General features: G+C 70.0%; 47 protein-coding genes, 1 tRNA gene, 1 other RNA gene and 1 pseudogene. 35 read left to right on the forward strand and 15 right to left on the reverse strand.

All coding sequences use genetic code 11. The annotated features are described in order from the left end of the window. The first annotated feature begins 56 nt into the window (after positions 1-56). On the forward strand, positions 57-842 hold the full coding sequence (locus Raf01_RS04795) for a tryptophan 2,3-dioxygenase family protein (RefSeq protein WP_203916495.1): 786 nt from the start codon (positions 57-59) through the stop codon (positions 840-842). A gap of 60 nt (positions 843-902) precedes the next feature. On the opposite strand, the gene Raf01_RS04800 is transcribed toward Raf01_RS04795, so the two are convergent. Then, a complete protein-coding gene (locus Raf01_RS04800; RefSeq protein ID WP_203916496.1) occupies positions 903-1943 on the reverse strand; it encodes an N-acetylglucosamine kinase in 1041 nt (346 codons plus the stop codon). Then, positions 1940-3193, reverse strand: a complete 1254-nt coding sequence (locus Raf01_RS04805; protein WP_203916497.1) for a 6-phospho-beta-glucosidase — start codon at positions 3191-3193, stop codon at positions 1940-1942. Before Raf01_RS04805 ends, Raf01_RS04800 begins: the two co-directional genes overlap by 4 nt. A gap of 388 nt (positions 3194-3581) precedes the next feature. Here Raf01_RS04805 and Raf01_RS04810 point away from each other — a divergent pair, with 388 nt between their 5' ends. The 3 genes from Raf01_RS04810 (at position 3582) to Raf01_RS04820 (ending at position 5818) form a co-directional block, all read left to right on the forward strand. Then, entirely contained in the window at positions 3582-4097 is a 516-nt protein-coding gene (locus Raf01_RS04810; RefSeq protein WP_203916498.1) for a PadR family transcriptional regulator, read from the forward strand. 148 nt (positions 4098-4245) lie between these two features. Further along, complete coding sequence (prfB, locus tag Raf01_RS04815; protein WP_203916499.1) at positions 4246-5361, forward strand: peptide chain release factor 2; 1116 nt, start codon at positions 4246-4248, stop codon at positions 5359-5361. 1 nt (position 5362) lies between these two features. Then, a complete protein-coding gene (locus Raf01_RS04820; protein ID WP_203916500.1) occupies positions 5363-5818 on the forward strand; it encodes an RrF2 family transcriptional regulator in 456 nt (151 codons plus the stop codon). A 63-nt stretch (positions 5819-5881) separates the two neighbouring features. Here the strand turns inward: Raf01_RS04820 and Raf01_RS04825 are convergent, their stop codons facing one another. Further along, positions 5882-6385: an NADPH-dependent FMN reductase gene (locus tag Raf01_RS04825; protein ID WP_203916501.1), complete on the reverse strand. Its 504-nt coding sequence runs from the start codon at positions 6383-6385 to the stop codon at positions 5882-5884. 517 nt (positions 6386-6902) lie between these two features. Here Raf01_RS04825 and ftsE point away from each other — a divergent pair. After that, the gene (gene ftsE / locus Raf01_RS04830) at positions 6903-7583 is read left to right on the forward strand and encodes a cell division ATP-binding protein FtsE (protein ID WP_203916502.1); all 681 of its coding nucleotides are present in this window, start codon (positions 6903-6905) and stop codon (positions 7581-7583) included. A gap of 21 nt (positions 7584-7604) precedes the next feature. Then, positions 7605-8483 carry a permease-like cell division protein FtsX gene (ftsX, locus tag Raf01_RS04835; protein ID WP_203916503.1) on the forward strand — a complete coding sequence of 293 codons (879 nt, stop codon included), beginning with the start codon at positions 7605-7607 and terminating at the stop codon, positions 8481-8483. A gap of 308 nt (positions 8484-8791) precedes the next feature. Here ftsX and Raf01_RS04840 read toward each other — a convergent pair whose 3' ends face one another. Beyond that, positions 8792-9556, reverse strand: a complete 765-nt coding sequence (locus tag Raf01_RS04840; protein WP_203916504.1) for a hypothetical protein — start codon at positions 9554-9556, stop codon at positions 8792-8794. Between the two features lie 261 nt (positions 9557-9817). On the opposite strand from Raf01_RS04840, the gene smpB reads away from it, so the two are divergent. The 3 genes from smpB (at position 9818) to ssrA (ending at position 11742) form a co-directional block, all read left to right on the forward strand. Beyond that, the gene (gene smpB, locus Raf01_RS04845; RefSeq protein ID WP_203916505.1) at positions 9818-10294 is read left to right on the forward strand and encodes an SsrA-binding protein SmpB; all 477 of its coding nucleotides are present in this window, start codon (positions 9818-9820) and stop codon (positions 10292-10294) included. A 50-nt stretch (positions 10295-10344) separates the two neighbouring features. Beyond that, on the forward strand, positions 10345-11217 hold the full coding sequence (locus Raf01_RS04850; RefSeq protein ID WP_203916506.1) for a cellulose binding domain-containing protein: 873 nt from the start codon (positions 10345-10347) through the stop codon (positions 11215-11217). A 151-nt stretch (positions 11218-11368) separates the two neighbouring features. Then, positions 11369-11742, forward strand: a transfer-messenger RNA (tmRNA) gene (gene ssrA / locus Raf01_RS04855). Positions 11743-11973: 231 nt separating this feature from the next. Here ssrA and Raf01_RS04860 read toward each other — a convergent pair. After that, positions 11974-12717: a helix-turn-helix domain-containing protein gene (locus tag Raf01_RS04860; protein WP_203916507.1), complete on the reverse strand. Its 744-nt coding sequence runs from the start codon at positions 12715-12717 to the stop codon at positions 11974-11976. 166 nt (positions 12718-12883) lie between these two features. Here Raf01_RS04860 and Raf01_RS04865 point away from each other — a divergent pair, with 166 nt between their 5' ends. Then, positions 12884-13462, forward strand: coding sequence for a TIGR03086 family metal-binding protein (locus tag Raf01_RS04865; protein WP_203916508.1), 579 nt, complete (start codon positions 12884-12886; stop codon positions 13460-13462). A gap of 42 nt (positions 13463-13504) precedes the next feature. Here Raf01_RS04865 and Raf01_RS04870 read toward each other — a convergent pair whose 3' ends face one another. Next, the gene (locus Raf01_RS04870) at positions 13505-13879 is read right to left on the reverse strand and encodes a type II toxin-antitoxin system VapC family toxin (RefSeq protein ID WP_203916509.1); all 375 of its coding nucleotides are present in this window, start codon (positions 13877-13879) and stop codon (positions 13505-13507) included. Next, positions 13876-14133: a type II toxin-antitoxin system Phd/YefM family antitoxin gene (locus tag Raf01_RS04875; protein WP_203916510.1), complete on the reverse strand. Its 258-nt coding sequence runs from the start codon at positions 14131-14133 to the stop codon at positions 13876-13878. Before Raf01_RS04875 ends, Raf01_RS04870 begins: the two co-directional genes overlap by 4 nt. Positions 14134-14347: 214 nt before the next feature. On the opposite strand from Raf01_RS04875, the gene Raf01_RS04880 reads away from it, so the two are divergent. Then, complete coding sequence (locus Raf01_RS04880) at positions 14348-14992, forward strand: hypothetical protein (RefSeq protein WP_203916511.1); 645 nt, start codon at positions 14348-14350, stop codon at positions 14990-14992. 91 nt (positions 14993-15083) lie between these two features. Here the strand turns inward: Raf01_RS04880 and Raf01_RS04885 are convergent, their stop codons facing one another. The 3 genes from Raf01_RS04885 to Raf01_RS04895 all read right to left on the reverse strand — a co-directional run bounded on the left by Raf01_RS04885 (position 15084) and on the right by Raf01_RS04895 (position 18617). Next, positions 15084-16958, reverse strand: a complete 1875-nt coding sequence (locus Raf01_RS04885; RefSeq protein ID WP_203916512.1) for a hypothetical protein — start codon at positions 16956-16958, stop codon at positions 15084-15086. A gap of 27 nt (positions 16959-16985) precedes the next feature. Then, positions 16986-17444 (reverse strand): hypothetical protein, encoded by a 459-nt coding sequence (locus Raf01_RS04890; protein ID WP_203916513.1) that lies wholly within the window; start codon positions 17442-17444, stop codon positions 16986-16988. A gap of 120 nt (positions 17445-17564) precedes the next feature. After that, a complete protein-coding gene (locus tag Raf01_RS04895) occupies positions 17565-18617 on the reverse strand; it encodes an aldo/keto reductase (RefSeq protein ID WP_203916514.1) in 1053 nt (350 codons plus the stop codon). Positions 18618-18716: 99 nt separating this feature from the next. Here Raf01_RS04895 and Raf01_RS04900 point away from each other — a divergent pair, with 99 nt between their 5' ends. Beyond that, positions 18717-19364 (forward strand): TetR/AcrR family transcriptional regulator, encoded by a 648-nt coding sequence (locus tag Raf01_RS04900; protein WP_203916515.1) that lies wholly within the window; start codon positions 18717-18719, stop codon positions 19362-19364. Positions 19365-19389: 25 nt separating this feature from the next. Here Raf01_RS04900 and Raf01_RS04905 read toward each other — a convergent pair whose 3' ends face one another. Further along, positions 19390-20214, reverse strand: a complete 825-nt coding sequence (locus tag Raf01_RS04905; RefSeq protein ID WP_203916516.1) for a serine/threonine-protein kinase — start codon at positions 20212-20214, stop codon at positions 19390-19392. 95 nt (positions 20215-20309) lie between these two features. Here Raf01_RS04905 and Raf01_RS04910 point away from each other — a divergent pair, with 95 nt between their 5' ends. The 4 genes from Raf01_RS04910 (at position 20310) to Raf01_RS04925 (ending at position 24165) form a co-directional block, all read left to right on the forward strand. After that, the gene (locus tag Raf01_RS04910; protein WP_203916517.1) at positions 20310-21659 is read left to right on the forward strand and encodes a protein kinase domain-containing protein; all 1350 of its coding nucleotides are present in this window, start codon (positions 20310-20312) and stop codon (positions 21657-21659) included. Positions 21660-21793: 134 nt separating this feature from the next. After that, entirely contained in the window at positions 21794-22243 is a 450-nt protein-coding gene (locus tag Raf01_RS04915; protein ID WP_203916518.1) for a hemerythrin domain-containing protein, read from the forward strand. Between the two features lie 56 nt (positions 22244-22299). Further along, entirely contained in the window at positions 22300-23067 is a 768-nt protein-coding gene (locus tag Raf01_RS04920; RefSeq protein ID WP_203916519.1) for a response regulator transcription factor, read from the forward strand. 69 nt (positions 23068-23136) lie between these two features. Beyond that, positions 23137-24165, forward strand: a complete 1029-nt coding sequence (locus Raf01_RS04925) for a sensor histidine kinase (protein WP_203916520.1) — start codon at positions 23137-23139, stop codon at positions 24163-24165. On the opposite strand, the gene Raf01_RS04930 is transcribed toward Raf01_RS04925, so the two are convergent. After that, on the reverse strand, positions 24162-24926 hold the full coding sequence (locus Raf01_RS04930) for an S-methyl-5'-thioadenosine phosphorylase (RefSeq protein WP_203916521.1): 765 nt from the start codon (positions 24924-24926) through the stop codon (positions 24162-24164). The two genes, Raf01_RS04925 and Raf01_RS04930, sit on opposite strands and share 4 nt — an antisense overlap. 244 nt (positions 24927-25170) lie before the next feature. Between Raf01_RS04930 and Raf01_RS04935 the strand changes: the two genes are divergently transcribed. The 11 genes from Raf01_RS04935 to Raf01_RS04985 all read left to right on the forward strand — a co-directional run bounded on the left by Raf01_RS04935 (position 25171) and on the right by Raf01_RS04985 (position 34784). Beyond that, positions 25171-25758: a YqgE/AlgH family protein gene (locus tag Raf01_RS04935; protein ID WP_203916522.1), complete on the forward strand. Its 588-nt coding sequence runs from the start codon at positions 25171-25173 to the stop codon at positions 25756-25758. A 71-nt stretch (positions 25759-25829) separates the two neighbouring features. Further along, positions 25830-25902 (forward strand) — tRNA-Ala (locus Raf01_RS04940). A gap of 128 nt (positions 25903-26030) precedes the next feature. Beyond that, on the forward strand, positions 26031-26369 hold the full coding sequence (locus Raf01_RS04945) for an immunity protein CdiI family protein (protein WP_203916523.1): 339 nt from the start codon (positions 26031-26033) through the stop codon (positions 26367-26369). A gap of 271 nt (positions 26370-26640) precedes the next feature. Next, positions 26641-27381, forward strand: a complete 741-nt coding sequence (locus Raf01_RS04950; RefSeq protein ID WP_203916524.1) for an acetate uptake transporter family protein — start codon at positions 26641-26643, stop codon at positions 27379-27381. A gap of 185 nt (positions 27382-27566) precedes the next feature. Beyond that, a complete protein-coding gene (locus Raf01_RS04955) occupies positions 27567-28529 on the forward strand; it encodes an SDR family NAD(P)-dependent oxidoreductase (RefSeq protein WP_203916525.1) in 963 nt (320 codons plus the stop codon). Further along, positions 28529-29365 carry an oxidoreductase gene (locus Raf01_RS04960; RefSeq protein WP_203916526.1) on the forward strand — a complete coding sequence of 279 codons (837 nt, stop codon included), beginning with the start codon at positions 28529-28531 and terminating at the stop codon, positions 29363-29365. Before Raf01_RS04955 ends, Raf01_RS04960 begins: the two co-directional genes overlap by 1 nt. Positions 29366-29447: 82 nt before the next feature. Then, on the forward strand, positions 29448-30074 hold the full coding sequence (locus tag Raf01_RS04965) for a PadR family transcriptional regulator (RefSeq protein ID WP_203916527.1): 627 nt from the start codon (positions 29448-29450) through the stop codon (positions 30072-30074). Beyond that, on the forward strand, positions 30071-30793 hold the full coding sequence (locus tag Raf01_RS04970; protein WP_203916528.1) for an ABC transporter ATP-binding protein: 723 nt from the start codon (positions 30071-30073) through the stop codon (positions 30791-30793). The genes Raf01_RS04965 and Raf01_RS04970 overlap by 4 nt, the downstream gene beginning before the upstream one ends. Further along, complete coding sequence (locus Raf01_RS04975) at positions 30793-33537, forward strand: FtsX-like permease family protein (protein WP_203916529.1); 2745 nt, start codon at positions 30793-30795, stop codon at positions 33535-33537. The genes Raf01_RS04970 and Raf01_RS04975 overlap by 1 nt, the downstream gene beginning before the upstream one ends. A gap of 151 nt (positions 33538-33688) precedes the next feature. Beyond that, positions 33689-34162, forward strand: a complete 474-nt coding sequence (locus tag Raf01_RS04980) for a nitroreductase/quinone reductase family protein (RefSeq protein WP_203916530.1) — start codon at positions 33689-33691, stop codon at positions 34160-34162. Between the two features lie 112 nt (positions 34163-34274). Next, on the forward strand, positions 34275-34784 hold the full coding sequence (locus Raf01_RS04985) for a mycothiol transferase (protein WP_203916531.1): 510 nt from the start codon (positions 34275-34277) through the stop codon (positions 34782-34784). 6 nt (positions 34785-34790) lie between these two features. Here Raf01_RS04985 and Raf01_RS04990 read toward each other — a convergent pair whose 3' ends face one another. Then, positions 34791-35435: a LysE family translocator gene (locus Raf01_RS04990; RefSeq protein WP_203916532.1), complete on the reverse strand. Its 645-nt coding sequence runs from the start codon at positions 35433-35435 to the stop codon at positions 34791-34793. A 169-nt stretch (positions 35436-35604) separates the two neighbouring features. On the opposite strand from Raf01_RS04990, the gene Raf01_RS04995 reads away from it, so the two are divergent. The 5 genes from Raf01_RS04995 (at position 35605) to Raf01_RS05015 (ending at position 39983) form a co-directional block, all read left to right on the forward strand. Next, positions 35605-36843 carry an MFS transporter gene (locus tag Raf01_RS04995; protein WP_203916533.1) on the forward strand — a complete coding sequence of 413 codons (1239 nt, stop codon included), beginning with the start codon at positions 35605-35607 and terminating at the stop codon, positions 36841-36843. A gap of 153 nt (positions 36844-36996) precedes the next feature. Continuing rightward, on the forward strand, positions 36997-37599 hold the full coding sequence (locus tag Raf01_RS05000; RefSeq protein WP_239133378.1) for a dihydrofolate reductase family protein: 603 nt from the start codon (positions 36997-36999) through the stop codon (positions 37597-37599). A gap of 24 nt (positions 37600-37623) precedes the next feature. Beyond that, positions 37624-37986, forward strand: coding sequence for a YciI family protein (locus Raf01_RS05005; protein WP_203916534.1), 363 nt, complete (start codon positions 37624-37626; stop codon positions 37984-37986). Positions 37987-38121: 135 nt separating this feature from the next. Further along, the gene (locus tag Raf01_RS05010; protein WP_203916535.1) at positions 38122-39351 is read left to right on the forward strand and encodes a sensor histidine kinase; all 1230 of its coding nucleotides are present in this window, start codon (positions 38122-38124) and stop codon (positions 39349-39351) included. After that, entirely contained in the window at positions 39339-39983 is a 645-nt protein-coding gene (locus Raf01_RS05015) for a LuxR C-terminal-related transcriptional regulator (RefSeq protein ID WP_203916536.1), read from the forward strand. The genes Raf01_RS05010 and Raf01_RS05015 overlap by 13 nt, the downstream gene beginning before the upstream one ends. Here the strand turns inward: Raf01_RS05015 and Raf01_RS05020 are convergent. Both Raf01_RS05020 and Raf01_RS05025 read right to left on the reverse strand, forming a co-directional pair. Then, the gene (locus tag Raf01_RS05020; RefSeq protein WP_203916537.1) at positions 39968-40528 is read right to left on the reverse strand and encodes an endonuclease V; all 561 of its coding nucleotides are present in this window, start codon (positions 40526-40528) and stop codon (positions 39968-39970) included. The two genes, Raf01_RS05015 and Raf01_RS05020, sit on opposite strands and share 16 nt — an antisense overlap. After that, on the reverse strand, positions 40525-40686 hold the full coding sequence (locus Raf01_RS05025; protein ID WP_203916538.1) for a hypothetical protein: 162 nt from the start codon (positions 40684-40686) through the stop codon (positions 40525-40527). The genes Raf01_RS05020 and Raf01_RS05025 overlap by 4 nt, the downstream gene beginning before the upstream one ends. Before the next feature lie 18 nt (positions 40687-40704). Here Raf01_RS05025 and Raf01_RS05030 point away from each other — a divergent pair, with 18 nt between their 5' ends. The 3 genes and pseudogenes from Raf01_RS05030 to Raf01_RS05040 form a co-directional block, all read left to right on the forward strand. Then, complete coding sequence (locus Raf01_RS05030) at positions 40705-41370, forward strand: hypothetical protein (RefSeq protein ID WP_203916539.1); 666 nt, start codon at positions 40705-40707, stop codon at positions 41368-41370. Between the two features lie 4 nt (positions 41371-41374). Then, positions 41375-42376, forward strand: a complete 1002-nt coding sequence (locus Raf01_RS05035) for an LLM class flavin-dependent oxidoreductase (protein ID WP_203916540.1) — start codon at positions 41375-41377, stop codon at positions 42374-42376. 217 nt (positions 42377-42593) lie between these two features. Further along, positions 42594-43357: pseudogene (locus Raf01_RS05040) on the forward strand (FtsK/SpoIIIE domain-containing protein); the annotation flags it as partial.

The following is a 43357-nucleotide window of genomic DNA, read 5'->3' on the forward strand; positions in this document are numbered from 1 at the left end:
AGGAGAGGTGACAGCCGCCCGGTCTGCGTGGACGAGACGCCGGCTAGCGTGGCGGCGTGACCGATCCACGATTCGGTGAGCAGGGCGGCCTGCTCACCTACGGCGCCTACCTGCGCCTGCCGGACCTGCTCGATCAGCAGGTCGCCGAGTCCGTCCCGCCAGCGCACGACGAGCTGCTGTTCATCACCATCCACCAGGTCTACGAGCTCTGGTTCAAACTGCTGCTCGCCGAGCTGACCGACGCCCGTGACCGGATGCTTGCCGGCGAGTCGTACCTGCCCCGGGTGCGTCTGGCCCGCGCCCGCTCGGTGGAGGACCTACTGATCAAACAGGTCGACGTGATCGACACTATGACGCCGCAGGACTTCCTGGCATTCCGGAACAAACTGGCCCCGGCGTCGGGTTTCCAGTCCGCCCAGTTCCGCGAGATCGAGTTCCTGTCCGGGCTGCGCGACCCCGGGTACCTGAACCGTTTCCGGGGGCTCACCGACACCGAGCGGGAGCGGCTGCAGCGGCGGCTGGCGGAGCCGTCGCTGTGGGACGGGTACCTGGCCGTACTGCGCCATGCCGGCTTCGCGGTCGACACCGAGGAGCAGCGGTTCGCCGCGTACGTCGAGATCGCCCGGGACCGGACCAGGTTCGGGCCGCTGTGGGACCTGGCCGAGGCGCTGGTCGACCACGATCAGGCGTGGTCGCTGTGGCGGGCCCGGCACGTGCTGATGGCCGAGCGGCAGATCGGCACGAAGGCGGGTACCGGCGGTTCGGCCGGCGGCGCGTACCTGCGTTCGCGGATCGAGCTGCGCTTCTACCCGGAGCTGTGGGAGCTGCGCAGCCGCCTGTGACCCGGCCGGGCGGTCCCGGCTCGTGCCGTCGCCGCCGCGGGCGCGCCGGCCGCTTGGCGGTCAGGCGCTCGTGGCGGCGACGGAGCCGGCCAGGGCGGCGGTACGCACGGCCTCGCGCAGCGCCGCCTCGGCGACCGGGTCGGCCGGAGCGAGCGCGTCCATGGCCAGCAGCGCCGCACCGGCCACCGGTGGGTCGGACAGGACGACGATGTCCGCCCGCGGTGCGAGCGCCGTGATGCCCTCGATCACCGCGTTGTGCAGGAGCGGGTGCCGGGCGGCCAGGACGGATCCGCCGAGTACCACCGTGTGCGGTAGGTCCAGCAACTCCAGCCGGCGGGCCGCGGCGGCCACCATCACGACGACCTCCTCGGCCTGCCGGGCGACCACCGAGCGGGCCACGGCGTCGCCGGCGTCCGCGACGGCGAACAGCACCGGGGACAGCTCGTTGACGCGTTCCCGCGCCAACTCGCCGAGGTGCAGCCCGGTCGACACCTCCTCGACCGTCGAGCGCCCGAAGTGCTCCGCCACCACGGCGGTCAGGGCGGTGGCGGGGCCACGCCCGTCCTCACCGCGTGCGGCGTGCCACAGCGCCAGCATGGCCAGGTGGTGACCGCCGCCCCAGTCGCCACTGATCTCACCCAGCGACAGGAAGCGCGCGACCCGGCTGTCGAGCCGCCGACCCAGGCAGTTGATGCCGGCGCCGCAGGTGACGACGACCGAGTCGGGCGCGACGGTACCCGCGCGCAGCAGCGCGAAGAGGTCGTTGTCCACCCGGTACTCGGCGGCCCAACCGGTCTGTCCGATGGCCTTGGACAGCGTGTCGACCTCGACCGGCAGGTCGACTCCGGCCAGGTACACGTCGGCGCGGGACAGCACCGTGTCCGGTGGCAGTCCGGCCTGGGCGACGGCCTGTCGTACCAGCGAGTCGAGCAGCGCCAAGGTGCCCGGTACGCCGATGTGGTGCGGGGACGACGTGGGGCCGTGCGCGAAACCGAGCAGCCGGCCGCCGGTCGACCCGACGACCACGTGAGTCTTCGAGTTTCCCCCGTCGATCGCGACGTACAGCTGCTCTCCGGCCGCCACGCCGCCGTGCTCGGTCATCGCGCCCACGCCAGGTGTGCCGCGTTCACGGCGAGCAGCCTGTCGGTCAGCACCTCGGCCTTCTCGTGCTGGCCGATCAGCGGGTGCGCCAGCATCGCCTGGTACACCCGGGACCGTCCACCGTGGACGGCCGCCGCCACGGCCAGCTCCTCGTACGCGCTGACGTGGGCGATGAGTCCGGACATCAGTGGCCCGACGGGGGCGGTCGGGATGGGTACCGCGCCGTCGCGACCGACCCGGCTGCTGACCTCGATGACCGCGTCGTCGGACAGGAACGGCAGGTGGCCACGGTTGCGGACGTTGGCCGAGTGAACCGTACCGTCGTCGGAGCGCAACGACGCGATGAGCCCGACGGCGGCCTCGGAGTAGAACGCACCGCCCCGCTGCCCGAGCAGTTCCGGCTTGGTGGACAGGTTCGGGTCGGCGTACATGCGCAACAGCTCGGCCTCGATCTCGGCGACCTTCTGGCCCCGCGTCTGCTGGCCCCGCTCCTGCCGGACGACCTCGTCGTGACAGTAGAAGTAGCGCAGGTAGTAGGACGGCACGCTGCCCAATGTGGACAACACGTCGACCGGCATGTCGAGATGGTCGGCCAGTTCCTTCAGGTGCGCGCCCATCAGCTCGGGCAGTCTGTCCACATCGGACACGTAGGCGGCCCGCTCCCAGGTCAGGTGGTTGAGCCCGACGTGGTCCAGGATGACCGAGGCCGGATCGACGTCGAGCATGGCGGCGAACCGGCGTTGAAAGCCGATCGCCACGTTGCACAGGCCGATCGCGCGGTGGCCGGCGTCGAGCAGGGCACGGGTGACGATGCCGACCGGGTTGGTGAAGTCGATGATCCAGGCGTCCGGTGCGGAAAGCCGCCGGGCCCGCTCGGCGACGTCGAGGACCACGGGTACGGTGCGCAGTGCCTTGGCCAGCCCACCGGCACCGGTCGTCTCCTGGCCGACGCAGCCGCACTCCAGCGGGAAGGTCTCGTCGGAGATGCGGGCCTGCTGGCCGCCGATCCGGAGCTGGATGACGACGACCGAGGCGTCGGCGAGACCGGCGTCCAGATCCTCGGTGTAGGTGACCCGGCCCTGGTGTCCGTACGCGCCGAATATCCGTTGGGCAAACGGTCCGACCACGTCCAGCCGATCGCGGGCCGGATCCACCAGCGCCAATTCGGTGACATCGGGAAACAGGCGCGCGAAACCGTCGACCAGTTCGGGCGTGTACGTCGATCCGCCACCGACAACAGCGATCTTCATTCTCAGGCTCCAGTCCCGGGCGGCCCTATTGGACATGCCTTAGCCCGCGGAACGCAATGCCTCGCGCGGGAATCGGTCGCCGCCATCCGGGGTGGGGCTCTGTTGTCGGTCGGGCTGCCGTGGGTCAACTGTTAGAAAGTATTCCTAACTAATATCTAGGGTAGGGCTCCGCCCCTTACGGCGTCAAGACATACGGTCTGTCACCGCGCGGTCACGCGCGATCGGGCCGGACGTGGGTTCGCGATCGCCTCTTGCCTGGCCACGGCCGGGGTTTTCCGTCCGCCGGCCTCCAGTGTCCACACCGGACTGTCCTCCGGGGACAGTGCACAATGGAGCAATTGTGGGGAAATCCTGGACTACAAGGTGATGGAGTGGCAGCGTAGGGGACATGGCGGAAACTGGAGTGAACGCAACCGCGGCGGCCCTGCTGGGTCTGCTGCACGATGGCCCGATGACTGGCGGACAGCTGATGACCGCGGCGCAGAAACGACTGGGTGCATATTGGTCGATGACCCGCAGTCAGGTTTACCGGGAGCTGCCGGCTCTGGCGGAGGCGGGCTACGTGAAGCTCGGCAAGCCGGGTGCCCGGTCCAGTCAACCGTATTCGATCACTCCGGCTGGGAAGCGGGCATTCACGAAGTGGCTGGCCGAGGAGCCGACCCGGGAGGCGGTACGCAGCCCGGTCGCGTTGCGGGCGGCGTTCGGCAAGTACCAGTCGGCGAGTCAGCTGAAGACGGCGTACGCGCAGGCGACGGAGTACCACACGATGGCGCTGAACGAGGCCCGCGAGGCGGTCAAGGAGCTCAAGCGCGACGGCGACGATCATGGTGCGGCCGCCCTGGAGTTCGCGGTCGGGTACCACCGGGCCGCCCTCAGCTGGCTCAAGAGCGCGCCGGCCAAGTAGCCCATCGGCGATGCGGTCACGGCTGATCAAGTCTTGCCGGCCCGGCTGATCCGGCGACTGGTCTGGGTCGTGGCGGTAGACGCGCCGAGCAGGACCAGTCGGAACCGCATGAGCAGATCGGGCCCCGGTGACAGTACCCTTAACAGCCGTGACCGCTGCCGAATACGCCGACCAGCTCAAAAGCCTCGATAACACCCTGCGCAACATCGAGACCGTGCTCAACCTCGACAAGATGCGCAAGGACAAGGCCGAGCTGGAGGCCGTCGCCGCTACCCCCGACCTATGGGACGACCAGGCCCGGGCGCAGCAGATCACGTCCAAGCTGTCCTATGTCCAGGGTGAGCTGAACCGGATCGAGCGGCTGCGCGGCCGGCTCGACGACGCCGGGGTGCTCCTGGAGCTGGCCGAGTCAGAGAACGATCCGTCCAGCCTCGCCGAGGTCGGGAACGAGATCGGCGCGCTGACCAAGGCCATCGACGAGCTGGAGATCCGTACCCTGTTGTCCGGGGAGTACGACTCGCGGGAGGCGCTGGTCAGCATCAGGTCCGGGGCCGGCGGCGTGGACGCGGCCGACTTCGCCGAGATGCTCCTCCGGATGTACCTGCGGTGGGCCGAGCGGCACGGATACTCGGCCGACGTGTACGACACCAGCTACGCCGAAGAGGCCGGGATCAAGTCGGCCACGTTCGCCGTCAAGCATCCGTACGCGTACGGCACCCTGTCCGTCGAGGGCGGTACCCACCGGCTCGTCCGGATCAGCCCGTTCGACAACCAGGGCCGCCGGCAGACCAGCTTCGCGGCGGTCGAGGTGGTCCCGGTGGTCGAGCAGACCGACGACATCGAGATCCCCGAGGACGACCTGCGCGTCGACGTGTACCGGTCGTCCGGGCCGGGTGGCCAGGGCGTCAACACGACCGACTCGGCCGTCCGGATCACTCACCTGCCGACCGGGATCGTGGTCTCCTGCCAGAACGAGCGCTCCCAGCTGCAGAACAAGGCGACCGCGATGGGCGTGCTGAAGGCCAAGCTGCTGGCGCTGAAGCGGGCCGAGGAGCAGGCCAAGATGGACGCGATCCGGGGTGACGTGGCCGGTTCCTGGGGCGACCAGATGCGCTCGTACGTTCTGCACCCGTACCAAATGGTGAAGGATCTCCGTACCGAGTACGAGACCGGCAACCCGTCGGCCGTGTTCGACGGCGAGATCGACTCGTTCATCGAGGCGGGCATCCGCTGGCGCAAGCAGCGTGAGCTGGAGGCGCACTGACGTGCAGATCTCGGCTCGCGGCGACTACGCGGTACGGGCCGCGGTCGAGCTTGCGGCGGCTCACCCGCGGACTCTCTCGGCTCAGGCGCTGGCCGCCGAGCAGGAGATGCCCCGGAAGTTCCTCGAGACCATCCTCGCCGACCTGCGGCGTGCCGGCCTGGTGCAGAGCACCCGGGGGGTGGACGGCGGCTACACGCTGAGCCGGCCGCCGTCCGAGATCGCGGTCGGTGACGTGCTCCGGGCGGTCGACGGGCCGCTGGCCGGGGTCCGCGGGCTGCGGCCGGAGGAGACCCGATACGCGGGTACGGCGGTGCATCTCCAGGAGCTGTGGGTCGCCGTACGGGCGGCGGTGCGCCGGGTACTCGACGAGGTGAGCCTGGCCGAAGTCGCCCGGGGGCGGCTACCCGCCCACGTCCGGCGGCTGATCGCCGACCACTCGGCCTGGCAGCCCCGCTGAGCCGCTGATCCAGATCGCCGCTGACCCGGGTCGCGTCCCGGCGCCCCGGAGACGGGCGCGGGCTCAGTGGGCCGGCACGCCCAGGGCACCGCGTACCCGGTCCAGGTACCCGGTGATCAGCACGTCCGGCTGTACCAACTGATCCTCGGCCACCGCCAGGCCCGGCCCCGGTGTGGTCGCGCCCATCTCAGCCAGCAGCGCGTGCAGGTGGCCCTCCGCGACCTCGGCGCGCCCCGGGGTCGCTGAGACGACCACGCTCAACGCCGGCCGGCCGGCGAGCCCGTCGGACGGGAAGCAGTCGAGGAACACCTTCAATACGCCGCTGAACGTGCCGTTGTACGTGGGCGTGGCGATCACCAGCAGGTCGGCGTCGCGTACGTTCTCGATCGCGCGGGACACTTCCTCGGCCTCGGGTACCAGCAGCCGGTAACCGTACTCGGCGAGGTCGATCACCTCGGGCGGGCGCGCGCCGATCAGCTGTGCGGTACTCGTACCGATGCCGGTCGCCAGCCGGGCGGTACGCGAATCGGGGTGCGGATCTCCCGACAGGACCACGATTCCACTCATGCCGATACCAGTTCCTTGGCAGGTTCGCTTACCTCGCGTGCGGGACGCCCTCGCCGGATCAGTATGCGGGCCGGTGCGCGGGTAGCTGTGCGGAATGCCCGCGGACAACCCAGGAGGGTGGTCCGAACCCGTTCCCGGTCGGTGGCGAAGCTTGCGGGGTAGCGGTCCGTGACCGGATCCGAACAGCGTGACGTCGTCGTGGTGTGCGTGTCGACCGTACGGTTCCCTTCAATGAACAGGGCAATCGGGCCGGTCGAGGCCACGCATCGATGATGACGAGTGTGCGGGCGGTAGTTGAGGATCTCCCGGATTGCGGGACTGGTGCGGTTGGTCCGTGCACCGGCAGCTGTGAGCTGTTCTCACGAATCCTGAATCCCTGTCTGGAAGATATGACTTCAGGCCGGTGCGTTCTCGTGCCAAACGCCTAGCGGAATCTTCTCCGCGATTCACGGTAAAAGGAGCGTACCGCCCTCTGTCGCACTTGGCGTTTTAGTTACACCGCGTAGACTGCGGAGCCGTGATTCGGCTCGAGCATGTGACCAAGACGTACCCGAAAGCCTCGCGGCCGTCGCTCGACGACGTGTCGGTCTCGATCGAGAAGGGTGACTTCGTCTTCTTCATCGGACCATCCGGCTCCGGCAAGTCCACCATCATCAAGCTGCTGCTGCACGAGATCCAGCCGAACAAGGGTCGGGTCGTCGTCGCGGACAGGGACGTCACCGCCCTGCGTTCCTGGAAAATCTCCGCGTTCCGACGCCAGATCGGCTGCGTGTTCCAGGACTTCCGGCTGTTGCCGAACCGGACCGCGTACGAGAATGTCGCCTTCGCACTCGAAGTGATCGGCAAGTCGCAGGGTGTCGCGCGCCGGGTGGTGCCCGAGGTCCTCGAACTCGTCGGCCTGGGCGGCAAGGAGCACCGGTACCCGCACGAGCTGTCCGGCGGTGAGCAGCAGCGTGTGGCGGTAGCGAGGGCATTCGTGAACCGTCCGCTGATCCTGCTCGCCGATGAGCCCACCGGAAACCTCGACCCGGACACGTCGATCGAAATCATGCGACTGCTCGACCGGATCAACCGGACAGGCACCACCGTCGTGATGGTCACCCATGACTCGAACATCGTGAACCAGATGCGCCGCCGTGTCGTGGAAATCGAGAGTGGCAAGATCGTGCGGGACCAGCCGCGCGGTGTCTACGGCTGACCCGAAGGGACAAGAACTCCGGTGCGTGCGAAATACATCCTGTCGGAGGTCATGGTCGGCCTGTGGCGTAACGTCACGATGACCGTCGCCATGATCATCACGATGGCCGTGTCGCTCACCATGCTTGGCGCCAGCCTGATCCTGTACCAACAGATCGACAGCATGAAGGGCTACTACTTCGACAAGGTCCAGGTCTCCATCTTCCTGCGGGACGACATCTCGACCCAGCAACGGGACGACCTGGCCGGTCAGCTCCAGGCTGACCCGCTCATCAAGCAGCCGGTCATCCACGAGACCAAGGAACAAGCCTGGAACAAGTTCCAGCAGCAGTTCAAGGACGCGCCCGACCTGATCGCCGCGACCAAGAAGGACGCGCTGCCCGAGTCGTACCGCATCCAGCTGAAGAACCCGAAGCAGTACAACCAGGTTGCGGCGGAGTACAAGGGCAAGGCCGGGATCGACGAGATCGTCGACCAGAGCACGCTGCTGTCAAAGGTGTTCGGGGTGCTCGGCGCCGCACAGAACCTGGCGCTGGTCATCGCGCTGGTGCAGGGACTCGCCGCCCTCCTGCTGGTCGGTAACACGATCCAGGTCGCCGCGTACAGCCGCAGGCGAGAAGTCGCGGTGATGAAGCTCGTCGGCGCGTCGAACTGGTTCATCCAGTCGCCATTCGTCCTGGAGGCGATGTTCGCCGGCATCATCGGCGCCATCATCGCCTCGGCCGCGATGGTCGTCGGCAAGATATTCCTGATCGACGGTTCGCTGAAATCGCTCGCGTCACTGCTGACACCGGCGCCGTGGTCGCGGATCTACATAATGATCCCGATCCTGCTCGGCATCGGAGCGGTGATCAGTGGCGTGACCGGTTGGGTAACCCTGCGGTTCTACATCAAGAAGTAAGGACCACGACCGGTCCCACCCGGACCGGGCCGACCCTTCGCGGAATGGCTCCTGGGCTGTCGTGCCCGGGAGCCATTCCCGTATCTCGGGCACGATCGCGCGTCTCGGGTAAGCCGCATCATCTCTGGCAGGCCGCATCGCGGGAAAGACCGCCGGCCGACGCCCGCGGAACGTCGGCTCGCGAGAGGCCATCCGCGAGGGGTGCCCCACGAAGGACCGACGCCTTCTCACGCTCATAAAAAACCACGGGACGCGCCGCGACGCGTCCCGTGGTTCGGCTTGGCTGATTGAATCCGCAGGGCTCCGACTTATGAGTGGTGCGCCGGCGGAGCGGAGTGCGGAGGCTCCGGGGGCGCCGGCGGTGCCGAGTGTGGGTGCGCCGGCGGCGCCGAGTGTGGTGGCGCCGAGGGCACGTGGTACGTCGGCGCCTCGGCCGCCGGGTACGTCTGCTGCGGGTACGTCTGTTGTGGATAGGTCGGCTGCGGCTGGCTCGGCGCTGCGTACGAGGGCGGCGGGTACCCGGGCTGGGTGAATGCCGGCGGCTGTGCGGCCGGCTGCGGAGGCGCGATCGGCGGCTGCTGAGCGGCCTGGTTGGGCCAGGTCGGCGGCGAGTACGGCGACAGCGGCTGGGCCGGCGGCTGGGGCTGGGCCGTCGGCTGGTACGGAGGGGGCGGCGGCGGGTACCCGGTGTAGCCGCCCGGACCCGCGGGAGCGCCGAGCAGCGGTCGCGGTTCTCCACCGGGCCCGCGGCCGGTGAACGCGACGGCCAGCAGCGTCATGGCGGCGGCGAGCAGCACGACGTCGGTCACGTTGTAGAAGTCGAGCCAGGCGGCGACCGTCGACGTCGACTCCGACCGATAGATATGCTCGCTCATCGCGATCCAGATGATGTTGAGGATCGCGTCGAGGGCGAATGCCGCGCCGCCCATCGCGCCGAGTATGGCGGCCCTGCCGCCGAGGCGCGGCCTGCTGATCACGGCGAGCACCAGGCCCGCGATACCCAGGAGGACAAGGGGGACCCGCAGCACGATCTGCGCGCCGGTGGGCAACAGCCCGACAGCCTCGTAGGACATGTGGCCTCCTTGCTAGGGAACTCGCCGCAGGACCCCGGCGTCGCCCGTACGTTACCGGTCCCACCCGGCTCCGGACAGCTACCGACACCGTGGCGCCGGCTCATCGAGGGCATGAACCGGCGGGCTAACTTGTTGGACGACTAGGTGGTCAGATCCGGTAGCATTGCCGGTCGCACCAATCCGCCCAGTCGCACCCACTCGTGAGGTCGCGGTCCATTCGGGCGGTCGGGCTGGGCCAAGAAGTCAGGGAGGTGAGTCGGAATGCCGCGGGAAAAGGGCCGCAAGATCGTCGCGTCCAACCGGAAGGCGCGCCACGACTACGCCATCCTCGATACGTATGAGGCGGGTCTGGCTCTGACGGGTACCGAGGTCAAGTCGCTGCGCCTGGGGCGGGCCTCGTTGGTGGACGCGTTCGCCCAGGAGAAAGACGGCGAGATCTACCTGTACGGGATGCACATCCCCGAGTACATCCAGGGCTCCTGGACCAACCACGAGCCGCGCCGCACCCGCAAGCTCCTGCTCAAACGGCTCGAGATCACTCGACTGCTCGGCAAGCTGCAGGAGACCGGGTTGACCCTGGTGCCGCTCTCCCTCTACTTTGCTGACGGCTGGGCGAAAGTCGAGTTGGGTCTGGCGCGCGGTAAGAAGTCCTACGACAAGCGCCAGGACCTGGCAAAGCGGGACGCCGACCGGGAGATCAGCCGGGCGATGGGCCGGCGCGCCAAGGGTATGGGCTAGACCGGTACCCGTTCCCGCCGGCGGCACCGCGTCAGGGAGGGAAACTACCCGTGGGCAAGCACAACGCTCCCGACGCGGAGCGGCCTACCCAGGCGGACGTCGACCAGACGCAGGTGCTGGCGCCGGTACTCGCCGAGATTCGCTCCGAAGTGGAGCGGACCTGGCCGGCCGAGCTGCCGTCTCAGGACCAGACGGTCCTGCTGTCGCGGGTACCTCTGGATGAGCCCGAGCGCGAGCGCTCCAAGGCGCCGGTGCGGATCGCCGTCCTGGTGGCAGTTGTCGCCACAGTCATGCTCAGCGCGCTGGTCTGGACAGTGAACCGGCGGTCAGACCCGGAGATCACCGCGCTGCGGGTGGATCCGCCGAGCCTGTCGTCCACCGCCGGCGGAATGCTCGACATCGTCGTGACGCCGGCAGGTGGCGCGTCTACCGCGAGTCCGGTGCTCTCCGCGTCCGTACCGTCGACGACCGGGGGGAGCGTCACCGCGAGCCCCGGCCTGAGCCCGACTTCGAATCGTCGCCCGGTGCCTCCGCCCGGAGGCGACCGGCCGGCCACCACGGTGCCGACCCATCCGCCCACGACCTCGGCCGTACCACCCGCGCAGCCGGCCCGGCTGGCGGCGCAGTACCAGAAGGTCAGCAGCGATCACCACTCGTACAAGGGGAAGTACACGATTACGAACCGCGGCGGGACGGCGGCCAAGGGCTGGACGCTCGTGGTGACGTTCTCCGGATCGGGCACTCTGACCATGTCCACGCGGGACGTCCGCGCCAGCTCGGGCTCGAACCACAGCGTGGTCTTCACCTACAGCGGCACGGTGTCGCCGGGCGGCTCGACGAGCTTCACCTTCACGATGGAGGGCAGCAACTGGGGTTCGGCGCCGACCCCGACCAGCTGCTCGATCAACGGCGGGTCCTGCTGATTCCGTCCCCGCTGGGCGTTATGCCCGGTCGGGTCCGGTGCCGATCCCGGTGCCCGGCTCGGAGGTCTCCGCCGGCGGGGGATATCCGGAATGAATCTTCGGGGCCCAGGCGTTAGGCTTAGGTGCGTGTCGAGTGGCACGCATGTGACCAGGGGGTGACAGGTTTCGACTACGTTTGCTGAGGCAGGGGAAGCGAGCCGAGGAAGCCGACGTCGTCTCGAAAATCGTCGTCGGAAACCAATAAGCGCCAAGAACAGTCGCGCTGCGTACGCCCTCGCCGCCTGAGGCGAGTGACGTCGCTGTCGGTCTAGGAGGGCCTTCGGCCTAGTTAACCGGCATCAGTTAGAAGGCTGGCCAAGCAGATCCGGTCGCGGGGTCTGTGCGGTGAGATTAATCGCGACTGGGCCCGTCACACCGACTCGCTCGCGTGATCGGAGGGGCCGAGTAGAGGCACAGCGAGCTGCGCTCGGAGAAGCCCTGGCAACGCGACGGAGGACCCGGGTTCGATTCCCGGCACCTCCACCTGGAGGACCAGAAGCGGCGGCGCCAGCCCAATTGGGCTGGCGCCGCCGCCGTTTGCGCTGAGTTGCTGGCGACTGCATAGGCGCCCGTAATCGGGCGCAAATGAGGGCGGACCCGTAGGACTGACGGGGGCTCCGTGACGGATCCCGTCCCGGTGCGTGGCATCGGCGAGCCGAGTAGGCGTCGCTCAACGCCGTGGCGGTCGGAGCGTGGGAGGCTCCGGCAAGGTGCCGCTCACCCGGAACGCCCTCCGGTTGGCGTACGGCAGGCGTCGGCGTAGCGAGCCGGGGACATGCCGATCACACTCGTGAAGTCCCGAATCAGGTGCGACTGATCGCTGTAGCCCAGTTCATCGGCGAGCAGGTCCCATTGGACCTCCCGCTGCCGGGCCACTCGCTCGGCAGCGTTGACCAGCCGGTAGCGGCGGATCGCCCACTTCGGGGTCACTCCGACGTAGTCCGCGAACAGTCGTTGCAGTTGCCGGATGCTCCAGTGGCACGCCCGTGCCAGATCGGCCACTCTCACGATCGCCTGGTCGTCGATGACGCGCTCGACCGCAGCGGTTGCGGCGACCTGCTCGGCCGACGGTGCCGCCAGCCGATCCGTGAAGAACGCCGCCGCTTGGGCGAAGCGCTCCTCGTCGGTGACGGCTTCCCGCACGGCGGCGGCGAACACCTCACCAGCCGGGCCGAATACCTCCGCGATCGGGACGCCGCGATCGGTGAGCGTGCTCATCGGCGCACCGAGCACGTCCCGAAACGCGCCCGGCCGGAACATGACACCGAGTACCCAGCTTTGGCCACTGAGATCGCGGACCCAGGGCCGCCGTAGTGGACCCATGACCGTGGCGTCCTGCGCTTCGATCACTACGTGGACCGCCGGGAGGGTCAACAGCCGCTGGTGGTGGACGACCCCTCGCGGTAGATCCCACTCGACGTGCCAGAACAAATCGAGGTGGGCCTCGAGTGGGCCGGGCACCGCGGATCTGGTCCGACGGAAGGCGCGCAGGCTCTCCTGCGGACGCAGGATGCCTCGCGAATTCTCCACGGGCGGCCGCGCCTGCCCTGGTTGGCGCGTTTGTTCAACGCCGCCGGTCACCTTCCGCCTAGCATCGCTGCTGGTACCGCTTCCCAGGAGGATGTTCATGCCCGCAGACACCGCCAATCTGGCCGCCGTGACCGACAAGACGACGACGCTCCTGGCCGGGATCCGGCCCGAGAAGCGTGCGCTCCCGACGCCGTGCCCAGATTATGACGTGGCGACTCTCACCGATCACCTGATCGGATGGCTGCGGATGTTTGCCGCTCGGGCTGCCGGGGTGGATTACCACGACGACCCGAACTCATACCGATGCGGTGTCGATCCGGCTGCCGAGTTCGCCGCCGCGGGCGAGCAGGCGGTCGCGGCGTTCCGGGCCGGGGCTGCCGATCGGCCGCTGCGCATGACGTCGTCCGAACTGCCCGGCGCTATGGTGCTCGGGATGGTGCTGGTCGAGTGCGTCGGGCACGGTTGGGACCTCGCGGTCGCGACAGGCCAACCGGTGCCGTACACCGAGCTGGAGGCGCAGGCGGCGCTCGACACGGCCCGCGGCATGCTCATGCCCGCCTACCGAGGCCCGGGCAAAACCTTCGGTTACGAAGTCGAGGTCGGCGCCGACGCGCCCGCTGTAGACCGCCTGATCGCCTTCATCGGCCGGGACCCCGCTCTGCACCGCGCCTCATAATGGTCCGCTGATGTCGCCGACGCATTGCTGATGTTTGTCCGCTCACACGGCCAACGTGGCGACGTCGTATTTGATGATTGCGGCGTCTCGGGTGACCAGGGTCAGATCGGCGCACTGCGCCTGAGCTATGAGCAAGCGGTCGAACGGGTCGCGGTGGATCGGTGGCAGCCGGCCAGCCGTGATGGTGTGCTCGGATGTGATATGTAGTTCGCGGAACCCGCTGTCGCGGATGCGTTCAGGAAGATCTGCTGGCTCCTGGAGCTTGCCGATTGCCTGCTTGATGGCGACTTCCCAGACCGTGGCCGGGCTGAGATACACGTTCGGGTCGTGGTCGAGCTTTTCCTTGATGTCATCCGCCAAGGTGGGATCGTCTGCCAGCCACCAGAGCACAACATGGGTGTCCAGCAGCAGGTTCACGGTGCCAGCCCGAAGTCCGCCGCGATGCTTTCGTTGACGTCGGGCGAGTCCCAGTCGTTGGCGGCCACGAGTCTGCCCGCCAAGGAGCCGCGAGAGGTCCGCGAGACGCGCCGAGTCAGCGGGACGACCTTGGCGACCGGGGTGCCGGCGCGACTGATGATGATCTCTTCGCCGTGCTCCACGCGCTCAATGATGCGCGACAGATTGGTCTTGGCGTCGTGGATGTTGAACTGCGCCGCAGGCTCGCTGGACATCGGCACCTCCCTTAGCTAAGAGATTAGTCCACCTTTGCCGCCGTAGCCAACGCGACGTGCAAGCGGGCGATCGGCTCGGCGAGGTTCAAGCAAGCGGTCAGTACCTCCACCTGGAGGACCAGAAGCGGCGGCGCCACCCGATGGGTGGCGTGGCCGTTGTTTGCGCCGTGGATGGGGACTCGCCTTCGGCGCCGCGCTGTCCGATCATGATGGGATGACCGCCAATGACGTCACGCGGGCCGTCACGCTTGCCCGGGAAACCCTTGAAACGGCTATCGAACTCGACTGGCACGTGCCGGCCGGCGGGTTGGAGTGGAGTTGCTGGGAGACGGTCGAGCACATGAGCGACGACCTGTTCACGTACGCTGCCCAGCTCGGCCCGTCGAATCCGTCGCTGGCCACCCATGTCCCGTTCGGATGGCAACGACGCCGCGAAGGCGGGCCAGCATTGACGATCTTTGTGGATCCGGCTGAGGGCCAGCCAGCACTGGTGAAGGTCTTCGAGGCATGCGGCACGATGCTGGCTGCCATGGTGAGCTTCGTGCCGCCCGGCCGGCAGTCATTCCACTCGTACGGACCCTCTGACGTCAGCGGATTCGCCGCCATGGGCGTAGTCGAGGTCCTGGTCCACATGCATGACGTTGCCGCGGGGTTGGGTCTCGCGTGGTCACCGCCGGACGACCTGTGTGCGGGTGCGCTGCGCCGGCTTTTTCCGGCCGTGTCGTCGACCGGCGAGCCATGGCCGACACTGCTCTGGGCGACGGGTCGCGCGGATCTGCACGGCCAGCCAGCACAGACTTCGTGGACGTGGGACGGCAGCCCACGCGTCATGTACGCCGATCCGGCCTTACCGAGTTGAAGACTCCCACGAGGCGATGGTGAGAAGCGGCGGCGTCACCCGAAGGAGGGTGGCGCCGCCGGTCATGTCGATGGGGGGTCGGCCAGGCCGATCAGGAAGGGTCCGTGACGTAGACGTCGTACGTACCCTGTTCGGAGATCGTGTTGCCGTTCGCATCGACCGCCCACAGATCGATTTCGTGAGGGCCACTGGTGTCCGGAGTCCACTCGATCGTCGCCGTTCCGTCGGGAACGGCCGCCACGGTTTGGGTGTCGCCCCAGTCGATCGAGTACTGGTAGGCCACCGTGCCGGCCACCGGCGAAGCGAAGGTGAAGTGCCCGGTGATCCCGACGCCGCCTCCGGGCTGCCAGGTCGCAAGGTAGTCAGGGTAGATGTCGGAACTGACGACCGGGACGTTGAGGATGTCATGGTAGTAGCGGCCTGGCGGACTCACCCAACCGTTCGCGCTGATGCTGCTGACCTGTACCGAGAGGACTCCGCAGAAGCATGACGGGGTGAAGGTGATCGAGGCGGATCCGTCATCTTTGGCCGCCACCGTTTGCGGGTCATCACTGTTGACCTGGTAGCGATAGCTGACTATCGGGGCGACGGCCGGATTGGGCTTGACGGTCAGCGTGAACGGCTTACCGAGCACCGGTTGGCTATACGCCAGAACGGTCGGCGAGGTGTCCCGCACCTGCACGTCGTACCGGGTGAGGTCCGATATGTTGCACGCGCGGTCGAGGCTGCGGACGTACAACTCGTTCGGGCCGGCCTCGGGCGGTGAGAGGTCCACGACGGCGGAGCCCCCCAGCCCTTCGGCCGCCACTATGCCGGACGTGCTCGACGGATCCGACGCCGTTGGTGAACAGGACAAGGGCACCCCTGGATAGTTGTCCCAGGAATACTGGTACCCGATGACGTCGTCGACACCGTTCGCCGTGAAGGTGAAGTGTCCGGGGGTGCCTCCGTCGATGAAGCCACCCTGGGGGTAGTTCGACGAGGTGACGCCGGGCGGATTCGCCGGAGGTGTGAGGTCGGCGGTGAAGTAGCAGGTCTGCGACCAGTCCGAGGTGTCCGTGTCGTCGTTGAGCCGCGACTGCCAGCCGTACGTGCCGTCTTCTGTGATCACACCGGCCGGCACCGTCACGAAGCTGGCCGCGCCGCTTGGTATGTGGCCGATCGTGTTGATGGTCGTCCGGTCGTCGGGATCCCCGACCGGCCAGATGGCGAACGATCCGGTCAGCTTGTCGTTCGGATCGGCGTCATCGAACCTGGCCGCGAGCGTGGGCTGCGGGGTTGCCAGGTAGGGATAGGGCGCCTGAGTGCCGCACTGCTGTCGGCCGGCGGAGAGCTGCGTGGGCACCTCCGGCGGCGTGTTGTAGTCGATCGTCAGTCGCACTCCGTACTGCACGTTCAGCCATCGGCCGCGTGCGGTGTCGCCCTCGCGGTCGGCGGGTATCCGTAATTCGACGCCCAGCTTCGTTTGGCCCGCGTTCAACGCCTGCTGGACGGCCGCCGTCAGGTCCCTGCTGAGCAGCCCGGGGCATGACCCAGACCCCGTCACAGCGCCGATCAGGGTCTGCTCGGCCGGCGGGTCCGCCCAGGTCGGGTCGCTCACTGGTGAGGTGATCCACACCTCGATGTCCCGCTCCGCGCAGTCGGTCACCTCTTCTTCATGCGCGTACAGGTTCGCGGTGAAGACCTCCTTGCCGGCAAAGCCGGACAGGTCATATGTCGCATACACCCGCGACATGTGATGCTTGCCGTCCGCGTCGCGCCATGACCCCAGCGGAATTTCCGTGCCGGGCGTCAACGAGGCATGTGCATCGAGCGAATCCGTGTAGCGTTGCGAAATCGTGGTCGCGTAGTCAGCGCTGTGCCCGGCGGCGGCGGGCTGAGCCGCGGCGAAACCGCCGACGGCCGTACCCACAAGCGTGGCGAGCACGGTGAAAGCGCGAAGTCTCGACGATGGCGATCTTCTCATCAGTGCTCCGAATCCCTCGGTGGGCGGTCAGGACGACCAGGGCGCCCGTGGAGGGGACGCGGGATAGCCGGGGCCAGTTGGCGGGCCGCTCGTCGGACCGGTCGGCATCGGGCCGGGCTGCGCCTGTCCGGTCGCCATCGGTCCCATCGGCGCGGAACGGCCGGGCTGCATGGCCGGGTACGCCATGGCGGCGGCCGGAACGGCGGGCCTGGCCAGCGGACGGGATCCAGCCGCGAGCGCTGCCGCGGCGGCTTCCAAGCCGATGCCGACCAGCACGTACCCGAGTGCGGCCTCAAGGTCTGTGTTTGCGCTGCCGTCCGACCTGCACTTGCTGGTGGTCGGGCTGTCCGAGTCAGCCTCACAGGTCCATTGCGCGTTCGACTTCTGTTGATCCCCGCTGCTGACGATGCCGAGCAGGCCGAGGCCGATGAACAACAGACCGACCGCGACGAAAATCAGTTGGAAGACCTTCGCGGGAGTGGACACGGTCGCGACGATAGGCGATCGAGACTTCGCCCGCTGCCCCGTCGCGGGCCGGTGCTCGGCAGGGTGGAATCACCGGACGCTTTGGCGCCAGCCCGGTTGGGCCGGCGCCAAAGACCGAGATCAGGGTCGCCGTTGAGCGGGCGCGAACTCCGGTTGGGCCGTGGGGGTCGCTTCGACGAGCGCCGCACCGAACACCCAGGGAGACGTCTGAGCGATGAACTCGCTGGGGAATCCGAGCGTGAAGTCGCTCGCCTCCTCCAGTCGCGCGCATTCCTCGGGGGACAGCCGCACGTTGAGCGCGCCGAGGTTGTCGTGAAGCTGGTCGACCCGGCGAGCCCCGAGGATCGGGTGGATCGACGGGGAGCGCGTCATCGTCCAGGCGATCGCCACCTGGGATGATGTGGCGCCACGAGCGTCGGCGACATCCTGGACCGCCTGAGCGACGGCGTGAGCACGCCCGTCGAGCGAAGAGGGATCGAGCCGGGTGCCTGTGGGGGCGTCGCCCGGCCGGCTGTACTTGCCGGACAGGACACCGCCAGCCAGCGGGCTCCAGGCCGTGACGCCGAGACCGAGCGCTTCTGCCATGGGTAGCAGTTCTCGTTCGATGTCGCGCTGGAGCAGGTTGTAGGGAACCTGCAGTCCGATGAAGGGACTCCAGCCGTGCCAGGCGGCGAGGGTGTTGGCTCGCGCGACGACCCAGGCAGGGGTGTCGGAGATGCCGACGTAGAGGATTTTGCCGGCGCGTACGGCGTCGTCGAGGGCCCGCATGGTTTCCTCGATCGGCGTGGCCCGGTCCCACATGTGCACCCAGTACACGTCGAGGTAATCGGTCTTCAGTCGCCGCAGGCTGGTCTCCAGCGATGCCCGCAGGTTCTTGCGGGCGTTGCCGGCGGCGTTGGGATCGGTGCGGTCCCGGGAAACCGTGTATTTGCTGCCCAGGACGAAGGATTCGCGCCGCCCGACGAGCAACTGGCCGAGAATCTCCTCGCTGGCTCCGTCCCTGTAGTTGATGGCGGTGTCGATGGTGTTGCCACCTGCGTCGGCGTACGCGTCGAGGATTCGCCGGCATTCCTCGATGGGTGCTCCCACGCCTCCGTGTTCCCCGAAAGTCATCGCTCCCAGGATCAGCTCGGAGACGCGCAGCCCACTGGTGCCGAGGGTCCGGTACTTCATGCCCGCACCACATTGCCGAGGTGCACTGCCAATTGCGTCATGCGGCGACCATACATGCTGTCTGGTCGCATCGTCCATACACGGTGTATGGTGTGTGTCATGGCACCGGCCCGGGGACCAGATGCTCGACGTTCCGGCTCCAACCCTCCTCCGACGGAGTTGCGGGAGCGTCTGCTTGACGCCACCCGGGATTTGTTGGCGCACCGCCGGTTCGACTCGATCAGCGTTGCCGACATCATCGCGGCGGCGGGCGTGTCCCGGGCCAGCTTTTACTTCTATTTCCCGGGAAAGCAGGCGGTTCTCGCCGAGCTGGTCCGCCGCGCGGTCGACCAGGGCCAGCAAGCCGCCGAACCGTGGACCTCGGGTCAGCAGGATCCCTCGCGGGCGCTGAGGTCGGGCATCGAGGCCGGAGCCACGCTCTGGAAGGACAATGCCGGCGTGCTCACCGCGATCGTGGAGAGCTGGGGTTCCGACGAGCAACTGCGCGAGTTGTGGCTGCGGCAGATGGAGACGTTCACCGACGCGACCGTTGCTCGCATCCAGGCCGACCCGGAAGTCATGCGGCGCCTTGACGGTTTGGACGTGCGGGCGGTGGCGGCGTCGCTGACCTGGCTCGGCGAGCGGCTCTACTATCTGGCGGCGGCCAACGTGCCGCCGTTCACCGACCGCGACATTCTGGTCGACACCCTGATGCACGCCTGGACACACACGCTCTACGGCGAGTCCCCGGGATCGACAACCGCATAAGCCGGCTGGTCACCGGGCCGGCCGGTCACCAGGTGCCGGAGGACATCGGCGGTACCAGGGTGGCCAGCTGTGGAGGCATCGACGCCGCCCAGCCATCGGCCAGTTCCTTGGCCGTGGGGCGCCGCTCCGGTTTCTTGGCGAGGCACCGCTCGCACAGCTCGACCGCCTGGGCGGGGAGCCCGTCGATCGGCGGGAGGGGCGCCGGCTCCGTCATCAGGTGGGCGCGCAGGACCGCGGTACGGGAGTCCACGTCCCAGGGGAGCCAACCGGTGAGCGCCCGGTACATCAGCAGGCCCAGCGAGTACACGTCGGCTGCCGGGTGGGCCGGGCATCCGGACAGGCGCTCCGGTGCCACGTAGGCGGGAGTACCCACGACACATCCGTCCGGCGCGTCGTCCGCCGGCTCGCCGATCTCCTCGGAGATCCCGAAGTCGACCAGCTTCGCGCCGGTCGGCGCGAGCATCACGTTGCCCGGCTTGACGTCCCGGTGCACCAGCCCGGCGGTGTGCACCGCGGCCAGTCCGTCGGCGACGTCGGCGCACATCTCCACCGCGGCGGGCCAGGGCAGCACGCCGAGCTTGAGCCGCTGGGACAGCGCGGGGCCGTCGATGAGTTCCATGACCAGGAACGCGGTGCCGTCGGGTGTCTCGCCGACGTCGTAGACGGTGCTCACGTGGGGGTTGCACAGCCGGGCGGCGGCGCGGGCTTCCCGGTAAACCTCGGAACCCTCCCGGTTGGCGCCGAGCAGTTTCACGGCGACCGGACGGCTGAGGAGTTCGTCGTCGGCCCGCCAGACAGCGGACGCGCCACCGGTGCCGATCTGCTCGATCAGCCGGTAGCGGCCTCCCACGACGGTCATCATCTGGTCGAATTGCCCGCCACGTCCGGGATTACACGTGGCGGTTGGTGCGTCATTGGCGCGTACGTTGCACACTGCTAGGCATTGTGGAAACGCTAGCTGGCAGGTACCGGTTGCTGGAGCCGCTCGGCTCCGGTGGGATGGCAGTCGTCTGGCGCGGGTACGACGAGGTGCTCGGCCGGCAGGTCGCGGTGAAGGTGCTCGCGGCCGAGTTCGCCACCGATGCGGACTTCCGCTCCCGGATCCGTCGCGAGGCCCAGGCTGCCGCGCGGCTGTCGGATCCGCACATCACGAATGTGTACGACTACGGCGAGGCCCAGGACGGTACGCCGTTTGTGGTGATGGAGCTGGTTGACGGGCAGTCGCTGGCCGAGCGGCTCGCATCGGGCCCGCTGCCCGTGACGTCCGTCATCGTCATCGGGGCGCAGGTCGCCTCCGCTCTGGCGGCGGCGCACGCTCAGGGACTCGTGCACCGGGACATCAAGCCGGCGAACGTGATGCTGAGCCCGTCCGGGGCCAAGGTGGTCGACTTCGGGATCTCGGCCGCGGTGGGGGAGCACGACGGCACGGTACTGGGTACTCCCGGGCACCTCTCGCCGGAGCAGCACGCCGGGGCGCCGGCCGCGCCGTCGGCGGACGTGTACGCGCTGGGGCTGCTCCTGTCTCACGCGGTGGACCGGCAGGCCGCCGTGCCGGCGCAGCTGCGGGCGCTGATAGCGGAGTGCCTGTCGCGCAACCCGGCGGACCGGCCGTCCAGCGCCTCGGTCGCGACCCGGCTCGCGGAGCTGGCTGCCCCGGTGTCCGGGGCGGCCCGGCCGTCCGGGCGGGCGCCGGCACCACCGGCGTCGCGGAGGACACCGCCGCAGTACGGGGCACGGCCGGCGGGGCCGGGGCGCTCGGGTACCCGGATCATGCCACCACCCCCTCCGGTACCCCCGAGGCTGCGTCGACGGCGGCGCTGGCCGGCCGGCGTCGCGGCGGTCGTGGTGGCGTTCCTCGCCTGCCTCGCCGGTGCGTCGCTGCTCGGCAAGCGGCACGACGGCTCGTCGGCGTCGGCGTCCACGCCCCCGGCGAAGGCCAGTCCGTCGCCGAGTCCTTCGCCGAGCCCGACCGCGAGCTGCCGGGTGGACTACCACGTCACCGACTACGGCATCGGGTTCCAGGCTCGGCTGACGTTGACCAACAGCGGCACCGCCGACATCGACAGCTGGACCCTGGCCTTCGACTTCCCCGACGACCAGAAGCTCAGCCTGGGCTGGGGCGGGGTGTGGAAGCAGAACGGCAACAAGATCACGGTGCGCGACCTTCTGGTGAACGGGTCGATGAAGCCCGGGAAATCGGTCGGTATCGGCTTCGTCGGCACGTACAAGGGTAAGAACGACGAGCCGCGACAATTCTCGCTCAACGACATGTCCTGTGACCAGAGTGACGGATGAGGCGACTGGAATGCCGACCTGGTGCCTAATCTCGCGCCGGCTCTGGACAGTCGGGCCCGCCGCCAGCACCATCGTCCTTTAAAGGCGGGGGGCTCGGGGGACCGACCGCAGCTAGGACCGGCGGGAGGTGCGCCGTGGGTTCGTCGTTTACCGCAGCGACAACCAGTCCCTTCGATCTCGCCCGCCGGCAGCGCGTTCAGCTGCTGGTGAGCATCCAGGCCGTGGAGCGGGCGCTGGCCCGGCCGATCGCCGAGCCCGGGTGGCGGCCGGGGCTGGCGGAGTGCCTGACCTCGCTGGTCGAGGCGTTCGCCGACCACATGGAGGTCACCGAGGGTCCGGACGGGCTGTATACCGAGCTGCTCGATCACGCGCCCCGGCTGGCGCGCGGGGTGTACGTGTTGACTCGCGAGCACACGGCGCTGTCCCGGACGCTGGACACGGTGTGGCAGCGGCTACCCCGGAGCAATCCGGACGATCTGCGCGTCCGGGCTGGCGATCTGCTCCGTGAGCTGTCCCAGCACCGCCAGCGCGGCGCGGATCTGGTCTACGAGGCGTACCAGACGGACATCGGCGGGGAGACTTGATTACCGAGCGATGACGTCCGGTCGATTCGCAGGTTCGCGTGCCTACAGTTGCCGGCATGACTCCCTACGAGCGGCCGCTTGACCGCGACGCCTCCTCCGCCGGCGCCGCCGGCACCGGGAAGGGGCAAGCCGTTCTCGTCGTCGACGACGATCCCACCGTCAGCGATGTGGTGCGCCGCTACCTGGAACGGGCCGGGTACGAGGTGACGCTCGCCGGGGACGGCCCGGCCGCGCTGGCCGCGTTCAGCCGGCGGCGGCCGGACCTGGTGGTACTGGATCTGATGTTGCCCGGGATCGACGGGCTCGAGGTGTGCCGGCGGCTGCGTACCCGGGCCGACGGGGTACCGATCGTGATGCTCACGGCACTGGGCGAGGAGGCCGACCGGGTACTGGGGCTGCAACTCGGCGCCGACGACTACGTCACCAAGCCGTTCTCGCCCCGGGAACTGGTGCTGCGGGTGCAGTCGGTGCTGCGGCGGACACTGACCCGGCCGGCCCCTGCGCCGGAGACGCTCGTCGACGGCGGGCTGCGACTGGACACGGCCCGGCGGATCGCGAGCCTGGACGGGATCGAGCTGTCGCTGACGGTACGGGAGTTCGATCTGTTGGTGTTCCTGATGCGGCACCCGGGCCGGGCGTTCAAACGCGGCGAACTGCTGGACGCGGTCTGGGGTTGGACGTTTGGCGACCAGTCGACGGTCACCGTGCACGTACGGCGGTTGCGGGAAAAGATCGAGCGGGACGCCGCGGCGCCACAGCGGATCCTCACGGTGTGGGGAGTCGGGTACCGCTACGAGCGGGTGACGGCGGCGGGCGGGTCGTGATGGGACGGTTCCGGGTGGCCGGCGCGCGGGCCGGCGCGGCGCGTCAGGGTGGAAACCGGGCGGGTTCCCGTGCGTGACCTGGTGACGATGTTCATCTCGGCGCTGCTCGGCGCGCTCGCGGTCGCGCTGCCCGGCGTGGTGGCGCTGCGGCTGCTGCGCCGCCGCTCGATCGTGGTGCACATCTGCGTGCTGCTGGCCATCGCGGTACTCGCGGTGCTGGCCGGCGTCATCGGGGTGGCCCAGGCGATGTTCATCTCGCGCCACGATCTGCGGGTACTGCTGATCGTCATCTCCCTTGCCGGCGCGGTCAGCCTGGTCATCGGCTGGTCGCTCGGCCGGCGTATGGCCGCCGACGCGATGTGGGCGGACGAGGCGCGGGCCCGGGAGCGCCAGGCCGAGGCGAACCGGCGGGATCTGATCGCGTGGGTGTCGCACGATCTGCGTACGCCGCTGGCCGGCATGCGGGCGATGGCCGAGGCGCTGGAGGACGGCGTGGTGGTCGACCCCGAGACGGTGCTCGAATACCACCGCCGCATCCGGGTGGAGACGGATCAGATGGCCCGGCTGGTGGACGACCTGTTCGAGTTGTCGCGCATCAACGCCGGGGCGCTGCGGCTCTCGCTCGCGACGGTGTCGCTGGGCGATGTCGTGTCCGACGCGGTCGCGTCCGCACTCCCGGTCGCGTCCGCCCGACGGATCCGGCTGGTGGCCTCGGACACCGGGTGGCCGCTGGTACGGGCGAGCGAGCCGGAGCTGTCCCGGATCGTGACGAACCTGCTGCGTAACGCGATCCGGTACACGCCGTCGGACGGAACCGTCACGGTCACCGGGGGGCAGGACGGTGACGGTGGATGGTTCGCGGTCACCGATGGGTGCGGTGGGATTCCCGACTCCGACCTGTCGCGTGTGTTCGACGTTGCGTTTCGCGGCGAGGCCGCCCGTACCCCCCGATCGAACACCACCCACGACGGCGCCGGCGGCGGACTCGGCCTGGCCATCGTGCGCGGCCTGGTCGAAGCCCACCGGGGCGCCGTGGCGGTCAGCAACGTGGCCGGCGGGTGCCGCTTCCTGGTGCGGCTGCCGGCCAATCCCGCCTAGGTGCCCGAGCAGGCGCAGTCCCGCTTCTCGGGCAGGGCCGCGATCGTGCGCATCAGCAGGCCGCGCATCCGTTCGGTGTTCTGAGCGAAGACCGCGAACACCTCCTCCTGGGTCACGCCGTGGTCGCCCTCCACGCCCGCGTCGAGGTCGGTCACCAGCGCGATGGACGTGTAGCAGAGGCCCAGTTCGCGGGCGAGAACGGCTTCGGGGTGTCCAGTCATATTGATGACAGTGCCGCCGATCGCGCTGAACCACCGGGACTCCGCGCGCGTGGAAAAGCGCGGACCCTCAACGACGATCATCGTGCCCTTGTCGTGGATGTCGATGTCCTGCCCGCTGTCGAGCACCGCCTGCCGTCCCGCCGGACAGTACGGGTCGGCGAAATTGGTGTGCACCACTGTGTCGTCGAAGAACGTCTGCGCGCGACCGCTCGTGCGGTCGATGAGCTGGTCCGGCACGACGAACGTGCCCGGCCCCAGTTCGGGGCGCAGGCTGCCGACGGCGCACGGGGCGAGGATCTGTGTCACGCCGAGTTCGCGCAGCGCCCACAGGTTTGCGCGGTACGGGATGCGGTGCGGCGGGTACCGGTGGTCCTTGCCGTGCCGGGGCAGAAACGCGACGGAACGATCGGCCACATTGGCGACGGTGATGGGGTCGGACGGCAGCCCGTACGGCGTGTCGACGCCATACTCCTCGGCATTGTCAAGAAGCGAGTACAAGCCGGAGCCACCGATTACGGCGAAGTCAGCGTGCGCGGTCACGACCAGACCTTAACCGGGACACGAGCGGCAGGCTATGGTGCGGTGATGACGTTGCGCGCGGGGATGTTTCGCGGTTCTTCCCGGTCGGCGTGCGACCGGGCGCACCGGCCGACGACGGGCCGGCGGGTCCGGTCCGTGTCCGGCTCGGGTTCCCGGTCGGCTGCGGATAAATCCCCCCGATCAGCGTCTGGCCTGTCGTTCCGGCCGGCGCCGCGCGTGGGCATTGACGGGTAGGCGGCGGACAATGCAACCGGAACCGAGGATCGGGGGACGCGAGATGGAGTCGCTTACCGGGCGGCTGCTCGTCGCGACTCCGCCGTTGAAGGATCCCAACTTCGAGCGCACCGTGGTGCTCCTGGTCGCGCACGAGGAAGGCGGCGCGCTGGGCGTGGTACTCAACCGGGCGACCGAGGTGCCGGTCTCCGAGGTGCTGGAGGGCTGGGGTCGGCTGGCGGGCGAGCCCGCGGTGGTGTTCGAGGGCGGCCCGCTGCAGCCCGAGGCGGCGATCTGCCTCGCCCGTACTCGGATGGGGGCTCGGCGGATCCCGGGGTTCAACCAGGTGTCCGGTGCGGTGGGCACGGTGGACCTGTCCGGGGATCCGGACAAGCTTCAGGAAACGGTATTGACCGTGCGGGTCTTCGCGGGTTACGCCGGCTGGGCCTCGGGGCAGCTGGAGAACGAGATCGAAGCGGGCTCCTGGCTGGTCTTCGACGCGCTGCCCGGCGACGCGTTCGTGAGCCGTCCGGATGATCTCTGGCCGATGGTCCTTCGCAGGCAGGGCGGCCTCACGGCGGCGGTGGCGATCTTCCCGCCGGACCCCACGATGAACTGAGGGGGCGCCGACGTGACCGGACACGAGGCACTGTGTACTATTGCGCGAGTGCCCGGCGGGTTAGGGCGCATGGGGCCGTGGCGCAGCTGGTAGCGCACCACACTGGCAGTGTGGGGGTCAGGGGTTCGAGTCCCCTCGGCTCCACCCCGGGAAAAGCAGGCCAATGCGGCGACGCATTGGCCTGCTTCGCTATTTGGTGATCGATTGGTCGGGCTTGGCTCGGCGCGCCGCCGCCCCACCGGCGGTGCGACCGGGCGGTTGGGGTGGATCTGTTGAACAGCGACACGCCGGTCATCGAAATCATGGCCGACTACGACTCGTTCCCGGTGTGGCGCAGCGATCCCCAGGGGTTCGCCAACGTCGACCCCCAGGAACTGCCGATCCGGGCGGAGCTGGCGCGGGAGTTGCTGCACTGGGCGCAGGCCTACGACGGCTCGCTCAACCGCGACGACCTGGCGGCCTCGGGCTTCCCGGACCGGGAGACCGAGCGGGCGTTCTACGTCGCGGGCGAGGATCTGGCCAGGCGGCTAGCCGTGGAGTTGGGCCACCCGGTGCAGTACTTCGACGGCCGCCGCCACCGCGAGGTGGGACACGGCGAGCCGGTGAGCTGACCCGCCGTGTCCACATCGGACTCGTGAGCGGCTGACCCTTCGGGGCTGTCGCTTTCCACCCTGCTCGGCGCCAGCGCGACGATCGAGGAGGCCACGCGCGATCGGGGCGACACCGGTCAGCCGGGACGGGCGGCGGCAAACCGGCATCGGGATCGGGAAGCTCACGGGTCGCCGCTTGCGGGCGGCGTTTCCCGCTCGGCGACAGACGGTTATCGGGATCTGCCAGGGGTACGGCCGTGAGTGCGGTTCATCCACTGAGCATTGGGGAACGATGTCGTACAACAGTCAATCGGCGAGCCGCCAGTCCATGGACGGCGCCGAGTTCACGTTCTGGCGGGATCACACCACGATTGCCCTGTCGCCGGTGGCCGCGCCTTCGGTCCTGGGACTCTTCGGGTTCGGGGCATCGACGTTCATCGTCGCGACGAATCTGGCCGGCTGGTGGGGATCGACCGCCACCTCGCCGACGTTCCTGTTCCCGTTCGCGGCGATGTTCGGCGGGCTCGCCCAGTTCCTGGCCGGGATGTGGGCGTACCGGGCCAGGGACACGCTCGCCACGGCGATGCACGGTATCTGGGGTGCGTTCTGGCTCGGGTACGGGATCCTGTACCTGTTCGTCGCGGTCGGGGTGCTCCATCCGCCGACTCCGTTCAGGCCGTTGGGCTTCGTCTTCGCCGCGCTCGCCGCGATCACCTGGTCGGGAACGATCGCCGCACTGGCGCTGAACCTGAGCGTGGCATCGGTGCTCGGCACGCTCGCGGCCGGTGCGACCTGCGAAGCGGTGGGCATGATCGCCGGCTCCGGGCCGTGGCGCACGGTGGGCGCGTACTTCTTCATCGCGTCGGCAATCCTCGGCTGGTACGCGGCGACCGCGCTGCTGTTCGAGGCGAGCTTCAAGCGGGTGATCCTCCCGGTCGGCCGGCCGAGCGCGAGCCCCAACCGTCCGGGACGGCCGCCCAGCGAGCCGATCCAGTACCGGGCCGGTGAGCCGGGGGTCAAGATCGGCCAATGAACCCGGCCGCGTGCCGAGTGACGCGGCCAAGAATGCGGCCGCGCCCCCAGTGACGCGGCTAACTACCCGGCGGCGTGCCGTGGGGTGGCAAGCGGAGGGAACTCCACTTAACCTTGGCTGGTAGTGGAGGGCCCTCCGGTTCTGTCTGGGCCCAGGTCTCGCATCAGCCAACGGGATGGAAGATCATGACCAGTACGACACGCATCGTCACGCCGTGGGGCGCCGAGTCGACCGCCGCGGAAGTGGTGTCCGGCATCGACCTGAGCGGTCGCCGCGCCATCGTCACCGGTGGCGCCTCCGGCATCGGCATCGAGACCGCACGGGCACTGGCCGGGGCGGGTGCCCGGGTCACCCTGGCGGTCCGTGACCTGGAGGCGGGTCGCCGTACCGCCGAGGACATCGGCCTGACCACCGGCAACAAGGACGTCGCGGTCGCCCGGCTGGACCTCTCCGACCAGGCGTCGGTCGCCTCGTTCGTCGCCGGCTGGGATGGCCCGCTGCACATCCTCGTCAACAACGCCGGCGTGATGGCCTCGCCGCTGATGCGCACGCCGCAGGGCTGGGAGATGCAGTTCGCGACCAACCACCTCGGCCACTTCGCACTCGCCACCGGGCTGCACGGCGCGCTCGCGGCGGCCGGCGGAGCCCGCATCGTGGCGGTCAGTTCCAGCGCGCACCACCGTTCCCCGGTCGTCTTCGACGACATCCACTTCGCCGAGCGCGAGTATGAGCCGTGGGCCGCGTACGGGCAGTCCAAGACGGCCAATGTGCTGTTCGCGGTGGAGGCGACGCGGCGCTGGGCGTCCGACGGGATCACCGCCAACGCGCTGCACCCGGGCGGGATCCGGACCAACCTCCAGCGCTACGTGACCGACGAGGAGTTGGAGCGGCTGCGCGCCCAGTCGGGCCCCGCGGCGCCGAACTGGAAGACGCCCGAGCAGGGTGCCGCCACCTCGGTGCTGCTCGCCACGTCGCCGCTGCTGGACGGAGTCGGCGGACGGTACTTCGAGGACTGCAACGAGGCCGAGTTCAACCAGCCGGGTACCCGGACCGGAGTCTCGGCGTACGCGCTGGACCCCGAGGCGGCACAGCGGCTGTGGCAGGTTTCGGTCGATACGCTCGCGACACTGTCCACAAAGGAGCGCTGATGTCGAAGATCTGGCTGATCACCGGAAGTTCCCGGGGCCTCGGTTGGGAACTGGCCCGTGCGGCGCTTGACCGTGGCGACCGGGTGGTCGCCACCGCCCGGTCGCCGGAGCAACTCGACGGGCTCGTGCGGGAGTACGGCGACCGGATCCGCGCGATCGCGCTCGACGTCACCGACGCGGCGGCCGCTCGGGCCGCCGTCCAGATCGCGGTCGACGAGTTCGGTGGCCTGGACGTGGTGGCGAACAACGCCGGGTACGCGAACTCGTCGCCCATCGAGCAGACCCCGGACGACGACTTCCGGGCGCAGATCGAGACGAACCTGTTCGGCGTCGTGAACGTCACCAGGGCTGCCCTGCCGGTACTGCGCCACCAGCGTTCGGGGCACTTCCTGCAGTTCTCGTCGATCGGCGGGCGGGTCGGCGGTACGCCGGGACTCGCCGCGTACCAGAGCGCGAAGTTCGCCGTCGAGGGCTTCTCCGAGGTGCTGAACAGCGAGGTGAAGCCGTTCGGCGTCAAGGTGACCCTGGTCGAGCCGGGCGCCTTCCGCACCGACTGGGGCGGCTCGTCGATGCGGATCGCGCCGGTGAACGAGGACTACGAACCGACGGTGGGTGTCATCAACCGGTACCGCCGGGAAGTCGACGGCAAGCAGCCGGGCGACCCGGCACGCGCTGCCCGGGTGCTCCTGGACATCGTCGACCTCGACGAGCCTCCGCTGCGCCTGCTGCTGGGCTCCGACGCGCTGTACCGCGCCGAGGAATCCTCCCGGGCGCGTGCCGCCGAGACCGAGAAGTGGGCGGGCGTGAGCGTGTCCACGGACTTCCCCGAGGAGTAGCGCACCGCTGACCCGGCCGGACCGATTCACGGTCCGGCCGGTGTCTTGCGTGGGGCATACCGAGTATGCATACTCAGTAGCCATGTCTATCAAACACGGCCTGCTCGCTCTGCTGGAGCGCGGTCCGATGCACGGGTACCAGCTGAAAACCGCCTTCGAGGAGTCGACCGGCGGCACCTGGCCCCTCAACATCGGGCAGGTATACACGACGCTCGGCAGGCTTGAGCGCGACGGGCTCGTGGAGTCGCTGCCGGAGCACGACGGGCAGCGCGAGTACGAAATCACCGACGCGGGACGCGCCGAACTCGCGATGTGGTTCGCCACCCCGGTCAGCCGCACCGATCGCCCCCGCGACGAGTTGACCATCAAGCTGGCGCTGGCCGTCGCGACCCCGGGCGTCGACGTCCGCGCGGTGCTTCAGGGCCAGCGCACCGCGACGGTGCGCACCATGCAGGAGTACACCCGGCTCAAGGCGTCCTCGGACAAGCGATCGGACCTGTCCTGGCGGCTCGTCGTCGAGGCGATGCTGTTCCAGGCGGAAGCCGAGATTCGCTGGCTGGACCACTGCGAGACGACACTCGCCCGGTACCAGCCGGAGACTCCAGCGGCAGCGGTCCCGACGCCCGAGCCGGGACAAACAGCGCCGGACCGCACCGCGCCTGCAGGCACGGCGCCGGAACGCACCGCGCGAAAGGCGGGACGCCGGTGAACATCCTCGAACTCCGCGACGTTCACCGCACGCACGGCGTCGGGGACGTCGCCGTACACGCGCTCGCTGGCGTCGACCTGACCGTTGCCGAGGGCGAACTCGTCGCGGTGATGGGCCCGTCCGGCTCGGGAAAGTCGACGCTGCTCAACTGTGCCGGCGGCCTGGACCGGCCGACCAGCGGCGACGTGCTCGTCGAGGGCAAGCCGCTCGCCGGCCTGACCCGCAAACAGCTCGCCGCGTTGCGCCGGCGCAGCATCGGCTACGTCTTCCAGGACCTGAACCTGCTGCACAGCCTGACCGCCGTGGAGAACATCGCGTTGCCGCTCGAACTCGACGGCGTCTCGCCACGCAGGGCGCACCGGATCGCCGTGCAGTCGCTCGACGAGGTCGGGCTCGGCGACCTGGCCGGCAGGTTCCCGGACGACATGTCCGGCGGCCAGCAGCAACGGGTCGCCATCGCCCGGGCGCTCGTCGGGGACCGGCGGCTGGTGCTGGCCGATGAGCCCACCGGCGCCCTCGACTCGGTGACCGGCGAGTCGGTGCTGCGATTGCTGCGCGCCCGGGTCGACGCGGGAGCCGCGGGAGTGCTCGTCACGCACGAGGCGCGGCACGCCGGGTGGGCGGACCGGGTGGTGTTCCTGCGGGACGGCAACATCGTGGACACGTCCGGGCCGCTCGCCCAGCCCGAGGACCTGCTCGCCACGGGAGGTGCCGGCTGATGGCGTCGTGGAGGGTCGCGCTGCGCGTCGCGCGGCGCGAGGCGCGTCGGGCCCGAGGGCGTACCGCACTGGTCGTCGCGATGATCGGGCTGCCGGTACTCGCCCTGGTGTTCGCGACCGCCGTGTTCGACATGCAGCGCCTGACGCCGCAGGAGCGGATCACCCGGCTGATCGGCTCGGCCGACGGGGCCGTGCACTACGGCCAGCGGGTGAAGGCCAATGACACCGGGCCGAACGCCGGTGTCGTACCGGAGACCCGGGACGTGGCGTCGGCCGACCAGATTCTCGGATCGGAGACCGGTCCGCACGACGCCGCGACCATCCTGCCGTACCTGCCGGCCGGGTCGAGCGCCACCGGTACCTGGGAGGCCGAAGTGAACATGCGAACGGCGAACGGTACGGGCGACATCATGGCGCGCGGCATCGATCCCACCAGCCCCGCGACCAAGGGTCTGGTCCAGCTGTTCCGCGGCCGGATGCCGCGCACCGCCACCGAGGTCACCGCGTCGTCGATGGCGCTGGACCGGCTCGGTGCCCGGCTCGGCGGGACGGTCACGACCGCGAAGGGACAGCGATTCACCGTCGTCGGCGTCACCGAGGTATCCGGCGCGATCAGAGAGTCCCTGGTGTTCCTGCCGTCCGCGCCGATCCCAGATGCCAACGGGTACTGGCTCGTCAAGCAGCCGGGCCCAATGACCTGGGCGGAGATCCAGGGACTGAACCGCAACGGGTTCGAGGCACAGTCCCGGCAGCTGATGCTCCACCCGCCGAAGGAGCCCTCTGGACCGGGGGACACGATCGGCGGCCTGTCGCCGTTCGGGTTGGGCGTCGTCGTGGTCGGCCTGGGCCTGCTGGAAGTCGTGCTGCTGGCCGGGCCGGCGTTCGCCGTGGGTGCCCGCCGCCGGCAGCGGCAGCTCGCGCTGGTCGGCGCGAACGGGGGTACGCCGGCCGTACTGCGGCGCATCGTGCTCGCCGACGGCGTCCTGTCCGGTGTCGTGGCCGGGGCGACCGCCACCGCCATTGGCCTCGCGGCCGCGTTCGGGCTACGTGGACAGCTGGAGACGCGCGTCTTCCACCAGCGGTTCGGCGGGTACCGGGTCGACGTCTGGTGGGTTGCCGCGATCGTCGCGCTCGCCGTCCTCATCGGAATGCTCGGCGCCGCCGTACCGGCGTTCACCGCGGCGCGGCAGGAGATCGTGGCGGCACTGGCCGGCCGGCGGGGCGTGCACGGGTCGCGGCGGCGCTGGTGGCTGCTGGGCATCGGACTGGTCGCCGTCGGCGGGCTGCTGGCCGCGGCGGGCGCCTACGGGCACAGGTCACCTGTCACCGTCGCCGGGCTGTGCGTCGGGGAGTTCGGCATCGTGCTCTGTACCCCGGCGATCGTCGGGCAGATCGCCCGGCTCGGCCGGTACCTGCCGCTGAGCCCGCGGATCGCGCTGCGCGACGTGGCCCGCCGCCGTACCGCGTCCGCGCCGGCCATCTCGGCGGTCATGGCCGCGGTCGCCGGCAGCATCGCGCTGACCGTGTACCTGGGCGTGAGCGACCAGGACCAGAGCACGTTCGTCCCGTCCGCGCCGCTCGGATCGGTGGTTGTCACGACGACTGGCTGGGAACCCACCGGCCATACGAAAACGGTCGATAACGCGGTACCGAAGATCACCGCGGCGCTGCGGGACGTGTTCCCGGGCGTCACGCCGGTACCAGTGACGACGCTCGTGTGTCCTTCCGACATCTGCAATCTCTACGCGGTCGCGCCGATGGACCGGCGGTGCCCGTACGAGGAGGGTCCGCAGCTGAGCAAGGCGACGATTCGCAAGGCAAAGGCCGATCCCCGGTGCGACTACCCTGTCGGCGGCATCTCGTCCTACGAAACCGGCGGCGAGGTGGTGACCGACGATCCTACCGTGGTGTCCGCGATGACCGGGCTGCACGGCGCGACCCTGGACGCGGCGGTGGCGACGCTGCGGGCGGGCGGCGCGCTCGTACCCGACGCGTCGGACGTCGAGAACGGCAAGGCTCTGCTGTCGGTGGGGGGAATGCTGATCACCACCGACGGCACCACACCGAAAGTGAGCGGCCTGGCGCCGGGTATGCCACCGGACGAGCTGGACATCAGCGTGCCGGGCTATGTCGTGCCGGTGGGGGCGCAGCAGCCGATCCTGTCTCCGTCGATCCTCCGGGCCGAGGCGTTGAAACCGGCGAAACCGAGCACCCGGATCGGGCACGTCATCGTGATGCCCGCCTCGCCCGCGACGCAGGCACAACTGGACCGCCTGCGCGCCGAACTGACCGGCGTCACGGGCACCATGTTTGTCGAGCATCTGCCGGTCAACCGGCCGTCACCGGTACCGCTGATCCTGGCGATCGCCGCCGGCATCGTGGCGCTCGGCGCGGCGGCCATCGCGACCGGGCTCGCCGCGGCCGACTCGCGTACGGACCTGACGACGCTGGCGGCGGTCGGCGCCGCGCCCCGGGTACGGCGGTCTCTGTCGCTGGCGCAGTCCGGGATCATCGCGGGGCTCGGCTCGGTACTGGGCGCGATCGCCGGGTTCGGCGCGGCGGTCGCGGTCATCACCGGCATCAACCAGCAGTACGCCAGCGTCTGGCCGTCACCCGATCCGATCCCGATCCAGGTGCCGTGGACGAACTTCATCGTGTCGCTCATCGCGGTTCCGGCGGTGGCGATGCTCGGGGCCGGCGTGCTCACCCGGTCCCGGCTACCCAGCGAACGGCGCGCGGTCTGACGGGGGCGTGCCGCCCGACGCGGTGTTCCGCGCAGGCCGGGCTTTCCGGCCTGCGTGGGGCGGCTTGCCGCCTGGCTTTGCGGCGCGGCTGTTCCGCGCAGGCCGGGCTTTCCGGCCTGCGCGGGGCGGCGTGACACGGCACACTGAGCGGATGTCAGGTCTTGCCGGCCGGGTGCGCGCCCTCGGCCACCGCCGTTGGTTCGCCCGGCTCGGGCGGGCGATGGTCCCGGCCGACCGGGTGGTCGGCCGGTTGACCGGGGGCCGGATCGTGGCGCTCGGCCTGCGGGAGCTTCCGTCGATGCTGCTGACCACGACCGGCCGCAAGACCGGGCAGCCGCGCACGCAACCGCTGCTGTACGTGCGGGACGGCGACGGGTACGTGGTCATCGGCTCCAACTGGGGTCAGCAGCGGCAGCCGGCCTGGGCGCTCAATCTGATCGCGGAGCCCCGTGCCACCGTCACGGTCGGCGGGCAGCAAATCCCGGTATGGGCGCACCACGTCACCGGCGAGGAACGCGAGCGGCTGTTGGCGCGGTTGCTGGCGATGTGGCCGGCGTACGAGACGTACCGGCAGCGGGCCGGCGACCGGGAGTTGATGGTGTTCCGGCTGACCCCGGCCGGGTGAGGCGCCGCGGTCGGGTGAGCGTCCGGGTTGGCGAGGCGCCGAGGTCGGGTGAGGTGCACCGGCTGTCGTTTCTACCGGCGCTCACACCGGTACGGGTATAGGCTCGTGATCCGTGAACGTGAGCGAGCTGCTGGTCGAGACGTACGACCGTCTCCCCGACCTGGTCCGGTCCGCGGTCGACGGGTTGACTCCGGAGCAGTTGGTGTGGGCGCCTGCTCCGGGAGCCAATACGATCGGCTGGCTCGTCTGGCACCTGACCCGGGTGCAGGACGACCACATCGCCGACATCCTTGAGCAGGACCAGGTGTGGGTCACCGGCGACTGGGCCGGCCGCTTCGGGCTCGACCCCGACCCGTCCAACATCGGGTACGGCCACTCACCAGAGGATGTCGCGAGAGTCCGGCCGGAGAGCGCGCAGGCGTTGGTCGACTACTACGACGCGGTCGCTGCCCGGACCCGGGAGATGCTGGCCGGGCTCAAGGACTCCGACCTCGACCGGATCGTGGACGAGTCGTGGCAGCCGCCGGTGACTCTCGGTGTCCGGCTCGTCAGCGTCGCGAACGACGACCTCCAGCACGTGGGGCAGGCCGCGTACCTCCGCGGGCTCCAGGCCAGGAGCTGACGCCGGTCAGGCGGGCGCCGGCCGTGCGTGGTCGCTGGCGAGCTTGATCGCGAGCGCGCCGAGGACGGTACCCATCAGGTACCGCTGGGTCCGCAGCCAGACGGGCCGCCTGGCGAGGAAGACCGCGATGGTACCGGCGGCCAGCACGATCGCCAGGTTCACCAACAGGCTCACCACGATCTGTACCCCGCCCAGCACGAAGCCCTGGAGCACGAGATGACCGGCCGCCGGGCGCTCGAACTGCGGGATGAGCGAGAGATACATCACCGCGGCCTTGGGGTTCAGCAGGTTTGTCATGAGCCCCATGCCGAACAGCCGGCGCGGCGAGTCGGGGGTGAGCTGGCGGGTTTCGAAGACCGAGGTGCCGCCGGGGCGCAACGCCTTCCAGGCCAGCCAGCCGAGGTATCCGGCGCCGGCGAGCTTGACCGCGAGATACACGTCGGGTACGGCGACGAACAGCGCTGACAGGCCGAGGTTGGCGGCGGTCAGGTATGCCAGGAAACCCACGGCCACGCCGCCCAGCGACATGACTCCGGCCCGGCGTCCCTGGGTGATGCTGCGGGACACCAGATACATCATGTTTGGGCCGGGGGTCAGCACCATGCCCAGCGCGACCGCGCAGACACCGAGAATGGACGACGTCGCTATCACACCGACAGCCTGGCACGGCCGGGAACGGCGTCATAGAGCCAATTCGGCGAACCTGGCTCGGAGTTGATCGAGGCCCGGCGACGCGAGCGGCACGGCTCTGTCCTGTTGGCGTGCGGCGTGACACGATGGCCGGACTCGAGGCGGGAAGGGCGGAATCGTGACGCCGCAAATGAGCGTGCGGAAGGCGCGGGTCTCGGTCTCGTTGCTGTTCCTGTTGTACGGCACCATTCTGGGCACCTGGACCGCACGGATCCCGGCCGTCAAGCACCGGCTCGCGTTGACCGACGGTCAGCTCAGCCTCGCGTTGCTCGCGTTCGCCGCCGGTGCCATCGTCGGCATGCAAGCGTCCGGCCGGCTCGTCGACAAGTACGGCAGCACGACCGTGATGATTCCGGCGGTGCTGGCCGACGGCGTACTGCTGGTCGGGCCGTCGCTGGCGGCCAACCTGCCGGTCCTGGCGGTCAGCCTGCTGGCGTTCGGCGCGGTGCACGGCACGCTCAACGTCGCGATGAACGTCAACGCGGTCGAGGTGCAGCGCATCCGGGAACGCCCGATGATCTCCTCGTGTCACGCCGTCTACAGCGTCGGCGGCTTCGCCGGAGCCGGCATCGGTGGGCTCTTCGCCTCGGCCGCGGTGGGCCCGACGCCGACGTTCCTCACCGTGACCGGGCTGGTCGCCGTGCTGTCGGTCTGGGCGGCCCGGTGGGCGCTGCCGCGCGGTATGACGGAGGCGCTGGCGGGCGCCGGCGGCGGTGAGCCGGGCGACGCGGGCCAAAGCGATGCGGCACCGGGCGACGCTGGCTCAAACGATGCGGCCCCGGGCAATGCCGTGCCGGGCGGCGTGACCGCGATGCGCGGAGTGCTCTTCCTCGGCCTGCTGGTGTTCTGCTGCCTGGTCGGCGAGGGCGCCGCGGCCGACTGGGGAAGCGTGTACCTGCGGGACAGCCTGGACAGCAGCGCCGGGTTCGCGGCCTGGGCGTACGCCGCGTTTTCCGTCGCCATGATGGCCGGCCGGCTCGTCGGCGACCGGCTCGCCGCACGGTTGGGGCCGGTGACGCTGGTCCGCCTCAGCGGTGCGCTGGCCGCGGTCGGGCTGGCGGCCGGGCTGGCCGTCAACCGCCCGGTCGCTGGCGTCGTCGGGTTCGGGCTGCTCGGTGCCGGCCTGTCCGGTATCGCGCCACAGGTGTTCTCGGCCGCCGGCAACCGCAACCCGACGCGTGCCGGTCAGGCAATCGCCCGGGTGGCCGGGCTGGGTTTCCTCGGCTTCGTGGTCGGCCCGGTGGTGATCGGCGGTACGGCCCAGCTGATCGGCCTACCCCGTGCGCTGGGCATTCCCGCGGTACTGGCGCTGGCGGTGGCCGCCTCGGCCCCGGCGCTCCGGCCGCGCCCAGCCGGAACGCCCGGCTGACCGGAATGCCCGGCTGAACAGACTCGATGGAGCGACCGTGCGATCCGTTCGCGGGCCGCTGTCGATTCCGACCTTCGTTGTCCGTATGGGTGGTGAGAGGCGGATAACCGATCGGCGGCGGGATCCTCGCCGCCGGAGTCGAAGGAGGCTGAGATGGGTCGGATCGTCGTGATGAACCACGTGACGCTCGACGGCGTGTTTCAAGGCCCTGGCCGCGCGGACGAGGACACCCGGGGCGGGTTTACGCAGGGCGGCTGGGGTCAGCGCGCGGCAACGCCCGACGACGCCGTGGGCAAGGCGATGGGCGAGCGGATGGCGGCCGGCGGCGGCCTGGCGGGGTGGCTGTTCGGGCGGCGTACGTACGAGGACCTGCTGGCCTCCTGGAACGCTCAGGGCGGCCCGTTCAAGGACGCGCTGAACGACTCGCACAAGTACGTCGCGTCGACCACTCTCGACGAACCCCTGCCGTGGCCCAACTCGACGCTGCTGCGCGGCGATGTCGTTGAGGCCCTGCGCGCGCTCAAGGCGCGATCCGGCGGCGTTCTCGGCATCATGGGCAGTGGCGTGCTGATCGGCTCGCTGATGGCGGCAGACCTGATCGACGAGTACCTGCTGATGACCCACCCGCTCGTGCTCGGCACCGGACGACGGTTGTTCGCCGGGGGTGCGCACGTGTCGCTGCGGCTTATCGACAGCGTCACATCGGCCACCGGCGTGCTGATCGCGACCTACGAGCCGGCGAGGGACCGAACGTAACGGGCCGGAGGAAGGAAGTCCACGATGAAGCGGTACCTGCTCAGCGTCTACCAGCCGGACAGCGACCCGCCACCGGCCGACGTGCTGGCCGGAATCATGCGCGAGGTACGCGCGGTGGACGAGGAGTTGCGCTCGGCGGGGGCGTGGGTGTTCTCCGGCGGCCTGCATGCGCCGAGCACCGCGACGGTGGTTGATCCCCGCCGGGAGGAACTGTCCATGATGGACGGACCGTATCTGGAGGGCAAGGAACACATCGGCGGCTTGACCATCATCAAGGTGGCCGACCTCGATGAGGCGCTCGAGTGGGCGCGAAAGCTCGCGCGTGCGACGACGCTCCCGATCGAGGTACGCCCGTTCGAAGGCGACGCTGGCGAGCCGGAGGACTGACGCCGGCGTGGTAGTGCTGGCACCCCTGTCACACAGGCGGGCCCGCACGGTCGTCCGGCGTGGCCGCCATCCGTAGCGTCGACAGCACTCCGGGCGGGCCGTCCCGGGTGGACAATGACCGGCGGGAGGCGACCGATGCGTCGGCAATGGACGTGGTTGAGCTATCTGCTCCTCGGCGGGCTGACCGGGCTGGGTGCCTGGCTCGGGCTCGTGGTGTACCTGTTCTCGCTGGTCAGCGCGCCCATGGTGGTAATCGCGGTGCCGATGCTGCTGTTCGTCGCGGTACCGCTGGTGCGCGGGCTGGCCAACCTGGAGCGGGTACGGGTCGCCGCCCTGCTCGGCGTCCCGGTACCTCGCCCGTACCGGCCGGGCCGGCGCGGGATCGTCGCCCGGTACGGCGGCGTGCTGGCCGACCCGGCGTCCTGGCGTGACCTGGTGTGGCTGGCGGTGCACACGCTCTACGGGCCGGCCGTGGCGCTGCTGGGGCCGGGCCTGTGGCTGGCCGCCGGGTTCGGCGTGACCATGCCGCTGTGGTGGGCCGTCATGCCCGACCACATGGCCGGCAGCCAGTACGACGGCATCCCGGTGGACCACCTGTCCGGTGCGCTGCTCGCGATCCCGGTCGGCGTGGTCACCGGGATCATCGCCTGGTTCCTGAACAAGCCGCTGGCGCTGGGCGAGGCGTACCTGGCCCGGTGGCTGCTGCGACCGACCGTGAACACCAGGCTCGCCCAACGGGTCGAGGATCTGGCCAGCAGCCGGGCCGAGACCGTGGACGCGCGGGCCGCCGAGCTTCGCCGCATCGAACGGGACCTGCACGACGGCGCCCAGGCGCGGTTGGTCTCGTTGAGCATGAGCCTCGGCCTCGCCGAGGAGGCGATGCGCAGCGACCCGGACGCCGCCGCGCGGCTGCTGGCCGAGGCGCGGGGATCGGCCGGTGACGCACTGACCGAGCTGCGCGATCTGGTACGCGGCATCCACCCGCCGGTACTCGCCGACCGGGGGCTGGTCGGTGCCCTGAAGGCGCTGGCCATGCAGAGCACGGTCGACGTCGAGGCGCACCTGGAACCGGTGGAGCGGCTGCCCGCGCCGGTCGAGTCGGCGCTCTACTTCAGCGCCGCGGAAGCGCTGGCCAACGTCGCCAAACACAGCCACGCCCGGCACGCCGCGATGACGCTCCGTCGGGACGGCGGGCTCCTGTGCCTGGAGATCCGCGACGACGGCCGGGGCGGCGCCGACATCGACCGGGGCGGTGGCCTGGCCGGGATCGCCAGCCGGATCGGCGCCTTCGACGGCCGTATGACGCTGTCCAGTCCGGCCGGCGGCCCGACCGTGTTGCGCGTGGAGGTGCCATGCGAGTCCTGATCGCCGAGGACCTCACCCTGCTCCGCGACGGACTGACCAGGCTGCTCACCGCGCACGGCTTCGACGTGGTGGCCGCCGTCGAGCGGGGTGACGAACTCGTGGACGCGCTGCTGACCCACCGGCCCGAGGTGTCCGTCATCGACGTGCGGCTGCCGCCGACGTTCACCAACGAGGGGCTGTGGGCGGCGCTGGAGGCTCGCCGGCAGGTACCCGCGTTGCCGGTGCTCATCCTCAGCCAGTACGTCGAGGCGCTGTACGCCCGGGAGCTGCTCGCCGATGCCGCCGGGGGAGTCGGGTACCTGCTCAAGGACCGGGTCGGCGACATCGCCCAGTTCGTCGACGCGGTGCGCCGGGTCGCGGCCGGCGGTACGGCGATGGATCCCGAGGTCATCGCGGCGCTGCTGGCTCGCCCGCAACGCGCCGCACCGCTGTCCGGCCTCACTCCGCGCGAGCGTGAGGTGCTGGCGCTGATGGCCGAGGGGCGGTCGAACGCGGCGATCGCCGCTCGGCTGGTCGTCACGGAGAAGGCCGTCGACAAGCACATCAGCCACATCCTGGACAAGCTCGGCCTGCCCCCGTCCGCCAGCGACCACCGGCGGGTACTCGCGGTGTTGGCCTACCTCGACTCGTGATCCGGGCCCGAGCGCGCGAGCCGGTCGACCCGGCGCAACGCGTCGGGCAGCCGGTACGGGCCGGTCATCGCCCGTACCAGTTCGGCCGCCTCAGTGAGCCCGACCCCGGCCGCGGTGACGTACAGCGGGCGGCTGGCGGCCCCGCGGCGCACCGGTACCGCGTGCGTGGCGGTGCGGAACGCGGTCTTGGCGACCCCGATCACCGGTACCCCGAACCGCGCGTGGGCGTGTGCGCCAAGCCCGGGTGAGCCCTGCGGGTCGAGGTCGACGTAGCCGTCGACGATGAGCAGGTCGATCGGGCCGGCCCCGGCCAGTACCGCGTCGAGTGCGGGCAGCTCACGGGCGTAGAAGTGACCCGGGCGGTACGCGGCGACCTCGGTCAGCCGGGCGACGTGCTCGGCGACGACGTTCGCGAACCGCGCGTCCCCGGCGAGTACCGCGGCGGCCAGCGCGCCACCCTCGGGCGGGTAGTGCACGTCCACGGCCGCGTAACGGCCGGCCCGCCCTCGCCCGGCCGGCGCCGCGTCCGGGTCGGCGGCGGTCACCGCCGGGGCGCCAGCGCCTCCGCGTGCCGCTCGCGCAGCCGCGTGCGCACCTCGTCCGGGCTGTACGCGCGGCGCCGCCGCTCGGCTCTGACGATCACCACACCGGTCGCGGCGACTCCGGCAAACGCGGCCAGACCGGCTACCTTCCACCAACGCATGTGCATAGGCTACGGGGCGTGTCCATCAGCCTTGACGAGGCGGTAGACCTGACCCGGACCGGCGACCTCTGGCTGTTCCGGGGGCGCACCGCGCCCGACCGCGCCATCCAGATCACCACGAACAGCCCGGTCAACCACGTCGGCATGGCGGTCGTGCTGGACGACATGCCGCCGCTGATGTGGCACGCCGAGCTGGGCAGGTCGCTGCCCGATCTGTGGTCGGGCGGCCACCAGCGGGGCGTACAGCTGCACGACCTGCGGGACGCGGTGATCGTCTGGGCCACCCGGTACGGGCAGCGGGCCTGGCTGCGCCAGCTCGACCGGCCGGTGACCCGGGAGATGGAGGACAACCTGCTGCGTACCGTCGCCCGGCTGGACGGCACTCCGTTCCCGTCCACGGCGCGGCTGGCAGGCCGCTGGGTGCGGGGGCGGCTGCCGAGGTTCACCAAGCGGGAGACCGGCTTGGAGACCGCGTACTGTGCCGAGGTGGTCGCGGTCAGCTACGAGTCGATGGGCCTGCTGCCGTCCGGCCGCCGGGCGAGCTGGTACGACCCGGGGCGGTTCTGGAGCGGCGACGACCTGGCGCTGACCGGTGCCCGGCTGGGCGGCGAGATCGCGGTCGACATCCCGCCGGACGCGGTGGTGACCCGGCGGAAGAAAACCGGCGGCCAACCGGTTGAATGATCTTGTGATCGACGTACCTCTCTCCGTACTTGACCTTGCCCCGGTGGCAGCCACCGGATCCGCCGGCGAGGCGCTGCGACACACCACGGCGCTCGCCGTGCGCGCCGAGCAGCTGGGCTACCGGCGGTTCTGGGTGGCTGAGCACCACAACATGCCGGCGATCGCCAGTTCGTCCCCGGCCGTCCTGATCGCGCATCTCGCCGCGGCCACCTCGACGATCCGGGTCGGATCCGGCGGGGTGATGCTGCCCAACCACGCGCCGCTGGTGGTGGCCGAGCAGTTCGGCACGCTGGAGGCGCTGCATCCGGGCCGCGTCGACCTGGGCATCGGCCGCGCGCCCGGTACCGACCAGGTGACCGCGCTGGCGCTGCGCCGCACGATGGAGGGACTGTCTGCCGAGGCGTTCCCGCAGGAACTGGCCGACCTGATCAGCTATTTCACCGGCGAAGAGTCGCGGCTGCGGATCACCGCGACCCCGGGTCTGGGCGACATGCCGGCGATCTGGTTGCTCGGGTCGAGCGGGTTCAGCGCTCAACTGGCCGGCATCCTGGGCCTGCCGTTCAGCTTCGCCCACCACTTCAGCTCGGCGAACACGCTGCCCGCGCTGGCCCTGTACCGGCAACACTTCCAGCCGTCGAAGTGGCTGGACAAGCCGTACGCGATGGTCGCCGTGAACGCGGTCTGCGCGGAGGACGACGAACGGGCCGAGTACCTGGCCGGGCCGGCCATGCTCTCGTTCCTGCGGATGCGCACCGGTCGCCCGCAGCCGCTGGCCACGCCGGAGGAGGCCGCCCGTTATCCGTACACGGACCAGGAACTGGTGGTCGCCCGCCAGCGGTTCGAGGGGCAGGCGCTGGGCTCCCCGGAGACGGTCGCCCGCCAGCTGACCGAGCTGCGCGAGCGCACCGGCGCGGACGAGCTGATGCTGACCACGATGGTCTACGACATCGCTGACCGGATCCGGTCGTTCGAGTTGATCGCGGAGCGGCTCGGCACTCAGTCCTGACCGGGTCGGCGGTGCCAGCGGGTCGGTGGCGCCTTCGGGTCGGCGGCGCCAGCGGGTGGGCGGCGCCAGCGGGTCGGCGGCGCCATCGGGTTGGTGGCGCCTTCGGGTTCGATCAAGCCCGGTGGCGCGGGTCAGGCTGGGTCGGCGGCCGGTGCTTCCGTTAGGGTGCGCGTAACGCCCGATCGTGCGCATGCCTGTGGGGGGTGCCGTGGGGAGGTTGGCTTCCGCGTTCCAGCGCGCTGTGGAGTCGCATTGGCACGCGCTGGCCCACCTGGAGACGGCCCGGCTAGCCGCCGGCCCGCCAGTTGCGGGCCCGCCCGATGCCGCCCCGGCGGCCGCCGCCGGGCCCGCGTCCCTCCCGCTCCGCGAGCTGGTCGAGCAACTTGCCGGCACCGCCCGGGAACTGGCCCCCGGTTGGCTCGGCGACGAGTTGACCGCCGGGCTCGACGCCCCGCTCGGCACGGTGTCCACTATGGACGATCCGGTGCCGGTCCGGCTCGGCGAGGCCCGGGTCCGCGGTGCCGGCGCGTTTCCGGCGCTGGTACCGATCCTCGGCGGTACCCACCTCGTCCTCGACACCGACGCCCGCGACCCGTGGGTCGCCGGGTTGCTGCGCAGCCTGGTACTCCGCCTGGTGGCCGCCGTTCCGGCCGGTGGCCTGCGGGTGCTCGTGACCGATCAGGCCGCGCTCGGCGGCACCTTCCTGCCGCTGCGCGACCTCGTCGAGGCCGGCGTGCTGGCCGCTCCCGCCGCATCCGAGGAGCAGGCCCGGCGCGTACTGGACGAGGCCGGGGCGCACGCCCAGCGGGCGCTGTCCGGCGCCTCGCCGGACGGCACCTGGCTGCTGGTCGTCGCGGCGTCGATGCCGGAGGGCCGGACCGAACTCGCCCGGCTCGCCGCGCTCACCCACGCCGGTGCGGCGGCCCGGGTCTGCCTGATCGCGGCCGGCTGGCCGGCGCCCGCGCCGGGCGACCAGTCTGG

The sequence above is a fragment of the Rugosimonospora africana genome (assembly GCF_016862975.1).
Classification (GTDB): Bacteria; Actinomycetota; Actinomycetes; order Mycobacteriales; family Micromonosporaceae; genus Rugosimonospora; species Rugosimonospora africana.

Coding starts and splice junctions, on each gene's coding strand:
- Raf01_RS04800 (WP_203916496.1), bottom strand. CDS start 1,943: ATGACCGAGCACGGCGGCGTGGCGGCCGGAGAGCAGCTGTACGTCGCG.
- Raf01_RS04805 (WP_203916497.1), bottom strand. CDS start 3,193: ATGAAGATCGCTGTTGTCGGTGGCGGATCGACGTACACGCCCGAACTG.
- Raf01_RS04810 (WP_203916498.1), top strand. CDS start 3,582: ATGGCGGAAACTGGAGTGAACGCAACCGCGGCGGCCCTGCTGGGTCTG.
- Raf01_RS04825 (WP_203916501.1), bottom strand. CDS start 6,385: ATGAGTGGAATCGTGGTCCTGTCGGGAGATCCGCACCCCGATTCGCGT.
- Raf01_RS04840 (WP_203916504.1), bottom strand. CDS start 9,556: ATGTCCTACGAGGCTGTCGGGCTGTTGCCCACCGGCGCGCAGATCGTG.
- smpB (WP_203916505.1), top strand. CDS start 9,818: ATGCCGCGGGAAAAGGGCCGCAAGATCGTCGCGTCCAACCGGAAGGCG.
- Raf01_RS04865 (WP_203916508.1), top strand. CDS start 12,884: ATGCCCGCAGACACCGCCAATCTGGCCGCCGTGACCGACAAGACGACG.
- Raf01_RS04875 (WP_203916510.1), bottom strand. CDS start 14,133: ATGTCCAGCGAGCCTGCGGCGCAGTTCAACATCCACGACGCCAAGACC.
- Raf01_RS04880 (WP_203916511.1), top strand. CDS start 14,348: ATGACCGCCAATGACGTCACGCGGGCCGTCACGCTTGCCCGGGAAACC.
- Raf01_RS04885 (WP_203916512.1), bottom strand. CDS start 16,958: ATGAGAAGATCGCCATCGTCGAGACTTCGCGCTTTCACCGTGCTCGCC.
- Raf01_RS04895 (WP_203916514.1), bottom strand. CDS start 18,617: ATGAAGTACCGGACCCTCGGCACCAGTGGGCTGCGCGTCTCCGAGCTG.
- Raf01_RS04900 (WP_203916515.1), top strand. CDS start 18,717: ATGGCACCGGCCCGGGGACCAGATGCTCGACGTTCCGGCTCCAACCCT.
- Raf01_RS04920 (WP_203916519.1), top strand. CDS start 22,300: ATGACTCCCTACGAGCGGCCGCTTGACCGCGACGCCTCCTCCGCCGGC.
- Raf01_RS04935 (WP_203916522.1), top strand. CDS start 25,171: ATGCAACCGGAACCGAGGATCGGGGGACGCGAGATGGAGTCGCTTACC.
- Raf01_RS04950 (WP_203916524.1), top strand. CDS start 26,641: ATGTCGTACAACAGTCAATCGGCGAGCCGCCAGTCCATGGACGGCGCC.
- Raf01_RS04955 (WP_203916525.1), top strand. CDS start 27,567: ATGACCAGTACGACACGCATCGTCACGCCGTGGGGCGCCGAGTCGACC.
- Raf01_RS04960 (WP_203916526.1), top strand. CDS start 28,529: ATGTCGAAGATCTGGCTGATCACCGGAAGTTCCCGGGGCCTCGGTTGG.
- Raf01_RS04965 (WP_203916527.1), top strand. CDS start 29,448: ATGTCTATCAAACACGGCCTGCTCGCTCTGCTGGAGCGCGGTCCGATG.
- Raf01_RS04975 (WP_203916529.1), top strand. CDS start 30,793: ATGGCGTCGTGGAGGGTCGCGCTGCGCGTCGCGCGGCGCGAGGCGCGT.
- Raf01_RS04980 (WP_203916530.1), top strand. CDS start 33,689: ATGTCAGGTCTTGCCGGCCGGGTGCGCGCCCTCGGCCACCGCCGTTGG.
- Raf01_RS04995 (WP_203916533.1), top strand. CDS start 35,605: ATGAGCGTGCGGAAGGCGCGGGTCTCGGTCTCGTTGCTGTTCCTGTTG.
- Raf01_RS05000 (WP_239133378.1), top strand. CDS start 36,997: ATGGGTCGGATCGTCGTGATGAACCACGTGACGCTCGACGGCGTGTTT.
- Raf01_RS05005 (WP_203916534.1), top strand. CDS start 37,624: ATGAAGCGGTACCTGCTCAGCGTCTACCAGCCGGACAGCGACCCGCCA.
- Raf01_RS05010 (WP_203916535.1), top strand. CDS start 38,122: ATGCGTCGGCAATGGACGTGGTTGAGCTATCTGCTCCTCGGCGGGCTG.
- Raf01_RS05015 (WP_203916536.1), top strand. CDS start 39,339: ATGCGAGTCCTGATCGCCGAGGACCTCACCCTGCTCCGCGACGGACTG.
- Raf01_RS05025 (WP_203916538.1), bottom strand. CDS start 40,686: ATGCGTTGGTGGAAGGTAGCCGGTCTGGCCGCGTTTGCCGGAGTCGCC.